Raw genomic sequence first — 44,303 nt, 5'->3', positions numbered from 1 at the left:
GACCCGGCCGGACGTCTTCGTGCTGCCCGGAGTTCAGCGCCGGGCGCGCGCCTCGCTCAGCAACCGCCGCTGCTGCGGGGGGACCCGCGGCGTGCGCGGCGGCAGCGGCGCCGCCGGGCCGGCCAGCAGCGGCTTCGTGGCGGCCTTGCTCGGCGAGACGGCGAAGGCCAGCGAACCGAAGAAGACGTAGCAGCCCAGCCCGACGCCGAGCGGGAAGATGAACTGCAGCGCCATCACGCCGCCCTGGGTGGAGCGCGAGGGGTCCAGCCGGACCGACAGCGCCGCCATCCCGGTGTAGTGCATCGCGCAGACGGCCACGCCCATCACCGGCGCCGCCGCCAGTACGGCGAGGGTGCCCCGGATGTTCAGCGCGGCCCAGAGCGCGGCCGTCGCCGCGAACACCGCGATGCCGATCGACAGGCCCACCGTGACGTGGTCGTAGCCGAGGTGGCCGGGCAGGACCATCGCGGCCATGCCCAGGTAGTGCATCGCCGCGACCCCGAGACCGGTGGTCAGCCCGCCGACCAGCAGGGCCAGCACGGGATGGCTGCGCCAGTACCCGACGGTGAACAGCCCGACGCCCACCACGGCGACGGCGACCAGCAGGCTGAGCACGGTCAGCCCCGGCTGGTAGCTGATCTCGACGCCGCTGACCGAGAAGCCGAGCATCGCGATGAAGTGCATGGACCAGATGCCGGCACCGAGCGAGGTCGAGGCGAAGAGCAGCCAGGCGACCCGGCTGCGGCCCTGTGAGACGAGTGCCCAGCGGGCGCTGCGCAGGGCGACGAAGGCGCCGAGGCAGGCGACGAAGTACGAGACCGCCGGCGTCACCCAGCCGTGGTCGGCATGGTGGATCTCACCCAATTGAGCTCCCTGGACGAGGGGTTGCGGGCGCCAGGGCTCGGGCGGAGGCGGCGGGCCGGACGGCCGGCGCGGATGTGCGGAGAGCGTGCGGGAAAAGGGCACGGAACGGGTCCGCCGAGAGGAGACCTGGCGTGTGGTGCCCCTGACAACGGGGACAGTAGCCATTACCCGCCAGTCGCACAAGGTTCGCGGTTTTCGTGAAATCCCAGGTCAGGCTGGACCTTTACGCGGTCTGCATGATCTTGGCACCAAGCCCTGACACCGCCTGCGCACCGTCACCAGGGCCGTTTGTGGGTTACTCCAGTGGAGCGAGCCCGAACGGGTGGCCGGCCGGATCGATCAGCACCTTGAGGGTGCGGCCGTGCTGGTAGCCGGCCTCGGTCGCGCCGAGCGCGAGGGCCTTCGCGGTGGACTCCTCCAGGTCGTCCACGTAGAAGTCGAGGTGGAAGTGCTTGCTGCCGTCCGGCTCGGTCCACGGCTCCGGCCGGTAGCCCGCCACCCGCCCGAAGCCCAGCGGGCTGCCGCCCTCCGGGTTGTCCAGGATCGCGAAGTTCTCGTCCACGTGCCGGGTCTCCCAGCCCAGCAGCTCGCCGTAGAACGAGGCCAGCGCGACCGGGTCGGCGCAGTCGATGGTGACCATGGCGAGCCGGGCGAAGCCGGTGTCGCCCTGCGGGGACTGCCCGGGCGTTGTGGACGGCTCGAACGGCGGGGGCGGCGGGTACGGCACGTACGGCCCGGACTGCTCGGCGGCGAGATCGGACATGTCTGGTCGGCCCTTCCGGGAGTCGGGAGAACGATCACCCATGACCAATATGGCACCGGGCCGATCTTCCGGCACGGCGGAACCCGTTTTTCCTTAGCGAGAGTAATGACGTAAGCTAAAGAGATGCCCGAGATGTCCGAGCAGGACCTCGCAGCGATCTCACAGCTGCGGTCGTCCACGATGCGCCTCTCCCGACGACTCAAGCACCAGCGGGTGGAGGAGTCGCTCAGTCCCACCGAGATGGGGGTGCTGGGCACCCTCGCCCGGTGCGGGAAGGCGACGCCGGGTGAGCTCGCCCGGAAGGAGCACGTGCAGCCTCCTTCGATGACCAGGATCGTCGCGATGCTGGAGGAGAAGGGGCTGGTGCGGCGCGAGCCGCACCCCGAGGACCGCCGACAGGTGGTCGTCAGCAGCACCGAGCAGGCCGAGGCGATCCTCGCGGAGAGCCGTCGGCGCCGAAACGTCTGGCTCGCCGAGCTCGCCCAGGGGCTCGACGACGAGGAGTGGGCCGTCCTCCGGGAGGCCGCGCCCGTGCTCTACAAGCTCGCACACCTCTAGGCACACCGAACCCGGCCCAGCCGACCGGGAGAAGAAGGAGCCCGCATCACCGCAGGACCGACCACAGTGACCAGGAGCGCGACGGCCCCCGCCAGGGCCGTCGCGCACGAGGGGAGACACCCGTGACACCGCCGGCCGCAGCCAGCGCCGCCATCCGTACCGACGACCCGACCACCGACCCCGCCGCGGAGAGCACCGCGGCCGCCGACGCCCAGGCCCCCGCCCCCAGCGGACTGCCCGGCAGCGGCGACGACGACCCCGACGAACGCACCGCGGCGGACTCCGCCGCTCAGGGCCGAACCCATTCGTCCCGCCCGTCGCCCGCCACCACCCTTTCGGCGACGATCCCCCAGCCTCCGGCCGGGGGGACCCCCATCGCTCGGCCCCTCCCATCCCCGACCGGCGCCGAGTTCACCCGCCCCCGGGGGATGTTCTCCTCCCTGCGCGTTCGCAACTACCGCTACTACTTCGCCGGCCAGGTGGTGTCCAACACCGGCACCTGGATGCAGCGGATCGCCCAGGACTGGCTGGTGCTGAGCCTCACCGGCAGCCCGCTCGCGGTCGGCATCACCACCGCCATGCAGTTCCTGCCGATGCTGCTGCTCGGCCTGTTCGGCGGAGTGCTCGCCGACCGGATGCCCAAGCGCCGGCTGCTGATCTACACCCAGGGCACCATGGGCCTGCTCGCCGCGGGCCTGGCCGCCCTGACCGTCGGCGACGTCGTGACGCCGTACTACGTGTACGCCTTCGCGCTGCTGCTCGGCCTGGTCACCGTGGTCGACAACCCGACCCGGCAGGCCTTCGTCTCCGAGATGGTCGGGCCCAAGGACCTCGCCAACGCCGTCAGCCTGAACGCCGCCAACTTCCAGACCGCCCGCCTGGTCGGCCCCGCCGTCGCGGGCCTGCTGATCGCCGCGGTCGGCAGCGGCTGGGCGTTCGCCGTCAACGCGCTGTCCTTCGCCGCCGTGATCGGCGGGCTGCTCGCCATGCGGGAGGGCGAACTGCGCCCGACCGAGCCGATCGCCCGCGAGAAGGGCCAGCTGCGCGAGGGCCTGCGGTACGTGAAGGAGCGGCCCGAGCTGCTCTGGCCGATGGTGCTGGCCGGGTTCATCGGCACCTTCGGGTTCAACTTCCCGACGCTGCTGTCCGGCTTCGCGTACGACACCTTCAAGGTGGGCGCCGGGCAGTACGGCCTGCTGAACACCGCGATGGCGGTCGGCTCGCTGGCCGGTGCGCTGCTCGCCGCCCGCCGGGGCGCGCCCCGGCTGCGCCGGCTGGTCGGCGCGGCGCTGGCCTTCGGCACGCTCGAGGTGGTCGCGGCCTTCGCGCCCGACTACTGGACCTTCGCGCTGCTGCTGACGCTGATCGGGGTGTTCGGGCTGAGCTTCAACACCTCGGTCAACTCCGCCCTGCAGCTGGCCACCGACCCCGAGGTGCGCGGTCGGGTGATGGGCCTGCTGGTGCTGGTCTTCACCGGCGGCACGCCGATCGGCGCCCCGGTCGTCGGCTGGGTCACCGCCTCGTACGGACCCCGGCCGGGCCTGCTGGCCTGCGGCGCGGTGTCCGCGCTGGCGGCCGCCGCGGTCGGCCTGGTGCTGGCGCGCAGCGCGGACCTGCGGGTGCGGTTCGACCTGCACCCCGGCCGCGGCGGGCGGGTGGTGGCCGTCGTGCCGCGCACCGCTCCGAGGGGCAAGTCCGAGCTCGTCCCCGCCTGCTGATGATCCGTCAGGAAACCCCGGAGGCCTGCGGCTTCCGGGGTTTCCCGGCGTTCGTCAGAGCCGGATCTCGAGCACCTGGCCGGGCCAGATGCCGGTCGGCTGCTCGACCTCGAAGCCCACGGTCTCGGTGAAGCCGAGCGCCCGGTACTGGCCGACCAGCTTGCGGTCGGCGCCGGCGTAGCAGTCCACCCGCAGCAGGCCGATGCCGCGCCGGCGGGCCTCCTCGATCGCGTCGGCGATCAGCGCGGCACCGATGCCGGAGCCCTTGCGGCTGCGGTCGGTGACCAGGTGGCGGACGTAGAGTTCGCGCTCGTCCACCAGGGGGATGTACTTGCCGGGCTCCTCGGCCAGCACGCAGCAGCCGACCGTGCGGCCCTCGTCGTCCACCGCGAGGCGGATCAGGAACGGCTCGGCGGCGTACTGCTCGATGTGCTCCACCCGGGCCGGGTTGGTGGAGAACGGCTGGTCGCCCCACTGGCCGGTGCGCCCCTGGGCGGTCAGCCAGGTGATGGCGCCGTCGAGCATGGACAGGATGTCGGGGACGTCCGCGAGGCCCCCGGTGCGGATCTTCATGGAGATCCGTTCTACCCCAAACGGCCGATCGCGGGAAGATTGGCTCATGAGGTTGTTCGTGGCGGTGCTCCCGCCGGTCGCGGCGTTGCAGGGACTCTCCGACGCGGTCGCGCCGGTGCGCGGGCTGCCCGGGGCGGACCGGCTGCGCTGGACCACCGTCGAGGGCTGGCACCTCACGCTGGCCTTCCTCGGTCAGGTGCAGCCCGAGCGGCTGCCCGAGCTGGAGGCCGGCCTGGCCGCCGTCGCCGAGGTGCACCCGGTGCACCGGCTGCGGATCGCGGGCGCCGGCCGGTTCGGCGACCGGGTGCTCTGGGTCGGGATCGAGGGGCAGACGTGGGCGTTGCGCCGGCTCGCCGAGTCCGTCGCCGAGGCCACCGCAGACCTGACCGGGGAGACCGACGCCTTCGGCTTCCACCCGCACCTCACCCTGGCCCGGGCCGGCTCCCACCACGGCCACCGGCGGGCCGTCCAGCGGGTCGCGGCGGCCGAGCTGGAGGCGCTGGCGGCGGCGCTGGCGGACTACCGGGGGCCGGAGTGGGAGGCCGCCGAGCTGCACCTGATGAAGAGCGACCTGGACGGCGGCTTCGCCCACTACGAGTCGCTGCGCTCCTGGGCGCTGGCCGACTGGAGCTGAGGCCCTCCGATCCGGGACGGTGTGAGCCGGAGGTACGCTCGTTGACCGTGGATCCCAAGACTCGTATGCGCATCGTCTCCGGCACCCTGGTGCTGCTGCTGGTCGTCGTGCTGATCAGCTCACTGGTCAACCGGTAAGGCCGGGCAGACGCAAGGGCCACCGCCCGCAGGCGGTGGCCCTCAGCTGTGCTCAGCTGCGTTCAGCTGGCCGTTCGCGCGAGGTCAGAGCTGCTCGACCACGTAGTCGATGCACCGGGTGAGCGCCTCGACGTCCGCCGGGTCGATCGCCGGGAACATCGCGATGCGCAACTGGTTGCGGCCCAGCTTGCGGTACGGCTCGGTGTCCACGATGCCGTTGGCACGCAGTGCCTTGGCGACCGCGGCGGCGTCCACCGACTCGTCGAAGTCGATGGTGCCGACCACCTGGGAGCGCTCGGCCGGGTTCGCCACGAACGGGTTGGCGAAGGAGGACTTCTCGGCCCAGGCGTACAGCCGGGACGAGGAATCGGCCGTACGGGCGACGGCCCAGTCCAGCCCGCCGTTGCCGTTCAGCCACTCCAGCTGGTCGGCCAGCAGGAACAGGGTGGCGATCGACGGGGTGTTGTACGTCTGGTCCTTCGACGAGTTGTCGATGGCCGTCGGCAGCGAGAAGAACGGCGGGATGTACCGGCCGGAGCCGGCGATCTCGGCGGCGCGCTCCAGGGCGGCCGGGGAGAAGGCGGCCAGCCACAGGCCGCCCTCGGAGGCGAAGGACTTCTGCGGGGCGAAGTAGTAGACGTCGGTCTCGGTGATGTCGACCGGCAGGCCGCCGGCGCCCGAGGTGGCGTCCACCAGCACCAGCGAGCCCTCGTCGGCGCCGGCCGGGCGCCGGATCGGCATCGCGACGCCGGTCGAGGTCTCGTTGTGGGTGAGGCCGTAGACGTCCACGCCCGCCTCGGCGACCGGCAGCGGGTGGGTGCCCGGGGCGGTCTTGATCACGGTCGGCTCGGCCAGCCACGGGGCGGCCTTGACCGAGGAGGCGAACTTCGAGGAGAACTCGCCGAAGTCCAGGTGCTGGGACTTCTCCCGCACCAGGCCGAAGGCGGCGATGTCCCAGAAGGCGGTGGAGCCGCCGTTGCCGAGGACGACTTCGTAGCCCTCCGGCAGCGAGAAGAGGCTGCTCACGCCCTCGCGCACGCGCTTGACCAGGTTCTTGACCGGGGCCTGGCGGTGCGAGGTGCCGAGCAGCGAGGTCTGGGTGGCGGCGAGGGCACTCAGGGCCTCGGGGCGCACCTTGGACGGTCCGCAGCCGAAACGGCCGTCTGCGGGCTTGATGTCAGCGGGGATCTGGATCTGAGCCACGCGCGCAGCCTACCGGCCAAGGGCCCGTCCGGGGTACGGTCGTCCGCCCGCTGAGACTGTGATCTCGGCTGCCGCCGGACGCCGACAGCGGGCCCGGCCGGAGCCGGACCCGCTGGTCAGAGGGCGTTTCAGGAGCGGAAGCCCAGTGCGCTCAGCGCGCTCAGTGCGCGATGGCGTCCCAGCCCTCGATCTCCTCGGGTCGGCGCGGGCCGGGGCCGATGTAGCGCGCGGAGGGGCGCACGAGGCGACCGGTGCGCTTCTGCTCGAGGATGTGCGCCGACCAGCCCGCGGTGCGCGCGCAGGTGAACATCGAGGTGAACATGTGCGCCGGGACCTCGGCGAAGTCCAGCATGATCGCGGCCCAGAACTCGACGTTGGTGGCGAGCACCCGGTCGGGGCGGCGGGCGTGCAGCTCCTCCAGCGCGGCCTTCTCCAGCGCCTCGGCGACCTCGAAGCGCGGCGCGCCGAGCTCCTTGGCGGTGCGGCGCAGCACCCGGGCGCGCGGGTCCTCGGCGCGGTAGACGCGGTGCCCGAAGCCCATCAGGCGCTCGCCCTTGTCCAGCGCGTTCCTGACCCACTTGACGGCGTCGCCGGTGCGCTCGATCTCCTCGATCATGCCGAGCACGCGGGAGGGGGCGCCGCCGTGCAGCGGGCCGGACATCGCGCCGACCGCGCCGGAGAGCGCGGCCGCGACGTCGGCGCCGGTGGAGGCGATGACCCGGGCGGTGAAGGTGGAGGCGTTCATGCCGTGCTCGGCGGCCGAGGTCCAGTAGGCGTCGACGGCCTTGACGTGCTTCGGGTCCGGCTCGCCGCGCCAGCGGATCATGAACCGCTCGACGACCGTCTCGGCCTTGTCGATCTCGCTCTGCGGGACCATCGGCAGGCCCTGGCCGCGGGCGGACTGGGCGACGTAGGACAGCGCCATCACGGCGGCCCGGGCGAGGTCGTCGCGGGCCTGCTCGGCGGAGATGTCGAGCAGCGGCTTGAGGCCCCAGACCGGGGCGAGCATGGCGAGCGCGGACTGGACGTCGACCCGGATGTCGCCGGAGTGCACCGGGATCGGGAAGGGCTCGGCGGCCGGCAGGCCGGGGTTGAACTTGCCGTCCACCAGCAGGCCCCAGACGTGGCCGAAGGAGACGTGGCCGACCAGGTCGTCGATGTCGACACCGCGGTACCGCAGGGCGCCGCCTTCACGGTCGGGTTCGGCGATCTCGCTCTCGAACGCGACGACTCCCTCAAGCCCGGGTACGAAATCGGACATGCGACGGCTCCTTCAGTTCTGCGATCGGCGCTCCGCCGTGGTGGGGAGGCGCGCCAGTGACCGAATCGTGGTTGGCACTCGGTGCCAGAGTGACAGGCACGGGGTGCATTGCGCCATACACCACCGCGGTGATGTTTCCCGTAGGACCGCTTGACCTTTCCGCCGAGGGGTCGGTCGTGCCCGGGGGATTCCCGGAACCAAACGCCCGGTTCCGGACAATTCCCCGTACGGCGGGCGGCCAAGCGGTGGCGAGTCACCATAACTCCGACCGGGGTTTGTCCGGAGGTAGCGGTGCCGGTTGCTTGTCGTACGGGATGATGTTGGCGTGCAGACCCCGGAACGCGCCCAGTCGACGCCCCTGAGCCCCGCCATCCGGACCCTGGCCGACGCGGCCAGCCCCGGTCCGGACCTCACCGTGATGCGCAAGCACTACACCCACGAGGGTCTGACCGAGGAGCAACTCGCGCCCGAGCCGATCGGCCAGTTCACCCGCTGGTTCCTGGAGGCGGACGGCGCCGGCGTGGTGGAACCCAACGCCATGGTGCTCTCCACCGCCGACGCCCAGGGCCGGCCCAGCTCGCGCACCGTGCTGCTCAAGGGCTACGACGCGCGGGGCTTCGTGTTCTTCACCAACTACGGCTCCCGCAAGGGCTCCGAGCTCGCCGCCAACCCGTACGCCGGGCTGCTCTTCCCGTGGATCGCGCTGGCCCGCCAGGTGATCGTCCAGGGCCGGGTCGAGAAGGTCGGCCGGGACGAGACCGCCGCCTACTTCCGCACCCGCCCGCACGGCTCCCAGCTCGGCGCCTGGGCCAGCGAGCAGTCCAGCCCGGTCAGCGGCCGCGAGGTCCTCGAACAGCGCTACGCCGACCTGGAGCGCCGCTACCCCGAGGGCGAGGGCGTCCCCGTCCCGCCGTTCTGGGGCGGCTACCGGGTCGTCCCGGAGAGCGTGGAGTTCTGGCAGGGGCGCGAGAACCGGCTGCACGACCGGCTGCGCTACCTCGCCGACCCGGCCGACCCGACCGGCTGGCGGGTGGAACGGCTCTGCCCGTGACCGCCGGGCTGCTCCGTCCGTACCGCGTCCGGGCGCGGCGAGTACACGGAACTGACGCAGCGTCACCGATTTGTGTAGGATGTGCGCGTCGCGGACCTGGGTCGATCGTTCTTCCGGCCGGCAGCCCGCTGTGCCGGCACGATCGAGTGAGGGACTGATGGGCGTCACCGGTGCGGAAACCGCCGCTGGACTCGGCTCTGACCTGGTCGACGTCACCGCCCTGCCGCTCGACGAACTCGACGCCCTGCCCGACACCGTCCTCGGCGACCTGCTGCGCCGGGTCGTGGCGGACGCCGTGACCCCCGGCGCGGAGCCGCTCGCCGCCTTCCAGTCGGCGCTCGAACTCCGCTGACTCGAACCCCGCTGACCGGCCGCTGACCGTCGGCTAAACCTCCGAAGGTCGGGAAATATCACCAACTCCCCACCCCACTGGTGCAGTTCACGACATGCTGGGTAGGAGACCAGCGCCGTCACGGCACCGTCAGGGTCGGGGGGAACAGGTGAGTGAACGGGAACAGCAGCGGCCGTACTTCTTCTTCAGCTACGCGCGTCGGGACTTCGAGGCGGGGGACGCCTTCGTCGACCAGTTCTTCAACGACCTGCGGGACGAACTCGGCCGCGTCCTCGGACCGGCCGTCCAGGCCGACGAACTCGCCTTCCGGGACACCGAACGGCTGCGCCTGGGCGACGAGTGGGCCGAGAAGCTGGCCCTGATGCTCGGCCGCAGCCGCACCATGGTCGCGCTCTACTCCCCGGCCTACTTCGCCAGCCTGTACTGCGGCAAGGAGTGGACGGCCTTCCGCGGCCGGGTCCGGCGCCACCACGAGGAGACCGCGGAACTGGTCTCCGCGCTGATCCCGGTGCTCTGGGAGCCGGTCGCCCCCGCCGACCTGGTCACCGAGGTCACCAAGATCCAGTGGGCCCAGCCCGACATGGGGGACGCCTACGCCCGGCACGGCCTGCGCGCCCTGCTGCGCACCGCCCAGCAGGACGCCTACCGGCAGGTCGTCCGGGTGGTCGCCGGACGGATCCGGGACGCGGCCGTGCGGCGGCTCGCCGAACTGCCCGAGTTCGACCTCGACGCCGTCCGCGGCTACTTCCCCGGACCGGCCGCGCCGGCGCCCGCCACCGAACCCGGCATGGTGCGGCTGTTCATCGCGGCCGGCCGGGCCTCGGAGGCCGCCGCCGAGGGCGGCTCCTACGCGGGCGGCTGGTACGGCGCCAGGCCCTGGCACTGGGCGCCGTTCTACCCGCCCGCCCAGCCGTCACTGGCCGCCCGCGCCCAGCAGGTGATCACCAACGCCGGGCACACCACCACGCTGGAGGAGATCGACGCCGGGCTCGGCGAGAAACTCGACCAGGCCCGCGAGGACAGCCAGGTCAGCGTGTTGCTGGTGGACCCCTGGGCGGCCGACAGCGAGCGCTACCGGGCCGCCCTGCGCGCGTACGACGACCAGAACCACCCGGTCACCGGAGTGGTGGTGCCGATCGGCGGCAACGACCCGGACGGGGAGCGCGAAGCGCCGTGGGTCGGCGTGCGCGGCGTGTTCCGTCGCAACTGGTTGCGCCGGCGTGACCCGGAGCACCTGTTCCGCGTGAAAGTGAACCGGGAGAGCTTCGACAGCGACCTCGCCATCATGGTGACGGTCGCTCAGAACAAGCTCATGGACGACAACCTGGATTGGGGGGACGATGGCGGCGACGCCTTCGGCTTCGGCCCGGGCGGCGGCCCTGACATGCCCGGGCTGACCATCCCGGCCGGCCCGCCCGGCCCCTCCGGTCCGCCGCGGAGCCCGTCCGCGCGCCGAGATCCCGAACCGACACCGAAGGACGTGCCCGGCCAGCGCCCGGGCGGCCACGACGGCTCTGTCCCGCTGAGGGGAGACGGACGATGAGCACTGAGCCCGGCACGGAGCCTGGACGCGGCGAACCGGGTTCGGTCGTCACGTTCTACTCGTTCAAGGGCGGCACCGGCCGGACCATGGCACTCGCCAACGTCGGCTGGATCCTCGCCAGCCGGGGCCTGCGCGTCCTGGTCGTCGACTGGGACCTGGAGGCGCCCGGCCTCCACCGCTACTACCACCCGCTCCTGGTCGACCCCGAACTCCACTCCACCGACGGGCTGATCGACCTGCTGCGCTCCTACGTCAAGCAGGCGCTGCCCTCCGCCGCCGGACCGACCGGCCGCTCCCCGGCCGCCTGGCTGGACGAACCCGGCCGCCTCGACGGCTACATCTGCGGCCTCGCCCTCGACCTGCCCGCCGGCGGCCGGCTCGACTTCCTGCCCGCCGGCCGGCAGAACGCCGCCTACGCGGCCGCCGTCACCAGCTTCAACTGGCGCAGCTTCTACCACGGTCGGGACATCCGCGGCGGCGAGTTCCTGCGCGAACTGCGCGAACGCTGGGCCCGCAGCTACGACTACGTGCTCATCGACAGCCGCACCGGCGTCAGCGACACCTCCGGCATCTGCACCGTGCTGATGCCCGACACCGTGGTCGACTGCTTCACCTTCAGCGCCCAGAACATCCGCGGCGGCGTCGACGCCGCCCGGGCCATCGCCGAGGCCGAGGAGCGGGCCATCCGCGTCCTGCCGGTGCCGATGCGGGTCGAGGACGCCGAGCAGGAACGCCTCGAAGCCGGCCGGGACTTCGCCCGCGAGGCCTTCGCCCCCTACCTCGGCCGCTGGCTGCCCGGCGACCGCCGGGCCGCCTACTGGGCCGACGTCGAGGTGCCGTACAAGCCCTTCTACGCCTACGAGGAGGTCCCGGCCACCGTCGCCGACCGGCCGCAGGAGGCGCGCAGCCTGCTCAACGCCTTCGAGCGGCTGGCCGAGTGGATCACCGACGGGCGGGTCCGCTCGCTGCGCCCGCTCAGCTCCGAGGCCCGCCGCCGGCTGTACGGCGCCTACCTGCGCTCCGCCCGCGCCGTCCCCCGCCAGGTCTTCGTCAGCTACGCCCCCGAGGACCGGATGTGGGCCGAGTGGGCGGCCGGCACCCTCACCCGCTTCGGCTACCAGACCTCCCTGCACAACGCCGCCGAGCCGCACGGCGGCCAGCGGCCGCCCGAGGTCGCCGGGCCGCTCGACGGCCAGGGCCGGCTGCTCGCGCTGCTCTCGCCCGAGTACACCGCGCTGCCCCGCGCCGCCGAGGTCTGGCAGGCCCTCCAGGGCCGCGAACTGCCCTCCGGCGCCTCCGCGTTGGTCGCCATGCGGCTTCAGGACTCGGACGAGCCGGTGCCCCGCCCGTTCATCGGCCAGGCGGTGCCCGACCTGGTCCGCTCCTCCGCGACCGGCGCCGAGGCCCAGCTGTACGGCGAACTCGGCCCGCCGCCCGGCAGCAACCGCCAGTTCGACTCCGACAGCGGCGAGTTCCTCGCCCCGGCGCGCTTCCCCGGCACCGCCCCGCAGGTCCAGGAGGCACCCTCGCGCAACGCCGCCTTCATCGGCCGCGGCAAACTGCTCGAACTGCTCCGCAACCGCTTCACCGGCGGCCCCGCCGCCGTCCTCAGCCAGGTCCTCTACGGCTTCGGCGGCGCCGGCAAGTCCCAGATCGCCGCCGAGTACGCGCACCGCTTCAAGTCCGCCTACGACGTCATCTGGTGGGTGCCCGCCGAGGAACCCGCCAACATCCCGCAGAAACTCGCCGAACTCGCCCCCCGGCTCGGCGTCCCCACCAGCGACGACGTCGCCCACACCGCCGCCGCCGTGCTCGACGCGCTGCGCCGCGGCCACCCGTACCGCCGCTGGCTGCTGGTCTTCGACAACGCCGGCACCCCCGAGGAACTCGCCCCCTGGCAGCCCGGCGAATCCTCCGGCGGGCACGTGCTGATCACCTCGCGCAACCAGGGCTGGGCCCGGCACGCCGGCCTGGTCGAGGTCGACGTCTTCCTGCGCGAGGAGAGCATCCGGCTGCTGCGCCGCTTCAACGGCGGCCTCTCCCCGGAGGACGCCGACCAGGTCGCCCACCGCCTCGGCGACCTCCCGCTCGCCGTCGGCCAGGCCGCCGTCTGGCTGCAGGAGACGTCGATGCCGATCGCCACCTACCTCGAACTGCTCGACGACGAGCTCACCGAGATGCTCGAACGCACCCGGCTGCGCCCCGCCGAGTACCCCCACTCCGCCGCCGCCACCTGGCGCATCTCGGTCGAGGAACTGCGCCGGATGAACGCCCCGGCCGCCCAGATCCTGGAGATCTGCGCCTTCTTCGGCCCGGACGCCATCCCGATGCGGCTGCTCTACAGCCGGGCCGTCACCCGCGCCCTGCGGCTGCCCCCGCGCGCGCCCCGCGACAAGCTCGCGATCGGCGAGTTCCTGCGCGCCATCAACCGGTTCGGACTCGCCCGCACCGACCAGAGCAGCGAGACCATCACCGTGCACCGGCTGGTCCAGGCCGTGCTCCGGGACCAGGTCGAGGAGGGGCGGCAGGCCGAGCTGCGCGCCGTCGTGCACGCGGCCCTGGCCACCGCCAACCCCGGCGACCCGGACATCCCCGCCAACTGGGCCGAGTACGCCGAACTCCTGCCCCACCTCTGGCCGTCCGGCGCGCTCGACAGCGCCGACGAGGACGTCCGGCAGTGGATCATCGACTCGGTCCGCTACCAGTGGAAGCGCAGCCTGCACGAGTCCGGCCGGGAACTGGCCGAGCGGACCATCGCGCACTGGCGCGAGGACGGATACGGCGGGCCCGACTTCGACGTCGACAACGACGCCCAGACGCTCATGCTGCGCACCCAGCTGAGCAACATCCGCCGCTCCCAGGGCGCCCTCCAGGAGGCGTACGAGATGGACCGGGACATCCTGGAGCGGTTCACCGCGACCCTGGGCCCGGAACACTCCCACACCCTCGCCGTCGCCAACAGCCTCGGCGCCGACCTGCGCTTCCTCGGCCGCTACGACGAGGCCCGGGCACTCGACCGCCGGACCCTGGACGCCGCCCGGCGCACCCTCGGACCGGACCACCCGCGCACCCTGATGATCACCAACAACCTCGCCGTCTCCGACTACCTGGCCGGCGACCGCCGCGCCGCCCTGGAACGGCACCGCAGCAACTACCTCCAGCAGCGCGACGCCCTCGGCGCGCACAGCCTCTACGCGCTGTCCTCCGCCTCCAACTACGCCCGCGACCTGCGCGAGACCGGGCGGCTGCGGGAGGCGCTGGACCTGCTGGAGGAGACCGTCCGGATCTACCAGCAGACCATCGGCGACAACCACACCGACACCCTGCGCGCCCGCAAGAACCTCGCCGTGGCGCTGCGCCGGGCCGGGCGCTACCACGAGGCCCTGGAGATCGACGAGGACATCTACCAGCGCTACCTGGACATCAACGGCCCCGAGCACCCCGACACCCTGGCCGCCGCCACCAACCTGGCCAGCGACCTCAACGCGCTCGGCGACACCGACCGGGCCATCCCGCTGGCCGAACGGGCGCTCGCGCGCTACCGCGACTACCTGGGCGAGGACCACCCGGTCACGCTGGCCGGCGCCAACAACCTCTCGGTCTACCTGCGGCTGGCCGGGCGGGTCGCGGAGGCCCGGGAACTGTCCGGGCGCACGTTGGCGCAGTTCCGGACCGTCCTCGGCGCGCGCCACCTCTACATCCCGATCGCGATGATGAACCACGCGAACGACCTCGCGCTGGCCGGCGAGACCCGGGCCGCGCTCGCCCTGGAACAGGAGGCGGCGCCGCTGATGACCGACGTGCTCGGCCCGGACCACTACGACTCCATCGGCATCACCTCCAACCTGGCGCTGAGCCTGGCGGCGGTCGGGGAGGGCGAGCGGGCCGCCGAACTGCGGGCGGACTGCATCCGGCGGGCCCGGGTGACGCTGGGGGAGGAGCACCCGACCACGGTCGCGGTGAAGGCGGGGACGAGGCTCGACTCGGACGTGGAGCCCCCGCACGTGTGACGGGCGGTCAGCGAACTCGCCGGGCGGTGCTAGGTTCACGCGCATGGTGCCGTTCCGGCAGTTCCTGCTGAAGATCCACAGCCGTTGCAACCTGGCCTGCGACTACTGCTACATGTACGAGGGCGCCGACCAGAGCTGGCGCGACCGGCCCCGCCGGATGGAGCTGGCGACCGTGCGCCGCACCGCTCGGCGGATCGCCGAGCACGCGGCCGAGCAGGGGCTGGACGAGGTCTCCGTGGTGCTGCACGGCGGCGAGCCGCTGCTCGTCGGACCGGTCCACCTGGACGCGCTGCTGGCCGAGTTGGCTCGGATCGCCGACGTCGGGCCGCGGGTGCGGTTCAGCCTGCAGACCAACGGGCTGCGGCTGCTGGACCAGCCCGCGCTGCTCGACGTGCTGCACCGCCACCGGGTCGGCGTGGCGGTCTCGCTGGACGGCACCCGGGCCGACCACGACCGGCACCGGCGGCTGCCCTCCGGAGGGGGCAGCTGGGAGCGGACCGCGGCGGCGGTGCGGCTGCTCGGCTCGGACCGGCACCGGGAGCTGTTCGCCGGCCTGCTGTGCGTCGTCGACCTGGCCGCCGACCCGGTCGCCACCTACGAGGCGCTGCTGGAGTTCGCGCCGCCCCGGCTCGACCTGCTGCTGCCGCACGCCACCTGGCAGGAGCCGCCGGCGGGCGTCCGGCGGTCGGTGCCGGTCGCGCCCCCCTCGGGCGTCGACTCCGCGCCGTACGGGGAGTGGCTGATCGCAGCCTTCGACCGCTGGTACGACGCGCCGTACCGGGAGACCGGGGTGCGGCTGTTCGAGGAGCTGTCCGTGCTGCTGCTCGGCGGGCGGGCGGCCAGCGAGGCGGTCGGGCTGGCGCCGGTGGACCTGGTGGTGGTCGAGGCGGACGGCACTCTCGAACAGGCCGACAGCCTCAAGGTGACGTACGACGGGGCCGCCGGGACGGGGCTGGACGTGTGGCGGCACGGCTTCACGGAGGCGGCCGCGCACCCGGGGTTCCGGGCCCGCCAGCGGGGCCTCGCCGGGCTCGGGGCGGTGTGCGGGGCGTGCCCGCTGGTCCGGGTCTGCGGCGGAGGGCTCTACGCCCACCGCTACGCGGGCGACGGGTTCGCTCACCCGTCCGTGTACTGCGCGGACATGGATCGGCTGATCCGGCACATCGCGGGGCGGCTGCGGGCCGGGGTGGCGGAGCTGACCGGGGCGGGGCAGGGGCGGTAGGGCCGTCCGGTGGGTCCGGGCGGATGGGGCCGTGGCAGGGGGGGGCGTCGGGGGGCGTCAGGGCTGCGCTCACCCGTCCGGGTCATGGGCGGGTCGGGACCGGCTGAGCCGGCGCCGGGCGGGGAGACTGCGGGCGGACCGGGCGGATGGTTCGGCCGGTCAGTTCAGCATTTTCAGAATTTTCGGGACTTTCGGGACTTTCAGCGCTTTCAGGATGTTCGGGCTTTTCGGGAGAGAGGACGGACCGGTGACGGGTACGGGCGAGGCGGTGGCGGCCGGGGTGCCGGGCGCGCGCGGGGCGGACGGGTCTGCGACGGAGGGGAGCGGGGCGGGCGGGCTGCCCCGGCACGCCGTGGACCGGGCGACGTTCCGGGCGATCGCGGGCGCGCGCGGCGGCCCGGAGGCCGTCCGGCTGCTGCGCGCGGGCCAGTTGAGCAAGCGGGCGCTGCTGCTGCTGGCGCTGCGCCGGGCGGCTCCGCAGGACGAGGACTTCCGGGAGGCGTACGGCGAGGTGTGCGCGCTCCAGCGGAGCGACCGGGCGCGCTGGGAAGAGGTGCTGCTGCGGCCGGAGTTGGACGCCTGGGCGGCCGACTGCCTGCGGGCGCGGTCGCTCGGCTCGGCGGTGCCGCTGGACGGGCTGGGCGACTTCCTGCGGGCGGACCCCGGCCCGGTGCTCGACCTGGAGTGCGACGGGCTGCGCTGGACGCCGAGAGTGGACCACCTCGGGCCGCGCCGGGTGGACTACGGGCGGCCGCCGGTCGGGCCGCTGTCCGTCGACGAACTGCGTCGCTGGGAGGAGCAGTCGGCGGCGGCCTGGGAGATCCTGGTGCGCCGCCACCGCAGGCACGCGGCCGCGGTGGCGGCCTGCGTCACCGTGGTGGTGCCGCTGCGTCCCGCGCCCGGCGGGGAGGCGGTCAGTGCGGCCGCCCGCCGGGCGTACGGCGCGGTGGCGGCCTCGCTGCCGGGCGATCCGGTACTGCTGGCGCTGGCCCTGGTGCACGAGTTCCTGCACATCCAACTCGGTGCCCTGCTGGACCTCGTACCGCTGCACCGGCCGAACGGCCCGGCGGTCTACCACGCCCCCTGGCGGCCCGACCGGCGCCCGGCCGGTGCGCTGCTCCAGGGGACGTACGCCCACCTGGGCGTGGCGTCCTTCTGGTGCGCCGAGGCGGCCGCCGGGATGAGTGAACCGTCGCGCGCGGAACGGGAGTTCGCCTGCTGGCGGGCGCACACCCTGGCGGCGGCCGGAACCCTGCTGGAGTGCGGTGAACTCACTGCGGACGGGCGGGAGTTCACCGAGGAACTGGCGCGCGCCGTCCGCGAACTGGACGGCTGAAGGGGCTCGCCCGGCCGCCGGGAGTCCGTCGGTCGAGCAGGGCCGCGGCAGTTTCGGGAGCGCTTTTGCTCCGGTGGCGCGCACCCGGGCGAGGACCGGACGGAGGGCTCGAACGCCTGTTCCGGCCAAGGCGCTTCGGCGCGCAATGGCGAAGCGCGCGACCGCTGAACGGGTGAATTCTGGGGCCATTACGCGCTGTGGTATGGCGTCGGCTGGCTGGGCAGACCAACTTGAGGAGGCAAGGTGCCGCGCGGACTCCTCGCTGGCACTACATTGGTCGCAACCGGGTGACCTACCCGCACTCGGCAGGTCCTAACCGCGCCTAAGGAAACGAACATGACTCCGGTAACCAGCACCAGGCCGGCCGGCAACCTCACTGACACTCAGGAGACGCCGGAACGCCCGTCCCTCGCCGAGCTCGCCGCCCTGGGTGCGGAGGAACTCGCCTCCCGGCTGCAGCGCGCCCTCCCCGGCGCGGAATCCGGCCTCGTGCCGGTCGCGGCCTTCAACTCCTCGATCTGACCCGGACCGGAACACCGAACGGACCCCAGGCCGAGCTGAACCTGCCACACCCATGATGACGCGAATTCCGGTGCCACTGACGCAATTCGTGGTCAAGATGCACAGCCGGTGCGACCTCGCCTGCGACCACTGCTACGTCTACGAGCACGCGGACAGCAGCTGGCGCTCCCGCCCCAAGGTCATCGGGGACGGGATCCTGGCCAAGGCCGCCGAGCGGATCGGCGAGCATGCGGTCGCCCACCGGCTGTCCGCCGTCCGGGTCGTCCTGCACGGGGGAGAGCCCCTGCTCGCCGGCCCGGACCGGTTGCGCCGCGCCGCCGAGGCGTTCCGGGCTGCGCTGCCCCCCGGCTGCGCCCTCGATCTGCGCATCCACACCAACGGCGTGCTGCTCAGCCGCGCCTTCTGCGTGCTGTTCGCGGAGCTGGACGTCAAGGTCGGCATCTCGCTGGACGGCGACCGGGCCGCCAACGACCGTCACCGGCGCTTCGCCGACGGGCGGAGCAGCCATCCGCAGGTGCTGCGGGCGGTCGGGCTGCTGAACGAGCCCGAGTACCGGCACCTGTTCGCCGGGCTGCTGTGCACCATCGACATCGAGAACGACCCGGTGGCCGTGTACCGGGCGCTGGCCGAACTCCGACCCCCGGCCGTGGACTTCCTGCTGCCGCACGCCACGTGGGAGGAGCCGCCGAAGCGGCTGCCAGGAGGCGGGGAGGCGCCGTACGCCGACTGGCTGCTGACCGTCCACCGGCTGTGGGAGGCGGACGGGCGGCCGTTCGCCGTGCGCACCTTCGAATCCGTGCACCGCACCCAGCGGGGGCTGTCCAGTCTGACCGAGTCGCTGGGGCTGGAGCCCTCGGACCTGGCGGTGCTGGAGACGGACGGGACTTTCGAGCAGGCGGACAGCCTGAAGACCGCGTACGACGGGGCGCCCGTCACCGGGATGAACGTCTTCGCGCACAGCCTCGACGACCTCGCCCGCCACCCCGGCATCGCCGCCCGACAGTCCGGCCTGGCCGGACTGAGCGCGGCCTGCCGGGCCTGTCCGGTGGTGCGCTCCTGCGGGGGCGGGTTGTACGCCCACCGCTACCGGGCGGACACTGGCTTCGACAATCCCTCCGTCTACTGCGGTGACCTCATGACGCTCATCAACGGTATTGCGGGGAGCGGTGGTTCGGACCCCGAACGTGACTCCCGTCCGGCCGCTGTTCCGGCTCAGGGCGGGGAGCCGCTGCTGTCGGCCGCGCTCGCTCCCGCCCAACTCGACGAACTGGCCCGGGGATACGGCAGTGCCGACACCGTCGCCGCGCTCGGGCGCTCCCAACTCGCGCTGACCCGAGCCATGTTGGCCGCAGCCTGGGACGCCTCCGGGCAGGGCCGGGCGGGCGCGTGGGAGCTGCTGTCGCAGCTCGACGGCTCGGCGCCGGCGGCGGTGGACGCGGTGCTGACGCATCCGTACGCCCGGGCCTGGGCCGCGCGGCGGCTGGCCGGGGACCTGGCGGTCGGGCTCGGGCCGCTGGCCGCGCTGGCCGCCGCCGCCGCGGTGCGGGCCGGGCGGGGGGACGCGGTCGCGGTGCCGGTGCGGGGCGGGTGGCTGCACCTGCCGACGCTGGGCCGGGTCGCGGTGCCGGACGGGGAGGCGCTGGTCACCGGGCGGGCGGACGGCTTCGAGGTGCGGGCCGCCGACGGATCGGTGCGCACGACGCTGGACCAGCCGCTGCGCCGCGTCCGGCTGGCCGGGGGCTGGACGGTCGCGCTGGAGGACCTCGACCCGCTGCGGGACAGTCACGACCACCCGGTGGCCGAGCGGCTGTCGGAGGCCGAACTGCTGGGCTGGACGGGCGCGTTGCGGGAGGCCTGGGAGCTGCTCGGACGCGACCTGCCCGGGTACGCGGAGGGCATCCGGGCCGGATTGGCGACGGTGACCCCGCTGCGGCCCGGCCCGACCGGCCGGGACGTCAGCTCGGCGGCCCGGCAGGCGTACGGCGCGGTCGGCATCGCCCGGCCCGCGACGGCGCCGACGCTGGCGCTGCTGCTCGCGCACGAGTTCCAGCACGTGAAGCTGGGGGCGGTGCTGGACCTGTTCGACCTCCACGACCGGGCCGACGACCGGCTGTACTTCGCCCCCTGGCGGCCCGATCCGCGTCCGCTGGAGGGGCTGCTGCAGGGCACCTACGCGCACCTGGCGGTGACCGAGTACTGGGGCACCCGGACGGCCGCGTACGACGGTCTGGCCGGGGCGGCCGCCGGCCGGGCGCGGGCGCAGTTCGCGCTCTGGCGGCGGTACACGGCGGAGGCGGTCGAGCGGCTGGCCGAGTCGGGGGCGCTGACCGGGCTCGGGGTGCGGTTCGCGGAGGGCATGCGGGAGAGCGTCGAGCCGTGGCTCGCGGTACCGCTGCCGGCGGCGGCGGAGCGGGAGGCCGAGCGGGCGCGGCGGGAACGCGATCAACTGCGGCCGGTCGAGGCCTGATTCGGAGGATTTGGGAGTGATCTCCACTGCCGCGCTCGCCGAGCGGTTCGCCCGGCTGGGCGTCCGGCCGGGCATGGTGCTGCACGTCCAGGCCTCGCTGCGGGCGCTCGGGCCGGTCGAGGGCGGGGCGGGCGGCGTGGTCGACGCCCTGTGTGAAGTCCTGGGCGCGGACGGGACGTTGGTGGCGTACACCGCCACGCCCGAGAACTCCTCGACCTCGCGGATCCACCAGGAGGCCGTCGCCGGGCTCTCCCCGGCCGAGGCCGAGGACTACCGGGCGCGGATGCCGCGCTTCGACCCGGCGGCCACCCCGGCCTCCCCGACCATGGGGGCGCTCTCGGAGGCCGTCCGCACCCGGCCCGGCGCCCTGCGCAGCGGCCATCCGCAGACCTCCTGGGCCGCGCTCGGCCCGCTGGCGGGGGAGATCACCGCCCGGCACCCGCTCACCTCGCACCTGGGTCCGGAGTCCCCGCTCGGGCGGCTCTACGAGCTGGACGCCCGGGTGCTGATGCTCGGCGTCGACATGGCCCGCTTCACCGCCTTCCACCTCGCCGACCTGCGCCAGCCGGGCGTCCGGCTGCGCGAGTACCGCTGCATCGCGCCGGACGGCTGGACCGCCTTCCGCGCGCCCGACCTGGACGACCTGCACTTCGCCGAGCTCGGCGCCCGGGTCCTCGGTGCGGCCGCCGGGGTTTCCAGCGCCCGGATCGGTACGGCGGACTGCCGGCTGGTGCCGGTCCGGGAGGCCGTCGACCTCGCCGACGGGTTCCTGCGCTCCGGCCGTAGCTGAGCCGGGGCGACACCCGGGCGGTACTCCGCCGCAAGGACACCCGCTGCACCGGCATGCGGCGGCCGGTGAAGTGGCCGACCGCGGGTGGGGGCTCGACCCGGCGGTCGGCAACGCTCAGGGCGACAGCGTCTCGGTGCTGTTGAACGCCAGGGCCCGGCCATAGCGTTCATCCTCAGTTCATTGCAATGAGCGAGGAGGATGCCGTTGCATTCTCGGCAAGGCCGTTGCAATGATTATGGGCCGTCTAGCTGCAGTGATAGTGATTCTGCGCAACGATGCTGTTGCTAGAACATTGAACGCAACGTAGCGTTTCCTTTGTCGGAAAGCGGCGGGCCGGAGTGGCCGGCGCCGCGGAAGAGAAGGAGAGCACGATGCAGAAGTTCGCCAGCCCCGCCCCGGTCTCCGCCGTCCTGGACATCCCGGCCGGCCGCATCCAGTTCATCGCCGCGGACCGGACCGACACCGTGGTCGAGGTCCGGCCCGCCGACGCGACCAAGGGGCGCGACGTGAAGGCGGCCGAGCGGGTCGAGGTCGCCTTCGCCGACGGCGTGCTGCGGGTCCAGGCCCCGGAGGTGGCGAACCGGGTCCTCGGCAACTCCGGCTCGGTCGAGGTGACCGTCCAGCTGCCCGTCGGCTCCCGGGTCGACGCCAAGGCCGCGCTCGGCGAGTTCCGGGGCGTCGGCCGCCTCGGCGACGTCACCCTCCGGGCCGCGCAGGGCACCGTCAAGCTCGACGAGACCGCCGGCGCCCAGCTCGCGCTCCAGGACGGGGACATCGCGGTCGGCCGCCTCGGTGGCCCCGCCGAGATCCGCACCCAGAAGGGCGACCTCCGGATCGCCGAGGCCGTCAGCGGCGCCGTCAGCCTGCGCACCGAGTACGGGCAGATCGAGGTCGGCGCCGCCCGCGGGGTCTCCGCCGCCCTGGACGCCGGCACCGGCCACGGCCGGATCCACAACTCCCTGAAGAACGCCGACGGCACCCCCGGCCTGACCATCCACGCCACCACCGCTTACGGCGACATCACCGCCCGCAGCCTCTGAACCGCACCGCCCCAGCGAAGAAGGAGCGACCATGAACGCCATCGAGCAGAACGCCGCGCAGGACCGCCCCGATCTGCGGAAGGCCATCCAGGACGTCGTCGACGCCGGCTTCGCCGGCATCCAGATGCGGGTGCACGACGAGCAGGGTGAGTGGGTCGGCAGCGCCGGGGTGCACAAGCTCGGCGAGCGCGCCAAGCCGTCCACGGACGGGCAGTTCTGGGTCGGCAGCACCACCAAGACCTTCGTCGCGGCCCTGGTGCTGCACCTGGTCGCCGACGGCATGATCGAGCTGGACTCGCAAGTGGCCGAGCACCTGCCCCGGTTCGGACTGGACGAGCGGATCACCGTGCGGATGCTGCTCCAGCACACCAGCGGCATCTACAACTGCACCGGCGAGCTCGACGCGGAAGGGACGTTCGTACCCGGGCTGCCGTCCGTCGGCAAGGCGTGGGTCGAGAACCGCTTCCACCGCTACCAGCCGGACGAGCTGGTGCGGTTCGCACTGGCGAAGCCGGCGCGGTTCGAGCCGGGCACCGACCAGAGCTACTCCAACACCAACTACACGCTGGCCGTGCTGCTGGTCGAGGCGCTCGGCGGGCGCTCGTACGCCGAGGAGATGCAGCGGCGGATCCTGCGGCCGCTCGGGCTGCGGGACACCCTGGTGCCGGGCGACTCGCCGCAGATCCCCGGCCCGCACGCCCACGGCTATTACCGCTACCAGGACGGCGAGGAGTGGAAGGTCGTGGATGTCTCCCGGCAGAACCTCTCCCTGCTGACCGGCGCCGGGGACATGATCTCCACCACCCGTGACCTGCAGGTCTTCTTCGCCGCCCTGCTCGGCGGCAGGCTCCTCCCGGCCGCCCTGTTGGAGGAGATGCGGACACCCCACGGCCCGCTCGGCTACGGACTCGGCCTGTTCGTCCAGGAGTTGGGCCCGGAGAACGGCGACATCACCATCGTCCACCACAACGGCGGCGCCCCCGGCGGCTTCGGCGCACTGATGATCGGCACCCCGGACGGCCGCCGGACCCTCACCGCCGGACTGACCACCGGCGACTCGGACGCGGACCCGGCACAGGAGTTTCCGAAGGCGCTGAACGGGCTGATCAATGCGGTGTTCTGCTGAGGCCGACGGCACCGTCTCGCGTCCCCGCGCAGGAAGTCGACGTGGCCGACTTCCTGTGCGGAGGGAGCGCCGTCGACTGCGCAGAGTCCCTGGATGGATACTCTATGGAGTCGGGGGCGTGTTCGGAATCGGAGGAAACGGTGGCGCGGTATCTGCGGATGATCGGGGCTCTGGCCGTCACCGGCCTGGTGGTGGCGTCGGCGCCTGCGGCACGTCCCGGCCGAGGGGCCACAGCGGGTCGGCTATTTCGCGGAGGCGCCGCTGCCGGAAGGCGATGTCCCGCTGGCGCAGCTACCGCCGGAGACCCGGCAGGCGATCGGTTCCTCGCCGTCCAAGATCCGAACGGATACGCCGCGCGGCTACAAGCTGAGGCAGGGCGCGGCTGCCACGGACTACATCTACAACTCGGCGGACGTGTGGGCCATCGAAGCGGACTGCGGTGGCTCCGAATGCCATGCGATCCAGCAGGTGAGGCTGGGGCTGAAGGAGTACGTCTTCGGTGGTGATTCGCGCCGCTGGCGCTTGACGCTGAACTCGTCGCCGTGGTCGGGGCCGAGCGGATTCTCCGCCTCGCACTTCTACGAGTGCGGCGTCAACATCCCCGGCGCCGTCGGCAAGACGTGTTCGACCTGGAAGTCGGACGGAGCGGACGGGCCCTGCTCGGGGGCCGCGCCCTCACCGGCCGCTATCGGGCGGTGCGGCCTCGTGTTGGCAACGGCCCTGGACATCCTCCGGCTGAGGATGTCGAGACTGCTATCACGTTCGCGTTTCGGGCACCCTCTCTGTGGCGGCTCGAATTCGGCGGCCGCGTCGCCGTTCTTGAGGCCAATCACGCTCCGTGGGTGGCGCCGGGCCTCTCCTTCCCGGGCGACGGTTGGCCGTGGAGATTCGATCCTGAGCCGGCCCGGCTCGTCGTTCCCGTGCTGCCGGAACTTCCGCCCGGCCGCCCGTCGCACCATGGTGGCCGGGCGGCGGTGCAGACGGAGATGGCCGGGCCCGAGGGCACGAGCCTGCACCTGGTGATCGACAGCCGGACGGGCATGGTGCGGCGGGCCTCCGCCCCGGGGACGGCTTACGTCGAGGAGCTTTCCGATCTCGCCTTCCCCGAGACCCTGCCGGACGACCTGTTCGTCCAGCCCCACGACGACGGCAGCTCCGACCGGGCAGAGCTTCTCCGATGGGAGCGGATCCGCGAGCACTACCGGGCTCGGCCGTTGCCAGTGCCGGTCGCTTCCTGGCCGGGACCGCTCGGGCGCCCGTCGCCGATCGACGGCGATCCCGGTGCCGGGTATCTCGTCGTGGACCTCGACACCGAGTCGTCTCCGGGTGCACCGACGGCAGCCCAGCTGGTGCGCCAGCCGCTGGACGAGCCGCCGTACCTCTCCGGCTGGGCCACCGACCCGGGTCACCACCTCCAGCGGTGGCGTGATGGCCGTTGGCAGTGGACGCTGGTGCGGGCCGACAACCCGTTGACGGTCTGGCAGTTGGAGCGGGTCCGCGAGGAGTTGGCGAGTCTCCGGTAGGGGCTGGTGGGTGAGGTTCAGCCGCCGGGCTTGTAGTCGCGGTTGCCGCCGACGACGGCGCCGAAGGCCTTGCCCACCCACTGGGCGCAGTTCTTGCAGGGCGGTGCGACCTTGCCGTTCACGTCGACGGTCTTCAGCAGGTAGTACTTGGGTTTGACCCCCTTGCTGACCATCTCCGCGTAGAGGTGCGCCTCCGCGCAGTTGTGCGGCGGCCAGCCCTCCAGTTGCTCGATGTCAGCCCACGGCGGGCGCCACCCCTCACCGACGGCGGTCTCCTGGGCCTGGTCGGAGAGTTCCTTGGCCTCCAGGGTGCCCCGCTGGTCTCGAGAGAAAGTGTCGTAGCCGCTGGTCGCCGAGAACACGTCGGAGTCCTTCTTCTTCCCGCTCTTGCCGTTCTTCGGCCTGAGCGGGGTCGCCGTCGCGAACTTCGTCGAGGGCTTCTGTGCGGCGGCCTTGTCCATCTGGGCTTCGAGGGTCTTCTTGCCCTTGGCGCGCTGGAGTGCGCGGCCCACTGCGGCGTTGCCCACGGTTCGTTGGAGGGTGGCGGCGCTGGACGGGGTCAGGGTGCCGAGGTGGGTGCCGGGGGTCGTGTCGGGGCATCTGCGCGGTTGTGACCGGGACTTGGGGTGTACTGGCCTTCTGTCGTAGTCATGCGCGCCCACGAGCTTTCCCCTCCGATCGCCCGACTCCCGGGAACACCAGGGTCCGGGTTGCGCTGCGGGTGTGGGAAGGCCCGCGAGGGCAGCGTTGGCTGCCTTCGCGGGCCCGGGAGCAGTGGGGGAGCGGTTAGAACGACGTCTTGACCGGCTCGTCCACCCGGCCCACGGACTCCTGCTGGAAGCGCTGGTCGTAGGCGTGACGGATCTCCTCGACGGCGGCGCCCGCCGGCTTCGCCCTGGGGGTCGGGTACAGCAGGGTGACCAGGTAGGAGCGTTCGTGCTCGATGACGCCGAAGCGGTCCCGGTACTGGCCGCGGGCCTGCTCGACGGTGAGGCCGTCGGGGAAGCGCGGAGTGATCACCGAGTCGACGAAGGCCTGGAACTCCTGGTCCGTGACGGCGGGACCGCCGTCGGGCCGCTCGGTGCCGAAGAACAACTCGGTCCGGGCGTACGGATCGTGCGGCGCGATCGGGGTGCCCGCCGCGCCGGCGACGGGGGCGAGCGCCGCACCCGTCAGTAGTACGGCGGTGCCGGCGAGCAGCCCGGCCCAGGTTCTGGTCTCCATGATGTGAGCAACGGCCGACCGGGCTGGGGGATGCACCGGTTCAGCTGGACGGGTGATGGACGGCTATCAGCGCTGCTGCCACTCGCTCCGGGTGAGCTCGTACTCGACCTCGCCGTGTTCGGACCCGGGGATCGGATCCGGCCAGTCCTCGGTGTAGTTCCGGAGGAACGACAGGCCCGACTTCTCCATCACGCGCCGGGAGCGGGTGTTGACGGCCATGGTGTTCGCGGTGACCCGCTCGACGCCGAGGTCGGTGTAGCCCTTGTCGATCAGGGCCCGTGAGCCCTCGGTGGCGTAACCCCTGCCCCAGGCCACCCGGTTCAGCCGGTAGCCGAGCTCGACGACGGCGGGGCTGTGCTCGTCGAGGGGGCGGAACGCGAACCAGCCCAGGAAGGCCCCGGTGGCCTTCTCCTCGGCGGCCCAGAAGCCACGGGTGCCGAAACACGGGTAGTCGTGGAGGAGTCGCGGCAGGATCCGGGTTTCGATGGTCTCCCGGCTGGTCGGCTTGCCACCGTTGATGAAGCGAACGACCTCGGGGTCGTTGTCGAGCGCGAAGAGGTGGTCGGCGTCGGCTTCGGTGAACGGGCGCAGTGAGAGCCGCGTGGTCTCGAGGAAGACATGCATGTGGCGATCCTGGCTGCCGGGTGAGGGGCATGCCACTGGATATCCGCGCCCCGGCCACGGGCCGGGGCGCGGGGAGTGGTCAGGCGATGAAGTGGTCGAACTCGCCGGCCTTGGCGCCGTTGATCCAGGCGTGGAGCTTGGCGCGGGTGGTGGTGACGACGGTGGTGGGGTCGTCGGACTCGCGGAGGTGGATGCAGTCGCCGTCGGAGGCGACCGCGATCGGCCTGGAGAACCTGGACTTCACCGCCGAGACCACCCGCGAGAAGCACGGCCGCCGCAAGCGGTTCCGCCAGCTCGTCTCCGGCATCCCCACCGGCAGGCTCCGCGCCCGGCTCATCTCCATGGCCGCCGAGCTGGACCTGGTCATCGTCGCCGTGGACCCCGCCTACACCTCCCAATGGGGTGCGCAGCACTGGCAGAAGCCGCTCGCGACGCCCACCCGCAAGACCACCCGGCACGATGCCGCGAGCATCGCGATCGGGCGACGCGCCCTCGGCCACCCGATCCGGCGACGGACGGCACCGCCCCACGACGACCGGAGCGATCGTCGTGGGCATCGGACCGCCCAGGCCGGACCGGGCGTCCAGGGGCGTGAGGGAACCCGCCGCCCCGTCACGGACCGCGCACACGATGCGCGCAGCCGGCCGGAGACCACGAGAACGCGGGCGACCAGTCGGGCATCCACCACCGTTCGGGATGCACGCAGTGATCAGACCTGGGTCCAAGACTCACTCCTGATCACTTAACTGGAACGGTGTACCGGCGCAGTTCGACGATGAGGCTCATCCGCCGAGCCCGCCCAGGGGCGGACCGGTGCGGGTGAAGTCCATGGTCCAGTTGAGTTCCCAGGTGCGGCCCTCGTCGGCGGAGAACTCCTGCTCCCAGCGGGCGGTGTCCGGGCCGAGCCGGTGCCAGGTGAAGTGCACCCGGATCGGGCGGCCGTCGAGGGTGTCGTCGCCGTGGAAGTCGCCGCGCTCGCCGGTGAAGCCGCCGATCACCGGGGGGTACAGCAGACCGGTCCGGCTGTCGGACCAGTAGATCGACCACTGCTCGGTCGCGCGGTCGAACAGCCGCAGGGTAGCGCCCCGGCGGTCGAAGGTGGGGAAGACGATCTCGTCGATGTTGCCGGCGCCCTCGAAGAGCGGCCGACACACCGTGTGGCCGGGGAACTCCTCCCAGGTGCCGCCGCCGGTGAGCGGTGCGGTGAGGCGGCGGTTGGCGACGTTCCAGGAGCCGTGAAAGAAGTCGAAGTCGTTCATGCGCCGCAGGTTAGGGGCGCTCCACTGACATCCTCTGTCAGTGGAGAACGGGATACTCGACGGCATGCGCGCGAGTCGGCTGGTGAACCTGCTCCTGCTCCTCCAGAACCGCGGCCGGATGACCGCCCAGCAGCTGGCCGGGGAGCTGGAGGTCTCGGTCCGGACGGTCTACCGGGACGTCGAGGCGCTCGCCGCCGCCGGGATCCCGCTGTACGGCGAGGCCGGGCACGCGGGCGGCTACCGGCTGGTCGACGGCTACCGGACCCGCCTCACCGGGCTGACGGCCGACGAGGCGCAGGCCGCCTTCCTCGCCGCGCTCCCGGGCACCGCCGCCGAACTCGGCCTCGGCGAGGCGCTCGCCACCGCCCAGCTCAAACTCCGCGCCGCCCTCCCGGCCGAGCTGCGCGAGCACGCCGGACGGATCCAGGAGCGCTTCCTGCTCGACGCCCCCGGCTGGTACGGCGACGCCGACGAGACCCCGCACCTGGCCGCGGTCGCCACCGCCGTGTGGACCCGACGGGCGGTGGTGCTGCGCTACCGGCGCTGGCGGGCGCCGGAGGAGATCGAGCGGCGGGTGGAGCCGTACGGGCTGGTGCTCAAGGCGGGCCGCTGGTACCTGGTCGCCGGCGGGCCGTCCGGGACGCGCACCTACCGGGTCGACCAGATCGTCGAAGTCGGCGATTCGGCGGGCGAGTTCGCCGTACCGGACGGCTTCGACCTGGCTGCCCACTGGCGGACGTACCTGGAGGACTTCCGAGCCCGGCTGCACACCGGCGAGGCGCTGGTGCGGCTGACCCCGGAGGGCGCCCGCCGCCTCGGAGTGACACCCACAACGGGCGGCTGGACCCAGGCCCGGGTGCCGATCGAGTCGGTCGACCACGCCCACGGGGAGTTCCTGCGGCTCGGCGCCGACGTCGAGGTCCTGGAACCGGCCGAACTGCGCGACCGCATCGCCGCGACCGTCCGGACCCTGGCCGCCCGCTACCGGAGCTGAGGGCTCAGAGGCCGACGAAGTGGTCGAACTCGCCGTCCTTGGCGCCCAGGATCCAGGCGTTGAGCTTGACGCGCGTGGTGGTGACGACCAGCTCGGGGTTGTCGGACTCGCGGATGTAGACGAACTCGCCCTCGGAGGCGATCTCCAGGTAGTTGGCCTCGTCCTCGCTGAAGCTCGACCTCTGCCAGTCGAGCTGCTCCATGCGCTCCATGGGCTCCATGCGTACCCCTCCTGATCGTTCACAACGGCCGCAACGAGGGTACTGCTCGACGAAAGGGCGCAGCGGCATCGTTTCGGTCATGTCAATTCGTGCGAGACGTTGTGCTATTCCATTGGGGTGTCAGTCGTTCCTACACTGAGACCCCGCCGCACGGGGGCTGCGGGAACCAGGTTGCCGACGGGCCCGGGGGAGGCACGTGTGACTGACCGGGGCTGGGACGAGGACGAGGCCCGGCCGTACTTCTTCCTCTCCTACGCGCACACCCCCAAGTCCGGTGCGCGCGGTGCCGGCGACCCGAACCACTGGGTACGGCAGCTGTACCGGGACCTCTGCGAGGCGGTGCTGCAGCTCACCACCGTCCCGGCCGGGGTGCCGGTCGGGTTCATGGACGAGTCCATGCACCAGGGCGAGTTGTGGGCCGATCGGCTGTCCGAGGAACTGGCGAGCTGCCGGGTGTTCGTGCCGCTGTACTCACCCCGGTACTTCAACAGCGTTCCGTGCGGCCAGGAGTGGCACGCCTTCACCCGCCGCCCGGTGTATCCGGCGACCATCGACGCCGAGCGCACCAGCGGCATCGTCCCGGTGCTGTGGGCGCCGATGAGCCGCTACCGGCTGCCCAAGGTGGCCAGTGAACTCCAGTTCAACCACGCGGGGTTCGGGCCGGACTACGCCACCGAGGGCCTGTACGCGCTGATGAAGCTCAGCTACTTCCGGGCCGCGTACGAGCTGGCCGTGCACCGGCTGGCCGCGCGGATCGTGCAGGTCGCGGAGGAGACGGTGATCCCGGTCGGGCGCCGGCTGGACTTCAACTCGCTGCCCAGCGCCTTCAACGTGACCGCTCCGACCAAGCAGCTGCGGATCTCCGTACTCACCTACCACCAGGGCGAGTTGCCGCCCGATCGCAACCCCGACTTCTACGGCTCCCGGCGCACCGACTGGCACCCCTACCGCCCGGCCGGGTCGCCGATCGCCCAGCACGCGGTGCGCCTGGCCCGGCAGTTGGGGTTCCAGCCGACCGTGCACGAGTTCGACGACGAGGTGGAGTCGATCATCGAGGGCAACGCCGAGGCCCCCGGACTGCTGCTGCTGGACCGGTGGGCGCTGCGCGACCCGCACCGGCGCGAGCTGGTCCGCCGCTTCGACCGCTGCGACGCCACCTGGGTGAGCGTGCTGGAGCCGTGGAACAGCGACGACCCCGAGTGCGACGGCGGCGGCCGTGAACTGGTCGAGCTCAGCGACCAGACGCTGCGGATCACCCGGCGGGCCGGCCGCCCGAGCTTCCTCGGGGTGACCGGCCCGACCGGGCTGAACACCCTGGAGGACTTCGACGACGCGTTGCCCCGGGCGGCGATGAAGGCCAAGTACGCCTTCGAGGGCCGCACCAGGGCCGAACCGGAGGAGCCGCCGGCGCCCCGGCCGAGCCTGCGGGAGGCCTTCCGGCGCGGACCGGCGGCGTACGGGCCGGACGGCTTCGGCGGACACCGGCCGGAGTCCTACGGACCGGACCCCTTCGACCGCGACGACGATCCCGACGACGACGCGGACGACAACCGCGACAACCGCGACGACGACCACCGCGACGCCCGTAACGACGACCACCGCGACACCCGCGACGAACCGTGACGACGGCGATGACCCCGATATTGGGATGGCGCCCTTGGGAGGACCGAATCGATGAGTGACAACACCACCAGGAACCTCCGCGTCGGCGCCGCCGAGCTGGCCGCCGCGCGCGAGGCCGCCCGGCGGGCCGCGGAGCAGGACCGCCAGGGCCGGATCATCACCTTCTACTCCTACAAGGGCGGCACCGGCCGCACCATGGCCCTGGCCAACACCGCCTGGATCCTCGCCGCCAACGGCTTCCGGGTGCTCACCGTGGACTGGGACCTGGAGGCGCCCGGCCTCGCCAAGTTCTTCCACCCCTTCCTCGACCCGGCCTCCCTCGCCGGCACCACCGGGATGATGGACCTCATCGCCGAGTACCGCGAGGAGGCGCTGCGCCCGGTCGAGCACGCCGAGGGCTGGCACCTGGACTTCGCCCGGGTCCACCCGCACGCGCTGTCGCTGTCCTGGCCGCACTTCCCGGCCGGCGGCAGCCTGGACTTCCTCTCCGCGGGCCAGTTCAACCGTGACTACTCCGAGGCCGTCACCCACCTCGACTGGGACATCTTCTACGACCGCTTCGACGGCGGGCAGTTCTTCGACGCGCTCAAGGCCGACATGGCCAAGCGGTACGACTACGTGCTGATCGACTCCCGCACCGGCCTGTCCGACATCGCCGAGATCTGCACCGTCCAGATGCCCGACGACCTGGTGGTCTGCTTCACCCTCAGCGACCAGTCCATCGACGGCGCCTCCCGGATCGCCCAGCACATCCACGACCGCTACCGCGACCGCGGCATCCGCATCCTGCCCGTCCCGATGCGCATCGACGAGGGCGAGAAGGAGAAGGCCGACGCCGGCCGCGCCCTCGCCCGGGTCCGCTTCGACGGCCTGCCCGCGGGCCTGAGCGGCGAGGAACTCGCCGGCTACTGGGGCTCGGTGGAGATCCCGTACCGGCCGTTCTACGCCTACGAGGAGATCCTCGCGACCTTCGGCGACCAGACCGGCACCCCCACCTCGATGCTGGCCGCCTGCGAACGGCTCACCTCGATGATCACCGAGGGCCGGGTCACCGGACTGCCGCCGGTGGACGAGGAGGTGCGGCTGCGCTACGTGGACGCCTTCACCCGCCGCCGCCCCTCCGTCCCCGCGGACCTCTACCTGTCCTACGTGCCCGAGGACCGGATGTGGGCGGACTGGATCGAGTCGGTGCTGACCCGGGCCGGCTTCCGGGTGCTGCCGCGCGACCTCAGCGCCGGCACCGACCCGCGCGAGGAGACCGAGCGCGGCATCGACTCCGCCTACCGCACCGTCGCCGTGCTCTCGCCCGCCTACCAGCGCTCCCCGCAGGCCCGTGCACTGTGGGAGTCGGTGGTCAACTCCGACCCCTCCGGCACCCGGCGCCAGCTGCTGCCGGTGCGCGTCGGCGACGTCCGGCTCACCGCGCCGTTCAGCAACCGCAACCCGGTCGACCTGGTCGGCCGCGACGAGGCGCAGTCCGTGCAGAGCCTGCTGCGCGCCCTGGGCCGCGGCGACGCCCCGCTCGACGACGCCCCGAGCGGCGGCCCGCGCTTCCCCGGCAGCAAGCCCTCGGTCTGGGACGTGCCGCCGCGCAACCCCTCCTTCACCGGCCGCGCCGCCGTCCTCGAGCAGCTGCGCAACCAGCTGCGCGGCGGGATGGCGGCCGTGCTGCCCACCCCGCAGACCCTGTACGGGCTCGGCGGCGTCGGCAAGACCCAGGTCGCCCTGGAGTACGCCCACCGGTTCATGTCCGACTACGACCTGGTCTGGTGGATCGACGCCGAGCAGACCGAACTGGTGGCCCCCGCGCTCGCCGAACTCGCCCGCCGGCTCGGCCTGCGGGTCGGCGACTCGGTCACCGAGGCCGCCGAGGCCGCCCGGGAGGCGCTGCGCCGCGGCGTGCCCACCTCGCGCTGGCTGCTGATCTTCGACAACGCCGACGAGCCCGGCGAGATCCGCCGCTTCTTCCCCGGCGGCTCCGGCCACATCCTGGTCACCTCCCGCAACCAGGCCTGGACCGGGCACGCCGAGGCGCTGGAGGTCGACGTCTTCACCCGCGGCGAGAGCGTCGAGCACCTGTGCCGGCGAGCCCGCAGCCTCTCCCGGGCGGACGCCGACCGGGTCGCCGAGGCCGTCGGCGACCTGCCGCTGGCCGTCGAGGTGGCCGCCGCCTGGCTCGACACCACCGGCACCCCGGTGGACACCTACGTCACCCAGCTGCACGCCGAGGCCGCCCGCGCCCTCGCCGTCGACCACCCCACCGACTACCCGACCCCGGTCGCCGCGACCTGGAACGTGTCGATCGGACGGCTGCGCCAGCAGTCCCCGGCCGCCGTGCGGCTGCTGCAGCTGTGCGCCTTCTTCGCGCCCGAGCCGATCTCGATGAACCTCTTCTACAGCGACCAGATGATCCGGGCGCTGGTGAAGTACGACGCCGACCTCAGCGACAAGTTCATGCTCGGCAAGGTCATCCAGGCGATCGGCCGGTACGCGCTGGCCAAGGTCGACGCCGGCAGCAACAGCTTCCAGGTGCACCGGCTCGTCCAGGCGGTCATCCGGGCCGGGATGAACGACGAGGAGCAGGAGGTCGCAGTCCACGAGGTGCACCGCATCCTCACCGGCGCCCGGCCCGTCCTCGGCGACACCGACGACCCGGCCAACTGGCCCGCCTTCGACGAGATCTGGCCCCACCTGTCGCCCTCCAAGGCGCACAACTGCGACGAGGCCGACACCCGCCAGCTGCTCATCGACCGGGTCCGCTACCTGTGGAAGCGCGGCGAACTCGACCGCGCCCGCGACCTCGGCCACGCCCTGGACACCGAGTGGACCAGCAAGCTCGGCGAGGACGACCGGCAGACCCTGCTGCTGCGCTTCCAGCTCGCCAACGTGCTGCGCTCCCAGGGAAGTTACGCCGAGGCGCTGGCGCTGGACGAAGCCACCCTGGAGCGCCAGCGGGCGCTGCTGGGCGAGCACCACCCGTACACCCTGATGACGGCCGGCTCGCTCGGCGCCGACCGCCGGGCGCTCGGCCGCTTCCAGGCCGCGCTCGACCTCGACCGTGAAATCCTCGACCAGTTCCGCGAGTTGTTCGGGGACGACAACCCGCGCACCCTCTCCATGGCGAACAACCTGGCGATCGACTACCGCCTCGTCGGTGAGAGCGAGGCCGCCCGCGAACTCGACCAGGAGACCCTGGACCGGCGCACCGCCGTGCTCGGGCCCAAGCACCCGTACACCCTCATCACCAAGTCCGCCCTCGCCCGGGACCTGCGCGAACTCGGCGACTACCGCGGCTCGGCCGACCTGCTCCAGGAAGTCACCGCGGACTTCGGCGACGGGCTGGATCCGGGCCTGCCGGAGAGCCTGCGCAACGCCAAGTCACTGGCCGTCTCACTGCGCCGGATGGGCCAGCTCGCCGACGCCCGCCGGATCACCAAGGAGACCTACGAGCGCTACCTGGAACGCTACGGCGCCGACGCCCCCGACGCGCTGGCCTGTGCGCTCAACCTGGCCGCCGACCACAGTGCCTTCGGTGACAAGGAGGCCGCCCGCGACCTGTGCGCCACCGTCTACGACGGCCACCGGCGGCTGTTCGGCGACGAGCACCCGTTCACCCTGGCCTGCGCCAACAACCTCGGCATCTACCTGCGCGGCAGCGGCGACGTCCAGGGCGCCATCGACACCGGCCGGGCCACCGTCGAGGGCCTGACCCGATCCGTCGGGCCGGACCATCCGTACACCCTCAACGCGATGATCAACCTGGCCAACGCCTACGGCGACGACGGCCAGACCGGACTCGCCGAGGAGCTCGGCCGCGCCGCGTACGCGGGCCTGTGCGCGCGCTACTCCCCGCAGCACCCGGACGCGGTGGCCTGCGAGGCCAACCTGGCGGTCACCCTGCGCGCGGCCGGCCGGCACACCCAGGCCGCCGAACTGCGCGCCCGGGCGATCTCCGAGCTGATCCGGCAGTTCGGCGAGGAGCACCCCAACACGGTGTCCGCGCGCGGCTGGAAGCGGATCAACCGCGACCTGGAGCCGCAGCCGGTGTGACCGGCGCAGGGGCGGGGTAGCCTGCGGAACCATGGATACCCCGCCCCCGGTCCTGGTCACCCGACGCCCCGCACCCGGCGTCCTCGACCGGCTCACCGCCCGGTACGCCGTCACCTGCCGCGAGAGCGACCAGGGGCTGGACCGGGCCGAACTGCTCGCCGCCGTACGCGGCCGCCGGGCCGTGCTCACCACCCTGAACGACCGGGTCGACGCCGAGTTCCTGGAGGCGGCGGGCCCGCAACTGGAGATCGTCGCCAACCACGCGGTCGGCTACCACAACATCGACCTCGCGGCCTGCGCCGAACGCGGCGTGGTGGTCACCAACACCCCCGGCGTGCTCACCAACGCCACCGCCGAGACCGCCTGGGCACTGCTGCTGGCCGCCGCCCGCAGGCTCGGCGAGGGCGAGCGGCTGCTGCGCTCCGGCACGCCCTGGACCTGGGGGCCCAACTTCCTGCTCGGCCTGGAACTGGCCGGCACCCCGCTCGGCGTGCTCGGCATGGGCCGGATCGGGCAGTCGGTGGCCCGCCGGGCCCGCGCCTTCGACATGCCGGTCAGCTACCACAACCGCAGCGAACTGCCGCCCGAGCAGGCCGACGGCGCCGAGTGGAAGCCGCTGGAGGAGCTGCTCGCCACCTCCACCGTGCTGGTCGTCACCTGCCCGTGCACCGACGAGACCCGGCACCTGCTGGACGCCCGTCGGCTGGCCATGCTGCCGCCCGGGGCGGTGGTGGTCAGCATGACCGCCGGCGTGGTGGACGAGGAGGCACTGGCCGCCGCGCTCGAGTCCGGGGCGCTGTTCGCCGCCGCCGTGGACAACTTCGAGCACGAGCCGGACGTCCCGTCCGCGCTGCTCGCCCAGGAGCGCGCGGTGCTGGTCCCGCACCTGGGCAGCGCCACCGTGCGGACCCGGCAGGCGATGGGCGGCCTGGCGGTGGACAACATCCTCGCCGTGCTCGGTGGTGCCGAGCCGCTGACCCCGGTGAAGGCCTAACCCGCCGCCCAGGCCAGGGCCGTGGTCATCACCCGGAACGCCCCGAAGTGCGCGGCGCCGGGCTCCAGGAAGAGCTCGGCGCCCGGGATGTGGTCGGCCAGCCAGCGGGAGTGGTCGACCGGCGAGAACTGGTCGTCCGCGCCGTGCCACAACCAGGTCGGCACCCCGATCGACCCGAGCTCGAAGCCCCAGTCGGCGGTGAACGCCAGCACGTCGTCGATCCAGCCGTCCGCGCCGTGCCGGAACGCCTCCCGGTAGTTGCTCTGCAGCATCCGCCGCAGCCCGCTGTCCGCCACCACCTCCCGGTCGGCCGGCGAGAGTTCGGTGCGCAGCCCGTTCAGCAGCCGGACCGGGTCGTCCTTGATCTGCCGGGAGCGGAACTCCATCGCGTCGGCGATCCGGCCGTGCCCGCGCTCCGCCTCCCGGTAGGCGCGGACGTTGGACGGGGTCATCCCCGCGTACCAGTCCAGGCCGGTCGCGTTGCGCGGCGCCAGCCCCACCAGCACCGCCACCCGACTGACCCGCTCCGGCAGCAGCGCCGCGCAGGCCAGCGCGTGCGGGCCGCCGCCGGAACGGCCCAGCACGGCGAAGCCGTCCAGCCCCAACTCGTCGGCGATGGTGCGCACATCGGCCGCCGCGTGGGACACCCGGCGGCCGAACAGGCGGGTGGAATCGCCGTAGCCGGGCCGGTCGTACGAGATCAGCCGCACCCCCAGCCGGTACAGCACGGTGCTGCGCGGGTGCGGGCCGACCCGGCTGCCGGGCATGCCGTGCAGCAGGAACACCGGACGGCCGCGCGGGTCGCCGAGGGACTCGACGGCGAGGGCGCGGCCGTCCGCCGTTTTGACCATCCGTAACGCCACGCGTTCCTCCTCAGTGCTCCCGGTCGGTGGTGGTGCGCACCTCCCGGCGGGCCTGCCAGGTGGTGTGCTCGCGGGACACCGCGTCCTCGGCGTCCCGGGCCAGCCGGGCCCAGATCTCCTCGGCGTCCGTCGACTCCAGGTCCAGCCGGGTGAGTTGGAGGCGGATCAGCTCCAGCTCCTCGGCCGCCAGGCCGTACGCGGCGGCCAGCGGGCGGTACTGGCGCAGCTGCGCCCAGGCCGTCACCGAGGCGGCCACCGCCGAGACCGTGCCCAGCGCGTCGTAGGTGAACGCGCCGAGCGCCCGCAGCACCGCCAGCGCCAGGCCCAGCGCCGGCAGCAGCACGCCCAGCACGCCGGTCCAGTACCCGGCGCGGGCGCAGTAGCGGGCCTTGTCGCGGTACCAGTCGTGCTGCACCCGGATCCGCTCGTTCAGGTACACCTCGCGGCGCACCGCCAGCGGCTGCCCGCGCAGGTCCCGCATGGCCTCGGTGATCTCGACACCGGCCGCCGGCACGGCCACCGGGCCGTTCCGGAAGGCCCCCAGCACCCGGGTGAGCTGGAAGCGGTACAGCCCCTCGGCGTCCGGCAGGCTGCGCGGCGGCGGCCGGTAGGCGTCCGCCCGGACGGCGAACTTCCAGGCCAGCGTCTTCACCGACTCGGCGGCCGCCCGGCCCTCGTACCACAGGCCCTGCGGGTTCTGCCGGCTGATCACCACCGCCAGCGCCATCGCGCCCAGGTAGGCCGCGGCGGCCGACCAGGCCCACGGCTCGCCGTCGGCCGAGCCGGTCGCGGCGGCGACCAGCAGCAGCGCCAGCTCCCAGGCGGAGAGCAGCACCGAGCGGCGCTGGCCGCGCAGCGAGGCCGCGTCGGCTGCCCAGAAGAACTCGGGCAGCAGCTCCCGCTCGCTCACCCAGGCGGTCCGTCCCGCACCAGACGCCATGCTCGGCCCCCACCCGTCGCTCCGGTCCCTCCGCTCTCCTGCCCCGGGCGGCTCGCCGGTACGCCTGGCGCGGGCCCGGGTGGTCGGCAATGGCCGGGAAGGCGCGGTGGATTGTCCGGTACGTTCCGTGGCCGTCCGGGCACGTGCCGTCATGACGAGCCGTCAGTAGGTGTAGAGGACGCGCTCGGCGTTCTCGGCCATCTGCTTGGCGTTCCACTCGGTGCCCCCCGGGACGTTGCCGGAGCGGAACAGCGGCGGCGCGGGGGCGTCCCCGGCGGCGGCCCGGTCCGCCAGCCGGCCGACCGCCGAGGCGACCACGGCCTGCATCAGCGCGCTGGTGACGACGGTGGAGACCGGGCCGAAGGAGGTCTCGGCGCCCGGGTGGGTCAGCTCGCCGTCGCCGACCGCGACCTTGCTGTCCAGCACCACGTCGCAGTGGTCCTTCAGGTAGGTGCCGGACGGGTGCGCCGGGGGCACCTCGCCCGGGTAGGCCAGCGAGGTCACCCCGATCACCTTCAGCCCGCGGTCCCGGGCGTACCGGGCCAGCTCGACCGGCATCACCTGGCGGCCGGACAGCGAGATCAGGAACAGCAGGTCCCCGCTGGTCGCCGGGGTCAGGTCCAGGGTCGCGGTGGCGAGCCCGGAGACCCGCTCCAGCGCGCTGGCCAGCGGCGCGGGCATCGTCGTCACCCCGGCCATCCCGGGCACGTTCAGCAGGTTCATCGGGACCAGCCCGCCGGCCCGGTAGACCACGTCCTGGGCCGGCAGCGAGGAGTGCCCGGCGCCGAAGGTGAAGACCCGGCGGCCCTCGGCGATCGCCTCGGCCAGCAGGGCGGCCGCCGCCTCGATGCTGTCGGCCTCCTCCTCGCGGACCCGGTTCAGGTGGGCGATCGCGGCGTCGAAGTACCTGCCGACCAGGTCGTTCATCGGTTGCCTTCGCTCTCTGCCGGTGAGGGAGCCGGCCGGGTGGGGCGGCCGGGGTGGTCCAGACCGCCAGTGGAGAAAGCTACGGCGAGCACGGTCGCGCCCCGGCGGCACCGCTGTCAACAGCAACGAAAACCGGTACCGGAAGCCCCCGGGCGGGCCCGGTTGTCGGTGCGGTACGTCAGAATTGGCGGTGAGGACACCGAAGAACGGAGCCAGCGGCGATGTCTGGGCTGATCGACACCACTGAGATGTACCTTCGCACCATCCTGGAGTTGGAGGAAGAGGGCATCGTCCCGATGCGCGCCCGGATCGCGGAGCGCCTGGAACAGAGCGGCCCCACGGTCAGCCAGACGGTCGGCCGGATGGAGCGCGACGGGCTGCTCCAGGTCGCCGGGGACCGCCACCTCGAGCTCACCGAGGAGGGCCGCCGGCTCGCCGTGCGCGTCATGCGCAAGCACCGCATCGCCGAGTGCCTGCTCGTCGACGTGATCGGCCTGGAGTGGGAGCAGGTGCACGAGGAGGCCTGCCGCTGGGAGCACGTGATGAGCGAGACGGTCGAGCGCAAGGTGCTCGCCATGCTCGGCCACCCGACCCAGTCCCCGTACGGCAACCCGATCCCGGGCCTGGACGAGCTGGGCGACACCAAGGCCGAGGGCGAGGGCTTCGACGCCGCGCTCGTCCCGCTGGACGCCGTCAAGCCGGGCGAGACCGGGGCGGACGTGGTGGTCCGCCGGATCGGCGAGCCGATCCAGACCGACAGCGCGCTGATGAGCACCCTGCGCCGGGCCGGCGTCCGGCCGGGCTCCACGGTCAAGGTGACCACCGGCGTCGGCGGCGTGCTGGTCGGCACCGGGGAGCACGCGGCGGAGCTGGGCAAGGACATCGCCCAGCACGTGTTCGTCGCCCAGGCCTGAGGCCCGCGCCCACCGATCCCGCCGCCGGCGTCCGTACGACGGTCAGGGCCCGCTGCTCCCCGTGCAGCGGGCCCTTCCCGTCCTCCCCGGCTCCCTCCCGTTCCCCTCCTCCCTCCCGCTCCCTCCCGTTCCCCTCCACCGCCTCGCCCGGCTTCCCCGTCCGAGCGACCCTTCCGGCGTCCCCTCGCACCGGAGATCATCCCCTCGGCCGATCATGGCAATCCTTGAGCGCTGTCACTCGTACGAGGGGCTTTCCCGGTCGGCCAGCGGGTAGACCCAGGCCTTATCCGCACATGCGTGTGACGGGCCCCGCCTCCGGTGGGAGACAAGGCCCGTCACTCGCGCGCGTTGTGTCGCGCGGTGCTCGCCCTCACCCGGTCGGCGCAGGGCGGCAGGCTCCGGGGGATCTGCGGCGGGGTCAGACCCCGGCGGGCTGGGCGGCCTGGAGCTGGGCGGGCGCGTCGCGGCCGCAGGCGTACGCGAGCGGGCTGATCAGCTCGGCGGCGTCCGGCAGCCAGCGGTTGGACTCGGAGGGGGAACGGGCCCACTGGGCGTAGCCGATGGAGCCGATCCGCGACGGCGGGGCGACCGTCCAGTCCCCCTCGCCGCGGGCGACCAGGTCCAGCCGCCCGGGCGGCCAGCCCAGCTTGCGGAGCATCTCCGGCAGCTTGGCCGCGACCCCGGGCAGCACCAGGAAGTGCAGCCGCCGCCCGACCCGCCCCGGCGAGCTCGGCAGCACCACGACCGGGCCGAGCTGGAGGTCCATCCGCTCCATCCGGGCCAGCGCCAGGCACCCGGCCGTCTCCGGCACGTCCAGGACGTCGAAGGACCGGCCGGTCGGCAGCAGGATCGAGGCCCTGGGCCGTTCGGTCCACCAGCGCCGCACCGCGCCCGGTCCGGCACTCGCCTTGCGGGCCCAGTCCGCGTCCATCGGGTGGGCGCCCGGCAGCGCGCAGCGCGGGTCGCCGCAGGAGCAGCGGGCGGGGCCGTCGCCGTCGATCAGCCAGGTGCCCGGGGCCACTTCCCAGTGGCGGTTCTCGGCGTAGCCGACGGCTTCGATCAGCAGCGGGGGCAGGCCGGCGTTCTTGTCCTGGCCGGGAGCGTCGGGGATGTCTTCCACGGGCTGCTCAACTACCGTGCGTGAGGCTGGTTACGGCTCGGAGGGCCCCGGTCGGGCGCATCCCGGCAATGTCACCCGAACCGGTGACTCACGTGAGTTGGGGCGGGCGGAGGCAGGCGCAGCGGGGGCGCACGGAAGCATTCCCCAGGGCGCGCGGGGGGTGCGGTTCGTCACCGTGGGTATCCCGCTGACGTTGCTGATCGCTAACCTGGTGTCAGATTCCTTGGACGGTCGGACAGTCGGCAACAGATCAGCACATCGTCGCCCGCCGGCCGGGACCGGAGGGTGTGGGGAGGCGAAGCCCAATGGCCGCGAGACCACTCGTCGCACGACAGCCCAACGAGCGCCTGCAGCAACTGATCCAGGAGGCCAGCTGCTCCAACGCCGGTCTGGCCCGCAGGGTCAACCTGTGCGGCGCGGAGCACGGACTGGACCTGCGCTACGACAAGACCTCCGTCGCCCGCTGGCTGCGCGGGCAGCAGCCGCGCGGGCAGGCGCCGGCCGTGATCGCCGAAGCCCTCGGACGCAAGCTCGGCCGCAGCGTGTCGGTCGAGGAGATCGGCATGGCCGACGGCAAGAACCTCAGCTCCGGCATCGGGCTGCAGTTCGCGCCGACCCTGGGCGCCGCCCTGGAGCAGGTGTGCGAGCTGTGGCGCAGCGACGTCGGCCGCCGGGACTTCCTGACCGGGGCGACGGTCGCCGCCTCCGCGCTGGTCGAGCCCAGCCGGGACTGGCTGATCACCCCGCCCGACCCGGTGGTGGCCCGCACCGGCGGCCCCCGGGTCGGCCCGACGGACGTGGCCGCGATCAAGGCGACCACCGCGATGCTGGTCGACCTGGACCACCGCTTCGGCAGCGGGCACGTGCGCCCGGTCGTCGTGCACTACCTCAACTCGGTGGTCTCCGGCCTGCTCGGCGGCGCCTACCGGGAGGAGACCGGACGCCAACTCTTCGCCGCGGTGGCCCGGTTGACCGAACTGGCCGGCTACATGGCGGTGGACACCGGCCAGCCGGGGCTGGCCCAGCGCTACTACATCCAGGCCCTGCGGCTCGCCCAGGCCGCCGACGACCGCGGCTACGGCGGCTACGTCCTCGCCGCCTCGATGAGCCACCTGGCGGCCACTCTCGGCAACCCGCGGGAGATCGCCCAACTCGCCCGCGCCGCCCAGGAGGGCGCCCGGACGGTCGCCACCCCGACGGCGATGGCGATGTTCTACGCCGCCGAGGCCCGCGGCCACGCCCTGCTCGGCGACGCCCGCTCCTGCGAGGCGGTGTCGGCCAAGGCGCTGGAGATGATGGAGAAGCGCCGCCCGGAGGACGACCCGGACTGGATCGTCCACTTCGACGACGCCTACCTCGCCGACGAACTCGCCCACTGCCACCGGGACCTGGAGCAGGCCGGCCCGGCCGAGCACTACGCCCGCCGGGCGCTCGACCTGCACCCGCCGACCCGGGTGCGCCGGCGCGCGGTGGACCTCGTACTGCTCGCCACCGCCCAGCTCCAGCAGCGCGACCTGGAACGCGCCTGCGAGACGGGCACCCAGGCGGTGCGGCTGCTGAGCGGGCTGCGCTCCAACCGGGGGGTGGAGTACCTGGACGAGTTCCGGCGCCGGCTCGAGCCCTACCGGGAGCAGCGGGTGGTGCGCGAGTTCCACGCCAGGGCGGACGCGGAGGCGGCCTGAGGGCGGGGCGGTCCAGGCCGAGCAGCGGCGGTCCGGACCGTCCGGACCGTCCCTGCGGGGAGCGGGTGGGAATGTCCCGCCCACGTGGTCACCCGGTGAGGCGAACCGGTAGCGTGGGCGCGACGTCCAAGGAACTGTGATGCTCCCAAGAACCGACGAGATGTGGTCCGCCGCCTGTGCGCGGTCCTGCACAGGTGAGGAATCGCGTTGAGTCAGCGCCGCTCGTACCCCAACTCGGGTGACTTCAACCTGGACGACCTGTTCCGCCCCGAGCCCGGCCAGCCCCAGGGCCAGCCGGGCCCGTCGCAGGGCCCCACGGCCGTGCCTCCGGTGGGCCAGCCGTCCGGGCAGCCGGAGTACCTGGGCGAGGGCGGGCACAGCCAGCAGCAGTGGGGCGCCGTGCCGCAGCCCGGCTACGGCGTACCACCGCAGGCCGACCCGGCGCCGGCCACCCAGCACCTGCCGCCGTACCCGGCCGGCGACCCGCAGGGCGGCGGCTACCCGGCGCCGCAGCCCGGTTACGGCGTCCCGCCGCAGGCCGCGCCCGGCTACCAGGGCTACCCGCCGGCCGCGCAGCCGCAGCCTCCGCAGCAGCCCGGCTACCCGGCGCAGGGCTACGGGCAGGGCGGCTACGGGCAGGGCGGCTACGGCCAGGACCCGGACGCGACCCAGGGCGGGCGCTCGGGCAGCGGCGGCCGGCCCTCCAACAAGCTGGTCATCGGCGGCGTGGTGGCGGTCTGCGCGGTGGCCGGCGTCCTGGTCGCCGTCCTGATGAACGGCAACGACGACACCGCCAAGAGCGGCCAGAAGACCACCCCGGTCGCCGCCACCGGCGGCACCGCCTCCGCCGCGGCGAGCGCCAGCGGCTCCGGCGCCGCCGCCGACCCCGACGTCAAGGCGCAGGCCCAGCCGCTGTCCGACCTGCTGGGCACCGCGAGCGACAGCCGCAGCGCGGTGGTCTCCGCGGTCGCCTCGGTGCAGAAGTGCGACAAGCTCCCCGACTCGCAGCAGGCCCTGTCCGCCGCGGCCGGCAAGCGGCGCGAGCTGCAGAGCAAGCTCGGCCAGCTGAAGACCGACAAGCTGCCCGGCGGCCAGCAGCTGATCGACCAGCTCAACGCCGCCTGGACGGCCTCGGCGCAGGCCGACGACGAGTACGCGGCCTGGGCCACCGACGCCCAGTCCTCCTGCGACCCGAAGAAGCCGGACACCGGCAACCAGCACTACAAGAACGCGGTGCAGGCCAGCGGCACGGCGACCACCGCGAAGAAGCAGGCCTCGACCCTGTGGAACGCGATCGCCACCCAGACCGGCCTGCCCCCTCGGGGTGACGGCGACCTGTAGCCGCCCCTCAAGGGCGGGCCCGGGAAGGCCCGCCCTTGACCGAGCCGTGGCTCAGGCCGGGGGCCGGCCCCCGGTGAGCACCCAGCGGACGTCCACGAAACCCGGCTGCTGCAGGGTCATCCGGCCGTTCCTGACCACCTGGTAGGTGATCCAGGTGTTGACCAGCCGCGGCGACTCGGTGCTGGGCAGCATGTTGGTGGTGCCCCAGTTCAGCGGCGGAGTCAGGCCGACGTCGATGCCCTCACCGCTGTCCAGCAGGGCGGCGATGCTCTTCGCGTCGACCGGCTTGCCGGCCGCCGAGAGCTTCTCCACCACGACCCGGAACACCTCGTACGCGACCCAGGTGGTCTGCACGCCCGGGTCGGAGACGTCGATGGTGCGCCCGCCGGTGGTGTCGGAGCGCACCACCGAGCGCAGCCCGTCCCAGATCTTGGCCGACTCCGGTGGGTACCAGCCGGTGACGAACGCGCCGGCCAGCGGGCCGGAGTCGCCGCCGGTGGAGTCGACCACCGACTGCTGGACGCTGCCGATCACCGAGGCGATCCGGGTGTTCTTCGGGGTCAGCCGCCGGTAGGCGTCCAGCAGGTTGCCGGTCGGCTCGGCGGCCATCGCGCTGGTGACGCAGTTGCCCGGCTCGTCCTTGCCGATCGCCTTGCGGGCCACCTGGGTGTAGTCGGAGGACTGCTCGGGCGCCTTGACGTCCAGCAGCTTCATCCCGGCGGGCTTGAGCGCGTTGCCCAGGTAGCCGAGCAGGTTGTCGCCGGCCGGGGTGTCCGGACGGATCAGGGCGACGGACTTGCAGCCGGCCTCGACCAGCTGGCGGCCGCTGCCGGCG

General features: G+C 73.0%; 38 protein-coding genes (1 of these 38 cut by a window edge). 22 read left to right on the top strand and 16 right to left on the bottom strand.

Annotation, left to right across the window (positions count from 1 at the left end):
• Nucleotides 1-33: 33 nt before the first annotated feature.
• The gene (locus ACWCYO_RS16310; RefSeq protein ID WP_449784569.1) at nt 34-864 is read right to left on the bottom strand and encodes an MHYT domain-containing protein; all 831 of its coding nucleotides are present in this window, start codon (nt 862-864) and stop codon (nt 34-36) included.
• A gap of 295 nt (nt 865-1,159) precedes the next feature.
• Nucleotides 1,160-1,627, bottom strand: a complete 468-nt coding sequence (locus tag ACWCYO_RS16305; RefSeq protein WP_449784568.1) for a VOC family protein — start codon at nt 1,625-1,627, stop codon at nt 1,160-1,162.
• Nucleotides 1,628-1,750: 123 nt separating this feature from the next.
• On the opposite strand from ACWCYO_RS16305, the gene ACWCYO_RS16300 reads away from it, so the two are divergent.
• Both ACWCYO_RS16300 and ACWCYO_RS16295 read left to right on the top strand, forming a co-directional pair.
• Nucleotides 1,751-2,185 carry a MarR family winged helix-turn-helix transcriptional regulator gene (locus tag ACWCYO_RS16300; protein WP_270144878.1) on the top strand — a complete coding sequence of 145 codons (435 nt, stop codon included), beginning with the start codon at nt 1,751-1,753 and terminating at the stop codon, nt 2,183-2,185.
• Between the two features lie 428 nt (nt 2,186-2,613).
• Nucleotides 2,614-3,903, top strand: coding sequence for an MFS transporter (locus ACWCYO_RS16295; protein ID WP_449784572.1), 1,290 nt, complete (start codon nt 2,614-2,616; stop codon nt 3,901-3,903).
• Between the two features lie 54 nt (nt 3,904-3,957).
• Here ACWCYO_RS16295 and ACWCYO_RS16290 read toward each other — a convergent pair whose 3' ends face one another.
• On the bottom strand, nt 3,958-4,476 hold the full coding sequence (locus ACWCYO_RS16290; RefSeq protein WP_270144876.1) for a GNAT family N-acetyltransferase: 519 nt from the start codon (nt 4,474-4,476) through the stop codon (nt 3,958-3,960).
• 46 nt (nt 4,477-4,522) lie between these two features.
• On the opposite strand from ACWCYO_RS16290, the gene thpR reads away from it, so the two are divergent.
• Entirely contained in the window at nt 4,523-5,110 is a 588-nt protein-coding gene (gene thpR / locus ACWCYO_RS16285) for an RNA 2',3'-cyclic phosphodiesterase (protein ID WP_270144874.1), read from the top strand.
• A gap of 221 nt (nt 5,111-5,331) precedes the next feature.
• Here thpR and serC read toward each other — a convergent pair whose 3' ends face one another.
• Together serC and ACWCYO_RS16275 are read right to left on the bottom strand one after the other, a co-directional pair.
• On the bottom strand, nt 5,332-6,450 hold the full coding sequence (serC, locus tag ACWCYO_RS16280; protein WP_270144872.1) for a phosphoserine transaminase: 1,119 nt from the start codon (nt 6,448-6,450) through the stop codon (nt 5,332-5,334).
• A gap of 160 nt (nt 6,451-6,610) precedes the next feature.
• The gene (locus ACWCYO_RS16275; RefSeq protein ID WP_270144871.1) at nt 6,611-7,711 is read right to left on the bottom strand and encodes a citrate synthase 2; all 1,101 of its coding nucleotides are present in this window, start codon (nt 7,709-7,711) and stop codon (nt 6,611-6,613) included.
• 418 nt (nt 7,712-8,129) lie between these two features.
• Between ACWCYO_RS16275 and pdxH the strand changes: the two genes are divergently transcribed.
• The 12 genes from pdxH (at nt 8,130) to ACWCYO_RS16215 (ending at nt 24,693) form a co-directional block, all read left to right on the top strand.
• Nucleotides 8,130-8,762 carry a pyridoxamine 5'-phosphate oxidase gene (gene pdxH / locus ACWCYO_RS16270; RefSeq protein WP_270151070.1) on the top strand — a complete coding sequence of 211 codons (633 nt, stop codon included), beginning with the start codon at nt 8,130-8,132 and terminating at the stop codon, nt 8,760-8,762.
• A gap of 157 nt (nt 8,763-8,919) precedes the next feature.
• Nucleotides 8,920-9,114 carry an FxSxx-COOH cyclophane-containing RiPP peptide gene (gene fxsA, locus ACWCYO_RS16265; RefSeq protein ID WP_270144870.1) on the top strand — a complete coding sequence of 65 codons (195 nt, stop codon included), beginning with the start codon at nt 8,920-8,922 and terminating at the stop codon, nt 9,112-9,114.
• Nucleotides 9,115-9,262: 148 nt separating this feature from the next.
• The gene (locus ACWCYO_RS16260; RefSeq protein WP_270144868.1) at nt 9,263-10,657 is read left to right on the top strand and encodes a TIR-like protein FxsC; all 1,395 of its coding nucleotides are present in this window, start codon (nt 9,263-9,265) and stop codon (nt 10,655-10,657) included.
• A complete protein-coding gene (gene fxsT / locus ACWCYO_RS16255; protein ID WP_449784567.1) occupies nt 10,654-14,667 on the top strand; it encodes an FxSxx-COOH system tetratricopeptide repeat protein in 4,014 nt (1,337 codons plus the stop codon). The genes ACWCYO_RS16260 and fxsT (ACWCYO_RS16255) overlap by 4 nt, the downstream gene beginning before the upstream one ends.
• 43 nt (nt 14,668-14,710) lie before the next feature.
• Entirely contained in the window at nt 14,711-15,889 is a 1,179-nt protein-coding gene (locus ACWCYO_RS16250; RefSeq protein ID WP_270144865.1) for an FxsB family cyclophane-forming radical SAM/SPASM peptide maturase, read from the top strand.
• A gap of 247 nt (nt 15,890-16,136) precedes the next feature.
• The gene (locus ACWCYO_RS16245; protein ID WP_449784566.1) at nt 16,137-17,225 is read left to right on the top strand and encodes an aKG-HExxH-type peptide beta-hydroxylase; all 1,089 of its coding nucleotides are present in this window, start codon (nt 16,137-16,139) and stop codon (nt 17,223-17,225) included.
• A 336-nt stretch (nt 17,226-17,561) separates the two neighbouring features.
• The gene (locus ACWCYO_RS16240) at nt 17,562-17,747 is read left to right on the top strand and encodes a hypothetical protein (RefSeq protein WP_270144861.1); all 186 of its coding nucleotides are present in this window, start codon (nt 17,562-17,564) and stop codon (nt 17,745-17,747) included.
• 70 nt (nt 17,748-17,817) lie between these two features.
• Entirely contained in the window at nt 17,818-20,214 is a 2,397-nt protein-coding gene (locus ACWCYO_RS16235) for an FxsB family cyclophane-forming radical SAM/SPASM peptide maturase (protein ID WP_449784565.1), read from the top strand.
• A 16-nt stretch (nt 20,215-20,230) separates the two neighbouring features.
• On the top strand, nt 20,231-21,004 hold the full coding sequence (locus tag ACWCYO_RS16230; RefSeq protein ID WP_449784564.1) for an aminoglycoside N(3)-acetyltransferase: 774 nt from the start codon (nt 20,231-20,233) through the stop codon (nt 21,002-21,004).
• 371 nt (nt 21,005-21,375) lie between these two features.
• Nucleotides 21,376-22,044, top strand: a complete 669-nt coding sequence (locus tag ACWCYO_RS16225) for a DUF4097 family beta strand repeat-containing protein (protein ID WP_449784563.1) — start codon at nt 21,376-21,378, stop codon at nt 22,042-22,044.
• 31 nt (nt 22,045-22,075) lie between these two features.
• Entirely contained in the window at nt 22,076-23,170 is a 1,095-nt protein-coding gene (locus tag ACWCYO_RS16220) for a serine hydrolase domain-containing protein (protein ID WP_449784562.1), read from the top strand.
• A gap of 974 nt (nt 23,171-24,144) precedes the next feature.
• Nucleotides 24,145-24,693 carry a hypothetical protein gene (locus ACWCYO_RS16215; RefSeq protein WP_449784561.1) on the top strand — a complete coding sequence of 183 codons (549 nt, stop codon included), beginning with the start codon at nt 24,145-24,147 and terminating at the stop codon, nt 24,691-24,693.
• Nucleotides 24,694-24,710: 17 nt separating this feature from the next.
• Here the strand turns inward: ACWCYO_RS16215 and ACWCYO_RS16210 are convergent, their stop codons facing one another.
• The 5 genes from ACWCYO_RS16210 to ACWCYO_RS16190 all read right to left on the bottom strand — a co-directional run bounded on the left by ACWCYO_RS16210 (nt 24,711) and on the right by ACWCYO_RS16190 (nt 27,800).
• Complete coding sequence (locus ACWCYO_RS16210) at nt 24,711-25,220, bottom strand: hypothetical protein (protein WP_449784560.1); 510 nt, start codon at nt 25,218-25,220, stop codon at nt 24,711-24,713.
• A gap of 259 nt (nt 25,221-25,479) precedes the next feature.
• Entirely contained in the window at nt 25,480-25,917 is a 438-nt protein-coding gene (locus ACWCYO_RS16205) for a DUF3574 domain-containing protein (RefSeq protein ID WP_270144851.1), read from the bottom strand.
• Between the two features lie 66 nt (nt 25,918-25,983).
• A complete protein-coding gene (locus ACWCYO_RS16200; RefSeq protein ID WP_449784559.1) occupies nt 25,984-26,541 on the bottom strand; it encodes a GNAT family N-acetyltransferase in 558 nt (185 codons plus the stop codon).
• A 79-nt stretch (nt 26,542-26,620) separates the two neighbouring features.
• On the bottom strand, nt 26,621-26,908 hold the full coding sequence (locus ACWCYO_RS16195; RefSeq protein WP_449784558.1) for a hypothetical protein: 288 nt from the start codon (nt 26,906-26,908) through the stop codon (nt 26,621-26,623).
• 415 nt (nt 26,909-27,323) lie between these two features.
• Nucleotides 27,324-27,800, bottom strand: a complete 477-nt coding sequence (locus ACWCYO_RS16190; RefSeq protein WP_449784557.1) for a hypothetical protein — start codon at nt 27,798-27,800, stop codon at nt 27,324-27,326.
• 64 nt (nt 27,801-27,864) lie between these two features.
• Here ACWCYO_RS16190 and ACWCYO_RS16185 point away from each other — a divergent pair, with 64 nt between their 5' ends.
• Entirely contained in the window at nt 27,865-28,794 is a 930-nt protein-coding gene (locus ACWCYO_RS16185; protein ID WP_449784556.1) for a helix-turn-helix transcriptional regulator, read from the top strand.
• A gap of 4 nt (nt 28,795-28,798) precedes the next feature.
• Here ACWCYO_RS16185 and ACWCYO_RS16180 read toward each other — a convergent pair whose 3' ends face one another.
• Nucleotides 28,799-29,014, bottom strand: a complete 216-nt coding sequence (locus ACWCYO_RS16180) for a DUF397 domain-containing protein (RefSeq protein ID WP_270144844.1) — start codon at nt 29,012-29,014, stop codon at nt 28,799-28,801.
• A 198-nt stretch (nt 29,015-29,212) separates the two neighbouring features.
• Between ACWCYO_RS16180 and ACWCYO_RS16175 the strand changes: the two genes are divergently transcribed.
• From ACWCYO_RS16175 to ACWCYO_RS16165, 3 genes are read left to right on the top strand one after another with little or no spacing between them, the layout of a single operon-like run.
• On the top strand, nt 29,213-30,637 hold the full coding sequence (locus tag ACWCYO_RS16175; RefSeq protein ID WP_270144843.1) for a TIR-like protein FxsC: 1,425 nt from the start codon (nt 29,213-29,215) through the stop codon (nt 30,635-30,637).
• 51 nt (nt 30,638-30,688) lie between these two features.
• Entirely contained in the window at nt 30,689-34,687 is a 3,999-nt protein-coding gene (gene fxsT / locus ACWCYO_RS16170; protein WP_270144841.1) for an FxSxx-COOH system tetratricopeptide repeat protein, read from the top strand.
• A 31-nt stretch (nt 34,688-34,718) separates the two neighbouring features.
• Nucleotides 34,719-35,681, top strand: a complete 963-nt coding sequence (locus ACWCYO_RS16165) for a 2-hydroxyacid dehydrogenase (RefSeq protein WP_270144839.1) — start codon at nt 34,719-34,721, stop codon at nt 35,679-35,681.
• Here the strand turns inward: ACWCYO_RS16165 and ACWCYO_RS16160 are convergent.
• From ACWCYO_RS16160 to ACWCYO_RS16150, 3 genes are all read right to left on the bottom strand, one after another.
• Nucleotides 35,678-36,532, bottom strand: coding sequence for an alpha/beta fold hydrolase (locus tag ACWCYO_RS16160; protein ID WP_270151063.1), 855 nt, complete (start codon nt 36,530-36,532; stop codon nt 35,678-35,680). The two genes, ACWCYO_RS16165 and ACWCYO_RS16160, sit on opposite strands and share 4 nt — an antisense overlap.
• A 22-nt stretch (nt 36,533-36,554) precedes the next feature.
• Nucleotides 36,555-37,454, bottom strand: coding sequence for a DUF4231 domain-containing protein (locus tag ACWCYO_RS16155; RefSeq protein ID WP_270144838.1), 900 nt, complete (start codon nt 37,452-37,454; stop codon nt 36,555-36,557).
• Nucleotides 37,455-37,646: 192 nt separating this feature from the next.
• Nucleotides 37,647-38,411, bottom strand: a complete 765-nt coding sequence (locus ACWCYO_RS16150) for a sugar isomerase domain-containing protein (RefSeq protein ID WP_270144837.1) — start codon at nt 38,409-38,411, stop codon at nt 37,647-37,649.
• A 221-nt stretch (nt 38,412-38,632) separates the two neighbouring features.
• On the opposite strand from ACWCYO_RS16150, the gene ACWCYO_RS16145 reads away from it, so the two are divergent.
• Nucleotides 38,633-39,325 (top strand): metal-dependent transcriptional regulator, encoded by a 693-nt coding sequence (locus ACWCYO_RS16145; protein WP_270144836.1) that lies wholly within the window; start codon nt 38,633-38,635, stop codon nt 39,323-39,325.
• 418 nt (nt 39,326-39,743) lie between these two features.
• On the opposite strand, the gene ACWCYO_RS16140 is transcribed toward ACWCYO_RS16145, so the two are convergent.
• The gene (locus ACWCYO_RS16140) at nt 39,744-40,445 is read right to left on the bottom strand and encodes a bifunctional DNA primase/polymerase (RefSeq protein WP_449784555.1); all 702 of its coding nucleotides are present in this window, start codon (nt 40,443-40,445) and stop codon (nt 39,744-39,746) included.
• 305 nt (nt 40,446-40,750) lie between these two features.
• Between ACWCYO_RS16140 and ACWCYO_RS16135 the strand changes: the two genes are divergently transcribed.
• Both ACWCYO_RS16135 and ACWCYO_RS16130 read left to right on the top strand, forming a co-directional pair.
• Complete coding sequence (locus ACWCYO_RS16135; RefSeq protein WP_270144832.1) at nt 40,751-42,127, top strand: transcriptional regulator; 1,377 nt, start codon at nt 40,751-40,753, stop codon at nt 42,125-42,127.
• A gap of 207 nt (nt 42,128-42,334) precedes the next feature.
• Nucleotides 42,335-43,468, top strand: a complete 1,134-nt coding sequence (locus ACWCYO_RS16130; protein WP_449784554.1) for a hypothetical protein — start codon at nt 42,335-42,337, stop codon at nt 43,466-43,468.
• A gap of 51 nt (nt 43,469-43,519) precedes the next feature.
• Here the strand turns inward: ACWCYO_RS16130 and ACWCYO_RS16125 are convergent, their stop codons facing one another.
• Nucleotides 43,520-44,303, bottom strand: partial view of an ABC transporter substrate-binding protein gene (locus ACWCYO_RS16125; protein ID WP_449784553.1) — the 3' portion only. The gene runs 518 nt beyond the window's last position; 784 of the gene's 1,302 nt are visible here — the last part of the coding sequence; its start codon lies beyond the right edge, outside the window; the stop codon is at nt 43,520-43,522.

This window comes from Kitasatospora sp. NPDC001683 (genome assembly GCF_053596495.1).
This window is presented reverse-complemented; position numbering and strand designations above follow the sequence as displayed.

Coding starts and splice junctions, on each gene's coding strand:
- ACWCYO_RS16305 (WP_449784568.1), bottom strand. CDS start 1,627: ATGTCCGATCTCGCCGCCGAGCAGTCCGGGCCGTACGTGCCGTACCCG.
- ACWCYO_RS16300 (WP_270144878.1), top strand. CDS start 1,751: ATGCCCGAGATGTCCGAGCAGGACCTCGCAGCGATCTCACAGCTGCGG.
- ACWCYO_RS16295 (WP_449784572.1), top strand. CDS start 2,614: ATGTTCTCCTCCCTGCGCGTTCGCAACTACCGCTACTACTTCGCCGGC.
- ACWCYO_RS16290 (WP_270144876.1), bottom strand. CDS start 4,476: ATGAAGATCCGCACCGGGGGCCTCGCGGACGTCCCCGACATCCTGTCC.
- thpR (WP_270144874.1), top strand. CDS start 4,523: ATGAGGTTGTTCGTGGCGGTGCTCCCGCCGGTCGCGGCGTTGCAGGGA.
- ACWCYO_RS16275 (WP_270144871.1), bottom strand. CDS start 7,711: ATGTCCGATTTCGTACCCGGGCTTGAGGGAGTCGTCGCGTTCGAGAGC.
- pdxH (WP_270151070.1), top strand. CDS start 8,130: ATGCGCAAGCACTACACCCACGAGGGTCTGACCGAGGAGCAACTCGCG.
- fxsA (WP_270144870.1), top strand. CDS start 8,920: ATGGGCGTCACCGGTGCGGAAACCGCCGCTGGACTCGGCTCTGACCTG.
- fxsT (WP_449784567.1), top strand. CDS start 10,654: ATGAGCACTGAGCCCGGCACGGAGCCTGGACGCGGCGAACCGGGTTCG.
- ACWCYO_RS16250 (WP_270144865.1), top strand. CDS start 14,711: ATGGTGCCGTTCCGGCAGTTCCTGCTGAAGATCCACAGCCGTTGCAAC.
- ACWCYO_RS16240 (WP_270144861.1), top strand. CDS start 17,562: ATGACTCCGGTAACCAGCACCAGGCCGGCCGGCAACCTCACTGACACT.
- ACWCYO_RS16225 (WP_449784563.1), top strand. CDS start 21,376: ATGCAGAAGTTCGCCAGCCCCGCCCCGGTCTCCGCCGTCCTGGACATC.
- ACWCYO_RS16220 (WP_449784562.1), top strand. CDS start 22,076: ATGAACGCCATCGAGCAGAACGCCGCGCAGGACCGCCCCGATCTGCGG.
- ACWCYO_RS16205 (WP_270144851.1), bottom strand. CDS start 25,917: ATGGAGACCAGAACCTGGGCCGGGCTGCTCGCCGGCACCGCCGTACTA.
- ACWCYO_RS16200 (WP_449784559.1), bottom strand. CDS start 26,541: ATGCATGTCTTCCTCGAGACCACGCGGCTCTCACTGCGCCCGTTCACC.
- ACWCYO_RS16195 (WP_449784558.1), bottom strand. CDS start 26,908: ATGACCAGGTCCAGCTCGGCGGCCATGGAGATGAGCCGGGCGCGGAGC.
- ACWCYO_RS16190 (WP_449784557.1), bottom strand. CDS start 27,800: ATGAACGACTTCGACTTCTTTCACGGCTCCTGGAACGTCGCCAACCGC.
- ACWCYO_RS16185 (WP_449784556.1), top strand. CDS start 27,865: ATGCGCGCGAGTCGGCTGGTGAACCTGCTCCTGCTCCTCCAGAACCGC.
- ACWCYO_RS16180 (WP_270144844.1), bottom strand. CDS start 29,014: ATGGAGCCCATGGAGCGCATGGAGCAGCTCGACTGGCAGAGGTCGAGC.
- fxsT (WP_270144841.1), top strand. CDS start 30,689: ATGAGTGACAACACCACCAGGAACCTCCGCGTCGGCGCCGCCGAGCTG.
- ACWCYO_RS16165 (WP_270144839.1), top strand. CDS start 34,719: ATGGATACCCCGCCCCCGGTCCTGGTCACCCGACGCCCCGCACCCGGC.
- ACWCYO_RS16160 (WP_270151063.1), bottom strand. CDS start 36,532: ATGGTCAAAACGGCGGACGGCCGCGCCCTCGCCGTCGAGTCCCTCGGC.
- ACWCYO_RS16150 (WP_270144837.1), bottom strand. CDS start 38,411: ATGAACGACCTGGTCGGCAGGTACTTCGACGCCGCGATCGCCCACCTG.
- ACWCYO_RS16145 (WP_270144836.1), top strand. CDS start 38,633: ATGTCTGGGCTGATCGACACCACTGAGATGTACCTTCGCACCATCCTG.
- ACWCYO_RS16135 (WP_270144832.1), top strand. CDS start 40,751: ATGGCCGCGAGACCACTCGTCGCACGACAGCCCAACGAGCGCCTGCAG.